The organism is Methylophaga sp. OBS4, assembly GCF_026319305.1.
In the GTDB taxonomy this organism is placed as follows: domain Bacteria; phylum Pseudomonadota; class Gammaproteobacteria; order Nitrosococcales; family Methylophagaceae; genus Methylophaga.
In genome coordinates this window covers 1-57207 of record NZ_JAPDMV010000015.1, presented here as the reverse complement: position 1 = coordinate 57207, position 57207 = coordinate 1, and the positions used below count along the sequence as shown (strand labels likewise).

61 protein-coding genes (1 of these 61 only partly in view) are annotated in these 57207 nt (G+C 49.2%); 37 read left to right on the top strand and 24 right to left on the bottom strand.

The genetic code is table 11. The features are described 5' to 3' along the window. The 4 genes in view from OMP95_RS06405 to OMP95_RS06390 are tightly spaced (at most 44 nt apart) and all read right to left on the bottom strand, a layout consistent with a single transcriptional unit that may run on beyond the window. Positions 1-928, bottom strand: the 5' portion of a protein-coding gene (locus OMP95_RS06405) for a DUF4340 domain-containing protein (protein WP_266327124.1). Its footprint begins 200 nt before the window's first position; only the first 928 of its 1128 coding nucleotides appear in the window; the start codon lies at positions 926-928; the stop codon falls past the left edge of the window. A gap of 44 nt (positions 929-972) precedes the next feature. Further along, positions 973-2886 carry a GldG family protein gene (locus OMP95_RS06400; RefSeq protein ID WP_266327122.1) on the bottom strand — a complete coding sequence of 638 codons (1914 nt, stop codon included), beginning with the start codon at positions 2884-2886 and terminating at the stop codon, positions 973-975. A gap of 15 nt (positions 2887-2901) precedes the next feature. Beyond that, complete coding sequence (locus tag OMP95_RS06395; RefSeq protein WP_266327120.1) at positions 2902-3642, bottom strand: ABC transporter permease subunit; 741 nt, start codon at positions 3640-3642, stop codon at positions 2902-2904. Beyond that, on the bottom strand, positions 3642-4592 hold the full coding sequence (locus OMP95_RS06390; RefSeq protein ID WP_266327118.1) for an ABC transporter ATP-binding protein: 951 nt from the start codon (positions 4590-4592) through the stop codon (positions 3642-3644). The genes OMP95_RS06395 and OMP95_RS06390 overlap by 1 nt, the downstream gene beginning before the upstream one ends. Before the next feature lie 167 nt (positions 4593-4759). Between OMP95_RS06390 and OMP95_RS06385 the strand changes: the two genes are divergently transcribed. Continuing rightward, positions 4760-5821 (top strand): DUF2333 family protein, encoded by a 1062-nt coding sequence (locus OMP95_RS06385; protein WP_266327116.1) that lies wholly within the window; start codon positions 4760-4762, stop codon positions 5819-5821. Between the two features lie 166 nt (positions 5822-5987). After that, a complete protein-coding gene (locus tag OMP95_RS06380) occupies positions 5988-6392 on the top strand; it encodes a c-type cytochrome (RefSeq protein WP_266327114.1) in 405 nt (134 codons plus the stop codon). A gap of 39 nt (positions 6393-6431) precedes the next feature. On the opposite strand, the gene OMP95_RS06375 is transcribed toward OMP95_RS06380, so the two are convergent. Together OMP95_RS06375 and OMP95_RS06370 are read right to left on the bottom strand one after the other, a co-directional pair. Continuing rightward, positions 6432-7241 carry a substrate-binding domain-containing protein gene (locus tag OMP95_RS06375; RefSeq protein ID WP_266327112.1) on the bottom strand — a complete coding sequence of 270 codons (810 nt, stop codon included), beginning with the start codon at positions 7239-7241 and terminating at the stop codon, positions 6432-6434. A gap of 68 nt (positions 7242-7309) precedes the next feature. Further along, complete coding sequence (locus tag OMP95_RS06370) at positions 7310-8659, bottom strand: OprO/OprP family phosphate-selective porin (protein ID WP_266327110.1); 1350 nt, start codon at positions 8657-8659, stop codon at positions 7310-7312. 127 nt (positions 8660-8786) lie between these two features. Here OMP95_RS06370 and OMP95_RS06365 point away from each other — a divergent pair, with 127 nt between their 5' ends. Further along, complete coding sequence (locus OMP95_RS06365) at positions 8787-9857, top strand: substrate-binding domain-containing protein (protein ID WP_266327108.1); 1071 nt, start codon at positions 8787-8789, stop codon at positions 9855-9857. On the opposite strand, the gene moaC is transcribed toward OMP95_RS06365, so the two are convergent. Next, complete coding sequence (gene moaC, locus OMP95_RS06360) at positions 9854-10330, bottom strand: cyclic pyranopterin monophosphate synthase MoaC (protein WP_266327106.1); 477 nt, start codon at positions 10328-10330, stop codon at positions 9854-9856. The genes OMP95_RS06365 and moaC overlap by 4 nt on opposite strands. Positions 10331-10376: 46 nt before the next feature. Here moaC and moaD point away from each other — a divergent pair, with 46 nt between their 5' ends. Genes moaD through OMP95_RS06345 form a run of 3 tightly spaced genes read left to right on the top strand, consistent with a single transcriptional unit; the run spans position 10377 to position 11447 of the window. Further along, complete coding sequence (moaD, locus tag OMP95_RS06355; protein ID WP_266327104.1) at positions 10377-10604, top strand: molybdopterin converting factor subunit 1; 228 nt, start codon at positions 10377-10379, stop codon at positions 10602-10604. 1 nt (position 10605) lies between these two features. Beyond that, a complete protein-coding gene (locus tag OMP95_RS06350; protein WP_266327102.1) occupies positions 10606-11061 on the top strand; it encodes a molybdenum cofactor biosynthesis protein MoaE in 456 nt (151 codons plus the stop codon). Then, entirely contained in the window at positions 11058-11447 is a 390-nt protein-coding gene (locus OMP95_RS06345; protein ID WP_266327100.1) for an MAPEG family protein, read from the top strand. The genes OMP95_RS06350 and OMP95_RS06345 overlap by 4 nt, the downstream gene beginning before the upstream one ends. Positions 11448-11473: 26 nt before the next feature. On the opposite strand, the gene OMP95_RS06340 is transcribed toward OMP95_RS06345, so the two are convergent. The 3 genes from OMP95_RS06340 to ubiD all read right to left on the bottom strand — a co-directional run bounded on the left by OMP95_RS06340 (position 11474) and on the right by ubiD (position 14732). Next, entirely contained in the window at positions 11474-12457 is a 984-nt protein-coding gene (locus OMP95_RS06340; protein WP_266327098.1) for a zinc metalloprotease HtpX, read from the bottom strand. A 170-nt stretch (positions 12458-12627) separates the two neighbouring features. Next, positions 12628-13209, bottom strand: a complete 582-nt coding sequence (locus OMP95_RS06335) for a MarC family protein (protein WP_266327096.1) — start codon at positions 13207-13209, stop codon at positions 12628-12630. Between the two features lie 56 nt (positions 13210-13265). Further along, positions 13266-14732, bottom strand: a complete 1467-nt coding sequence (gene ubiD, locus OMP95_RS06330; protein ID WP_266327094.1) for a 4-hydroxy-3-polyprenylbenzoate decarboxylase — start codon at positions 14730-14732, stop codon at positions 13266-13268. A gap of 453 nt (positions 14733-15185) precedes the next feature. Between ubiD and OMP95_RS06325 the strand changes: the two genes are divergently transcribed. From OMP95_RS06325 to OMP95_RS06315, 3 genes are all read left to right on the top strand, one after another. Beyond that, on the top strand, positions 15186-15485 hold the full coding sequence (locus OMP95_RS06325) for a hypothetical protein (protein WP_266327092.1): 300 nt from the start codon (positions 15186-15188) through the stop codon (positions 15483-15485). A gap of 86 nt (positions 15486-15571) precedes the next feature. Continuing rightward, positions 15572-16054, top strand: coding sequence for a C40 family peptidase (locus tag OMP95_RS06320; protein WP_266327090.1), 483 nt, complete (start codon positions 15572-15574; stop codon positions 16052-16054). A gap of 126 nt (positions 16055-16180) precedes the next feature. After that, entirely contained in the window at positions 16181-16447 is a 267-nt protein-coding gene (locus tag OMP95_RS06315) for a DksA/TraR family C4-type zinc finger protein (protein ID WP_266327089.1), read from the top strand. A 59-nt stretch (positions 16448-16506) separates the two neighbouring features. Here OMP95_RS06315 and prlC read toward each other — a convergent pair whose 3' ends face one another. Continuing rightward, positions 16507-18546 carry an oligopeptidase A gene (prlC, locus tag OMP95_RS06310; protein WP_266327088.1) on the bottom strand — a complete coding sequence of 680 codons (2040 nt, stop codon included), beginning with the start codon at positions 18544-18546 and terminating at the stop codon, positions 16507-16509. 142 nt (positions 18547-18688) lie between these two features. Here prlC and OMP95_RS06305 point away from each other — a divergent pair, with 142 nt between their 5' ends. The 10 genes from OMP95_RS06305 (at position 18689) to OMP95_RS06260 (ending at position 28913) form a co-directional block, all read left to right on the top strand. Further along, positions 18689-19483: a UDP-2,3-diacylglucosamine diphosphatase gene (locus OMP95_RS06305; protein WP_266327087.1), complete on the top strand. Its 795-nt coding sequence runs from the start codon at positions 18689-18691 to the stop codon at positions 19481-19483. Beyond that, positions 19483-20535: a glycosyltransferase family 4 protein gene (locus tag OMP95_RS06300; protein WP_266327086.1), complete on the top strand. Its 1053-nt coding sequence runs from the start codon at positions 19483-19485 to the stop codon at positions 20533-20535. The genes OMP95_RS06305 and OMP95_RS06300 overlap by 1 nt, the downstream gene beginning before the upstream one ends. Before the next feature lie 215 nt (positions 20536-20750). Continuing rightward, the gene (locus OMP95_RS06295) at positions 20751-21476 is read left to right on the top strand and encodes a VacJ family lipoprotein (RefSeq protein ID WP_266327085.1); all 726 of its coding nucleotides are present in this window, start codon (positions 20751-20753) and stop codon (positions 21474-21476) included. A gap of 88 nt (positions 21477-21564) precedes the next feature. Next, positions 21565-22551: a calcium/sodium antiporter gene (locus OMP95_RS06290; protein ID WP_266327084.1), complete on the top strand. Its 987-nt coding sequence runs from the start codon at positions 21565-21567 to the stop codon at positions 22549-22551. Then, a complete protein-coding gene (locus OMP95_RS06285) occupies positions 22551-23528 on the top strand; it encodes a KpsF/GutQ family sugar-phosphate isomerase (protein WP_266327082.1) in 978 nt (325 codons plus the stop codon). The genes OMP95_RS06290 and OMP95_RS06285 overlap by 1 nt, the downstream gene beginning before the upstream one ends. A 16-nt stretch (positions 23529-23544) precedes the next feature. Further along, positions 23545-24078: a 3-deoxy-manno-octulosonate-8-phosphatase KdsC gene (gene kdsC, locus OMP95_RS06280; protein WP_266327144.1), complete on the top strand. Its 534-nt coding sequence runs from the start codon at positions 23545-23547 to the stop codon at positions 24076-24078. Continuing rightward, positions 24062-24631 (top strand): LPS export ABC transporter periplasmic protein LptC, encoded by a 570-nt coding sequence (gene lptC / locus OMP95_RS06275; protein WP_266327080.1) that lies wholly within the window; start codon positions 24062-24064, stop codon positions 24629-24631. The genes kdsC and lptC overlap by 17 nt, the downstream gene beginning before the upstream one ends. After that, positions 24615-25421 carry a lipopolysaccharide transport periplasmic protein LptA gene (gene lptA, locus OMP95_RS06270; RefSeq protein ID WP_266327078.1) on the top strand — a complete coding sequence of 269 codons (807 nt, stop codon included), beginning with the start codon at positions 24615-24617 and terminating at the stop codon, positions 25419-25421. The genes lptC and lptA overlap by 17 nt, the downstream gene beginning before the upstream one ends. A 17-nt stretch (positions 25422-25438) precedes the next feature. Continuing rightward, on the top strand, positions 25439-26164 hold the full coding sequence (lptB, locus tag OMP95_RS06265; protein WP_266327076.1) for an LPS export ABC transporter ATP-binding protein: 726 nt from the start codon (positions 25439-25441) through the stop codon (positions 26162-26164). Between the two features lie 61 nt (positions 26165-26225). Continuing rightward, positions 26226-28913: an ABC transporter substrate-binding protein gene (locus tag OMP95_RS06260; protein ID WP_266327074.1), complete on the top strand. Its 2688-nt coding sequence runs from the start codon at positions 26226-26228 to the stop codon at positions 28911-28913. A 9-nt stretch (positions 28914-28922) separates the two neighbouring features. On the opposite strand, the gene OMP95_RS06255 is transcribed toward OMP95_RS06260, so the two are convergent. After that, positions 28923-29759, bottom strand: a complete 837-nt coding sequence (locus OMP95_RS06255; RefSeq protein WP_266327073.1) for a peptidoglycan DD-metalloendopeptidase family protein — start codon at positions 29757-29759, stop codon at positions 28923-28925. Beyond that, complete coding sequence (gene xseA / locus OMP95_RS06250; RefSeq protein ID WP_266327071.1) at positions 29743-31251, bottom strand: exodeoxyribonuclease VII large subunit; 1509 nt, start codon at positions 31249-31251, stop codon at positions 29743-29745. Before xseA ends, OMP95_RS06255 begins: the two co-directional genes overlap by 17 nt. 221 nt (positions 31252-31472) lie before the next feature. On the opposite strand from xseA, the gene guaB reads away from it, so the two are divergent. The 15 genes from guaB to OMP95_RS06175 all read left to right on the top strand — a co-directional run bounded on the left by guaB (position 31473) and on the right by OMP95_RS06175 (position 44029). Then, positions 31473-32936 carry an IMP dehydrogenase gene (gene guaB / locus OMP95_RS06245; RefSeq protein ID WP_266327069.1) on the top strand — a complete coding sequence of 488 codons (1464 nt, stop codon included), beginning with the start codon at positions 31473-31475 and terminating at the stop codon, positions 32934-32936. A gap of 66 nt (positions 32937-33002) precedes the next feature. Continuing rightward, on the top strand, positions 33003-34580 hold the full coding sequence (gene guaA / locus OMP95_RS06240; protein WP_266327067.1) for a glutamine-hydrolyzing GMP synthase: 1578 nt from the start codon (positions 33003-33005) through the stop codon (positions 34578-34580). Further along, the gene (locus tag OMP95_RS06235; protein ID WP_266327065.1) at positions 34571-34846 is read left to right on the top strand and encodes an acylphosphatase; all 276 of its coding nucleotides are present in this window, start codon (positions 34571-34573) and stop codon (positions 34844-34846) included. The genes guaA and OMP95_RS06235 overlap by 10 nt, the downstream gene beginning before the upstream one ends. Positions 34847-35324: 478 nt before the next feature. After that, positions 35325-35756, top strand: coding sequence for a DUF6524 family protein (locus tag OMP95_RS06230; protein ID WP_266327063.1), 432 nt, complete (start codon positions 35325-35327; stop codon positions 35754-35756). A gap of 43 nt (positions 35757-35799) precedes the next feature. Continuing rightward, on the top strand, positions 35800-36198 hold the full coding sequence (locus OMP95_RS06225) for a DoxX family protein (RefSeq protein WP_266327061.1): 399 nt from the start codon (positions 35800-35802) through the stop codon (positions 36196-36198). 150 nt (positions 36199-36348) lie between these two features. After that, positions 36349-37092 (top strand): hypothetical protein, encoded by a 744-nt coding sequence (locus OMP95_RS06220; protein WP_266327059.1) that lies wholly within the window; start codon positions 36349-36351, stop codon positions 37090-37092. A gap of 112 nt (positions 37093-37204) precedes the next feature. Beyond that, entirely contained in the window at positions 37205-38977 is a 1773-nt protein-coding gene (locus tag OMP95_RS06215; protein ID WP_266327057.1) for an SLC13 family permease, read from the top strand. Positions 38978-39152: 175 nt separating this feature from the next. Continuing rightward, complete coding sequence (locus tag OMP95_RS06210) at positions 39153-39770, top strand: class I SAM-dependent methyltransferase (RefSeq protein ID WP_266327055.1); 618 nt, start codon at positions 39153-39155, stop codon at positions 39768-39770. 129 nt (positions 39771-39899) lie between these two features. After that, entirely contained in the window at positions 39900-40241 is a 342-nt protein-coding gene (locus tag OMP95_RS06205; protein WP_266327053.1) for a 5-carboxymethyl-2-hydroxymuconate Delta-isomerase, read from the top strand. A gap of 230 nt (positions 40242-40471) precedes the next feature. Beyond that, the gene (locus OMP95_RS06200) at positions 40472-40969 is read left to right on the top strand and encodes a GNAT family N-acetyltransferase (RefSeq protein WP_266327051.1); all 498 of its coding nucleotides are present in this window, start codon (positions 40472-40474) and stop codon (positions 40967-40969) included. Between the two features lie 218 nt (positions 40970-41187). Further along, the gene (locus tag OMP95_RS06195) at positions 41188-41454 is read left to right on the top strand and encodes a hypothetical protein (RefSeq protein WP_266327049.1); all 267 of its coding nucleotides are present in this window, start codon (positions 41188-41190) and stop codon (positions 41452-41454) included. Between the two features lie 103 nt (positions 41455-41557). Next, the gene (locus OMP95_RS06190; RefSeq protein WP_266327047.1) at positions 41558-41929 is read left to right on the top strand and encodes an STAS/SEC14 domain-containing protein; all 372 of its coding nucleotides are present in this window, start codon (positions 41558-41560) and stop codon (positions 41927-41929) included. 147 nt (positions 41930-42076) lie between these two features. After that, the gene (locus tag OMP95_RS06185; RefSeq protein ID WP_266327045.1) at positions 42077-42661 is read left to right on the top strand and encodes a beta-class carbonic anhydrase; all 585 of its coding nucleotides are present in this window, start codon (positions 42077-42079) and stop codon (positions 42659-42661) included. Between the two features lie 51 nt (positions 42662-42712). Then, positions 42713-42928, top strand: a complete 216-nt coding sequence (locus OMP95_RS06180; protein ID WP_416234633.1) for a phosphate-starvation-inducible PsiE family protein — start codon at positions 42713-42715, stop codon at positions 42926-42928. 201 nt (positions 42929-43129) lie between these two features. Continuing rightward, positions 43130-44029 (top strand): SdiA-regulated domain-containing protein, encoded by a 900-nt coding sequence (locus OMP95_RS06175; protein WP_266327043.1) that lies wholly within the window; start codon positions 43130-43132, stop codon positions 44027-44029. A gap of 55 nt (positions 44030-44084) precedes the next feature. On the opposite strand, the gene gnd is transcribed toward OMP95_RS06175, so the two are convergent. The 11 genes from gnd to OMP95_RS06120 all read right to left on the bottom strand — a co-directional run bounded on the left by gnd (position 44085) and on the right by OMP95_RS06120 (position 55129). Further along, positions 44085-45554, bottom strand: coding sequence for a decarboxylating NADP(+)-dependent phosphogluconate dehydrogenase (gene gnd, locus OMP95_RS06170; RefSeq protein ID WP_266327041.1), 1470 nt, complete (start codon positions 45552-45554; stop codon positions 44085-44087). A 2-nt stretch (positions 45555-45556) separates the two neighbouring features. Next, positions 45557-46513, bottom strand: a complete 957-nt coding sequence (locus tag OMP95_RS06165) for a hypothetical protein (protein WP_266327039.1) — start codon at positions 46511-46513, stop codon at positions 45557-45559. A 43-nt stretch (positions 46514-46556) separates the two neighbouring features. Continuing rightward, positions 46557-47276, bottom strand: coding sequence for a PepSY-associated TM helix domain-containing protein (locus tag OMP95_RS06160; protein WP_266327037.1), 720 nt, complete (start codon positions 47274-47276; stop codon positions 46557-46559). A 3-nt stretch (positions 47277-47279) separates the two neighbouring features. Beyond that, on the bottom strand, positions 47280-47816 hold the full coding sequence (locus OMP95_RS06155; protein WP_266327035.1) for an FMN-binding protein: 537 nt from the start codon (positions 47814-47816) through the stop codon (positions 47280-47282). A gap of 27 nt (positions 47817-47843) precedes the next feature. Further along, positions 47844-49103 carry a porin gene (locus OMP95_RS06150; RefSeq protein ID WP_266327034.1) on the bottom strand — a complete coding sequence of 420 codons (1260 nt, stop codon included), beginning with the start codon at positions 49101-49103 and terminating at the stop codon, positions 47844-47846. A 123-nt stretch (positions 49104-49226) separates the two neighbouring features. After that, on the bottom strand, positions 49227-49445 hold the full coding sequence (locus OMP95_RS06145) for a hypothetical protein (RefSeq protein WP_266327033.1): 219 nt from the start codon (positions 49443-49445) through the stop codon (positions 49227-49229). Between the two features lie 9 nt (positions 49446-49454). Continuing rightward, the gene (locus OMP95_RS06140; RefSeq protein ID WP_266327031.1) at positions 49455-49748 is read right to left on the bottom strand and encodes a hypothetical protein; all 294 of its coding nucleotides are present in this window, start codon (positions 49746-49748) and stop codon (positions 49455-49457) included. Further along, entirely contained in the window at positions 49745-49933 is a 189-nt protein-coding gene (locus OMP95_RS06135; protein WP_266327029.1) for a hypothetical protein, read from the bottom strand. The genes OMP95_RS06140 and OMP95_RS06135 overlap by 4 nt, the downstream gene beginning before the upstream one ends. Positions 49934-50114: 181 nt before the next feature. Continuing rightward, on the bottom strand, positions 50115-50630 hold the full coding sequence (locus tag OMP95_RS06130; RefSeq protein WP_266327027.1) for a Slp family lipoprotein: 516 nt from the start codon (positions 50628-50630) through the stop codon (positions 50115-50117). A gap of 227 nt (positions 50631-50857) precedes the next feature. After that, complete coding sequence (ylqF, locus tag OMP95_RS06125) at positions 50858-51781, bottom strand: ribosome biogenesis GTPase YlqF (protein WP_266327025.1); 924 nt, start codon at positions 51779-51781, stop codon at positions 50858-50860. A 180-nt stretch (positions 51782-51961) separates the two neighbouring features. Continuing rightward, positions 51962-55129, bottom strand: a complete 3168-nt coding sequence (locus OMP95_RS06120) for an HD domain-containing phosphohydrolase (protein ID WP_266327023.1) — start codon at positions 55127-55129, stop codon at positions 51962-51964. A 430-nt stretch (positions 55130-55559) separates the two neighbouring features. Between OMP95_RS06120 and yeiP the strand changes: the two genes are divergently transcribed. Genes yeiP through OMP95_RS06105 form a run of 3 tightly spaced genes read left to right on the top strand, consistent with a single transcriptional unit; the run spans position 55560 to position 57144 of the window. Beyond that, positions 55560-56126, top strand: a complete 567-nt coding sequence (gene yeiP / locus OMP95_RS06115) for an elongation factor P-like protein YeiP (RefSeq protein ID WP_266327021.1) — start codon at positions 55560-55562, stop codon at positions 56124-56126. Between the two features lie 11 nt (positions 56127-56137). Beyond that, entirely contained in the window at positions 56138-56524 is a 387-nt protein-coding gene (locus tag OMP95_RS06110; RefSeq protein ID WP_266327019.1) for a YbaN family protein, read from the top strand. Next, a complete protein-coding gene (locus tag OMP95_RS06105; protein WP_266327017.1) occupies positions 56521-57144 on the top strand; it encodes a nitroreductase in 624 nt (207 codons plus the stop codon). Before OMP95_RS06110 ends, OMP95_RS06105 begins: the two co-directional genes overlap by 4 nt. Positions 57145-57207: the final 63 nt, after the last annotated feature.

The following is a 57207-nucleotide window of genomic DNA, read 5'->3' as shown; positions in this document are numbered from 1 at the left end:
TGTCTTCTGGTGCTTGTTTGACCGCTGAGGCATCATATTCTGCAGAGAAAGTCGCATAATAGAAACCGTCGTTGAATGAAGTTTCAGCCGTCACCACCAAGCCGTCAAAAGTAAAGAATCTGGCCGTCACCACTTCAGCGTCACCACGGGAGAATTCAGCTACCGGTTGGACCTCCTCCATGCGTAATTGATGTAAAGCACCGGCGATGTCATAACCAAGCTGCTCGTATTTGAATACCGTTCTATCACGGCTTTCCGGTGTACCAAATTTGTCTTTCTCACCCAAATTAACCAGCACCGCCTTGTCGCCAGCAGGCTGAATAATTTCTACCCGGGCAATGCGTTCGCGTGCCAGGTTGATGACTTCCCCCTGAATCCAGTTGAGCATCACCGGGCTGATTTGCAAATAGCCTTCTGCCAGCCAGGCACGCTCTTCTCCTGTGCGTCGTACGTAAAATTGTTTGGGGCCGGTCAGAGAAGTCACTTCACGCTGATTACCCACAATCAGTCCAGCCACCTCTTCATTGTCATCCAGCAAGGTCACTTGCAGTGATTCACCACCCGGCACTTCCGGTTCGGCTCCTTCAACTCCCAGCACAACATGCTCATCAGGATTAGCGGTTTTACGTTCCAGGATTTTCGCTTCTGACATATCAATCAGCATGCGTTTGACGTCATCAAAGTTAGCCGGGTAATTGTAGTATTCGCGAATAAACCAGTCTTCACCTTCACGGTATAACGTGAATTCATCTTCACTGCTGTTGAACTTGATATTATCTACCTGGCTCAGTTGTTCATATAAATCCGGGAACAACAGGGTAAAGTCATCTGTACTGTCTTCAGCACGGTAGATACTTACCAGTGCCAGCAGTACCATCACCACCGTGATAATGAACAAAATAGTCAGACTGTTTAGTTTTTTTGTCATCTTTTACAACCTTAATTGTCGGGTCACGCGGTTCGTATTTCCGTTTACTGCTGTGAGCGTGCCTTGTTACGCTTACGGATCCGCATCCAGCCGGTGAACACGGCCAGCATCGCAACCAGAATCGGCACCAGACCAATATTGAAGAATTTCAGCCGGGTATCAAGCTGATCAATATCCTTACGAAGATTGGACTGAACCTCGCGCAGTTGCTGCTCGGTTTTGTTAGCCGTCAACCGGAACTGCGCAATTTCTTTTTGCTGTTCGGCTGTCAGGATCTGTTCACCGCTGCCGCTGCGCTCTACTTGCATGCGCGCAATGCGCTGCTGGGTTTCTTTCAGTTTTTTCTGCAATTCACGTTCTTTGGTGCGATAGCGTTTTTCCGCTTCACGTTGCAATGCAATCACCCGATGGAACGGTCTGGAGAAGCCGGCACGGGAACGAACACTGATCAGACCTTCACTGCCTGTCATGTCCTCTACCGAATTGATCAGAAAATCAATATTATTCGATGTGCTGAATGCCAGCTGTTGACCATAAAAATCCTGAGTCTGAACCCAAAAACGATCATCCAGCATATCGACATCGGCAACCGCAATCACATCGATCGGCTGTTTTGCAGTATCGATATGGCCCGGCATTTTCACCTGCTCGCCGCTTTGGTTTTTAGCACCGTCAGGGAAAGCCGTTGTGACCTCACCCTCAACACGAACTGCCATCGGATAACTGATCGTACCGGCTGCATATTTGGTCAGCAGGGCCACTGGATCATTACGGAATTGCACAACCCGTTTGTCCACCAGCATCGATTCATTGCTGGATGACAATAACGGTGTGACGGTAGTTGTGGCATTATCCAGCGTAATAAAACGCCCGGGTGTCGCCAGATTGATTTTGCGCAGAGCAGCGGTAATACGCTGTTCACGGTTGAGATTATCCTCATCCAGCCCCTGCCACAAAACATAATCGATAGGCTGATGATTGGTGCGGGCACCAAAGTCGACTTTAGTCGCCGTTTTGCGATCAGCCACTACGTCAGCACCGGCACGCTCAATACCCCAGGCCGTAAACAATTTATCCATATTGGAGCTGCGTGATGCCATCATCGCCGCCATCGGATTATCCGGATCTTTTTCCGGAATATCCGCTTCAGCATAGGGATCAACAAAAGTCACCAGCTTGCCACCATTGAGCACGTACTGATCGATGGCATACATCGCCATGTCAGTAAATTCTTTCGGATGCACCACGATCAGCACATCGATGCTGGAGGGAATACGGCGAACATCTTTTGGCAATACAGTGACATCAAACATCTGGCGCAACTCGGCCATCATCGCCCAGGGTTTGGCGCCATCGGGGGAGGCCACTTCACCTTTGAGCGGATCGTATTGCTCACCGTCAATCGGCAAAGCACTCATCACGGCCACTGTTTTCCGGTCACGGTTAGACAGCTTGTAAATCAGCTTGGTCAGATCATATTCCAGCGTATCTTCCTTTTCCGGTTGGAAAAACGGAATGGTTTCCACCCCATCCAGCAGGTTGGTACCTGCCAGACCGAAAAACATCGGATCCGCTTCGCCCTCAATAGGTACTGATTGCAAACCATATTGTTTGGCACGTTGTTCGTTATCGGAAAACGGTTGCGGATTCATCACAAACAGACGAATCATGCCGTTGGAAGCACGCTGGTATTCCTGCAACAATTCCTGAACCCGTTGTGCATAGGCCTTCAGACTCGGTAAAGCCTGCGCTACCTGATCCGAATAGTAAAAACGTAAGGTCACGGGATCCTGCATCGACTCCAATACATTGATAGAGCCGTCAGACAGGGTATAAAGCGAATCTTCGGTTAAATCCACCCGGGCAGATTTAAGATTGCCATTGACCACAATATTAAAAGCAACAAACAGAATCACTGCCAGAATCAGACCTGCTGTCGATAGTAGTTGTTTATTCATCGTCGCCATTTTCTCCTAGTCGGCCTTGCGGGCATTGACGATCAGCGCATTGGCAAACAGCCAGATGGCGATCAGTGAGATGAAATACATCATGTCACGCAAATCAATGACCCCTTTGGTAATCGCATCAAAATGTGTCAGGAAGCTGAACGAACTGACCGTTTCAACCAGTGTTTGCGGTGCCCAGCCACTGAAAAAGTCGATAACGATGCCATAACCGCTAAGGACAAATACCAGACTGATAATCAGACTTAAGACAAAGGCGATCACCTGATTTTTGGTAATGGCAGAGATGCATGAGCCAATCGCCAGAAAGCCACCGGCCATCAGCAGACTACCGAGGAAACTGGTTATGATCACACCGTTATCAGGATTGCCCAGATAATTCACCGTGATCCATAGCGGGAAGTTGAGCATTAAAGCCAGGCCGGTAAAAGCCCAGGCTGCGAGAAACTTGCCCAGCACCGCTTCAAATACCGACACCGGCAAGGTCATCAGCAACTCAATCGAGCCGCTTTTACGCTCCTCAGCCCACAGCCGCATCGAAATGGCCGGTATCAGCAAGATATACAGCCACGGGTGCAGAGAAAAGAAAGGATACAAATCGGCTTCGCCACGCTCGAAAAAGTGGCCCACATAAAACGTGGAAAAGCCGGTCAACAACAAAAAAATGATGATAAATACGTAAGCCACCGGCGTCACAAAATAGCCACTGAACTCACGTCTCATAATGAACCAGATATTTTGCATATTCATCAGTTGCTTGTACCTGTAGTTGGCGTTGTGATGGTGCGGAAGACTTCATCCAGACGACCGCTCTCAGCATGCAGGGCATCAATATCCCAACCGTTTGCACGAATTTTTTCCGATAATTCAGCCGTGATCTGACGGCCGTTTTGCGGATAAACCCGGAAGCCGGCATTACCGTTGAGTTGTTCAACTTCTGCAACAAACTCCAGCGAAATGAGGAAACTCTGGAAAGCCTGCTGTTCGATATTGGCAACGTTGACGCAGACCGCATTGTAATAACGTGATTTCGACTCCAGCTCCTGCGGCGTGCCATCGAAACGGATTTTGCCGTTGGCAATCACCACATTGCGGTTACACAGGGCATGCACTTCTTCAAGAATATGGGTGGAGATAATAATGGCCTTGTCTTCTGCCATTTCGTTGATCAGGGTGCGGACTTCATGTTTCTGGTTCGGATCCAGGCCATCGGTAGGCTCATCCAGAATCAACACCGGCGGATTATGCAAAATCGCCTGCGCCAGACCTACCCGGCGTTTGTAGCCTTTAGATAAGGTTTCAATAGGCTGAAACATCACATTAAGAATACGGGCTCTTTCCGCAGCCGATTCCACCGCCCGTTTTTTATCGGCCCCGCTCAAGCCGCGGATATCCGCGATAAATTTAAGAAAACTGTCCGGGGTCATATCCGCATAAGCCGGCGCCCCTTCAGGCAGATAACCCAGATGCGCTTTCACCGCTATCGGATCCCGCAGCACATCATAGCCACATACCCGCACCGTGCCTCTGGTTGGTGTTAAAAACCCGGTAATCATTTTCATAGTGGTCGATTTGCCGGCACCGTTCGGGCCCAGAAAACCCAGCACTTCGCCTTTAGCCACTGAAAATGACACGCCGTCAACGGCTTTTATCGCGCCAAAATGTTTGGCCAGATCATCGATCTCGATTCTTAATGTCATACCTAAAGCGTCCCCCGCTTCTAAAACATTTTTGCAAACGCGTCATTCTCCTTAGATAGGCAAGCTTAAGTCAAGTTTGAATTCCGACCGCATGACGTGTCCCCATTGTTGTTTTAACTGTGCTTAGCGCATAAGCTGTTCTCCATTCCCTCATTTATGAGATTGATATGGCCTTAAAACCTTTTTTCCAAAAAATTCGCAACCTCGGCTGGGCGGTCAGTGACGATATGGCAGACACCGCGACCCGCAGCCGCATTATCAAAATCCTCAGCGTCGGTGCCGGGGTTGTTGTGGTGTTAATGGTTCTGCTGATGCTGTGGTGGAACGTAACCCCGGCCCGGTTTGATCCGGTGGTTAATGCCCAGGACATGGCCGCTGATCATCAACAGCAAACCGTGACGGGGTACACCTCAACCGCCGCCCTGATAACACTCGCACAAACGCTGCTTGATAAATCCGGCGGTTACCTCAGCAATGATGTGATGCCGCCGTCCGTGTGGATGGACAATATTCCTAACTGGGAGTTCGGCGTTTTGGTGCAGATTCGGGACTTCTCCCGGGCATTGCGCAACGATATCAGCCGTTCGCAATCGCAGTCTCGGGAAGATCCTGATCTGGCCATTGCCGAACCCCAATTCAATTTCAATTCAGAGTCCTGGTTATTCCCTCCCTCTGAACGCGAATACCGCAAGGGAATAAAAGCCTTGCAGTCTTATCTCAACCGTCTCAGCCTTCAGGGCGATGAAGCCCAGTTTTATGCCCGCGCCGATAACCTGGCTGACTGGCTGGCTATTGTCGAAAAACGGCTGGGCAGCCTGTCACAGCGGTTAAGCGCCAGTGTCGGTCAGATTCGCATTAATACTGATCTCGCAGGCGATCCTGATGCACATCAATCGACCCCGACAGCTTCTGAAGTCATTACTCAAACGCCATGGAATGAAATAGATGATGTGTTTTTTGAAGCCCGCGGTACAACCTGGGCTTTGATTCATTTACTCAAAGCCGCAGAACATGATTTTGAAGATATTCTTAAGAAGAAAAATGCTTTAATCAGTCTGCGCCAGATTATTCGCGAACTGGAGGCGACGCAGAAAACCGTCTGGAGCCCGGTGATCCTTAATGGCAGCGGTTTTGGTTTGTTTGCTAATCACTCGCTGGTGATGGGCTCCTATATTTCCCGGGCTCATGCTGCCACCATTGATTTACGCACTCTGCTCAGCCAGGGTTAGTGGCATCTGCCAGTCAGGCTATGGCATATCCCATATGGCTGACAGCAAATCACATATTTATGCAATGGTTATTTTGATTACACTTTATGCTAACCGGACAAGGTTAGCTGCCGGTATCAAACTGATAACCATGACAACATAAATAGAATGATGGAGGAACAAGCAGATGTCACCATTTAAAACGCTTAATTTAAGCATTTTAATCCTTACAACAATGCTGGCCGCCCCGTTGACAATGCAGGCAGCAGAGAGCTATCAAGTCAGCAACGGCAATGAACTGGATGCTGAAACCTATCAGGGTTTCAAACTATATAGAAACTGGTGTGCCCGCTGTCACGGCACTTACGGCCAGGGTATGGTCGGACCTAACCTGGCTGAAAGCCTGACTATCATCAGCAAAGATGAATTTTTTACGACTGTGGCTGACGGCAAAACCGGCACCATAGGCAGCATGCCGGCCTGGTCATCTAATCCGCAGGTTATGAACGGTGGTCGTGAACAGCTTTACCGCTATCTTAAAGCCCGTTCCGATGGTGCCATCGGTGAAGTCAAACCGAAAAAAGCCAAATAAAAACAAGGCGGGTTGCGTTATGGCAACCCGCTTATTCAATTATTCGGCTATTAAGGCATCAGGATAAAACAATTGTTGTCCGCCTTTCTGGAAGCCTTTGATAATCGCTTGCCCCTCTTCACCTGTGACAAATTCAATATATTTTTTTGCCAGATCATATTTGATATGGCCGTGTTTTTCAGGGTTCACCGCCATCACATGATAAGGATTGAACAAGGCCTCATCACCTTCGAAAATGACTTTCAAGCTCATCTTGTCTGCATAGGCAATCTGGGTGCCACGATCAGTCAATGCATAGGCCTGTTTTTCATCGGCAATTTTCAATACTGCGCCCATGCCCTGACCCGCTGCGATATACCATTTCCCTTCAGGGCTGATCGCTGCCGCCTGCCACAACGCTTTTTCCTTCTTATGGGTACCGGAATCATCGCCGCGTGAGACAAAGCTAGCCTCGGCCTTGGCAATACGCTGCAATGCTTCCACCGCACTATTTGCTTCAGCAATAACAGCTGGATCCGATTCAGGCCCCACGATCACAAAGTCATTATGCATCACAGCTTTGCGATCGATAAAATCGCCTGACTCGACATACTTAAGTTCAGCGGCCGGTGCATGGACAAACACTACATCGACATCGCCATTGCTGCCAATCTTCAACGCCTTGCCGGTCCCCACCGCGATCACATCAACCTTGGCATCATATTTTTTTTCAAATACCGGGTGTAATACCGCCAGCAGTCCTGAATTATCAGTACTGGTTGTTGTAGAAAGCTTCAGATGCTCCACGGCAAAGGCCGTGGAATTGAGCATAATAAATAAGAAAAACGCCAATATTCTATTTAGTCTCATTACTTTATTCCTTTTGGAAATAATTTAGCGAAATACTCTGGAATTTGATTACCTTGGGAATTTGATAATTAGAAAGCCCATTGGCTACGCAGCTGAAATACTGTCGGTTCTTCGTTATCATGCGTGCCGCCATCAACTTCCAGCACATCGACGTAGTTAGCCGAGAAGCGCAAAGTCGGGGTCGGATACCAGTTCACCCCCAAGGTGACCGCATCGGCTTCACCGCCATCAATATCAGCATCGGTCAAGTCCAGCGTGCTGTATCGCAAAGCCAGCTCCCATGCACCGATACCACCTTCACCGGCATTAGCTTTTGGTGTAATGCCGCCAAAGGCGCCGTTTTTATAGTTGCGTGACTCACCAGTCAGGAAATAACCGGTTTGTACATACCAGCCGTCAAAATCCAGATCAGAGCCACTGTTACGGTTAACCGAGGTGGTGATATATTCCGCCTGCGCTGAGAAAGGCCCTTGCACAGTCGCTATTTCGGCGCCGACTTTGTAAAAATCTTTCACCGCGTCGATAGTGCCGGTATCAACAATATTGATTCCACCGATATGCGTTTCCGGCTGTTGGCGGAACGATGTGGTACCCGCACCGCCGGTATCGCGATAATTCAAACCCAGGCCGACGTGCAGCACGCTGTTTTTTTCATTAACAGGCGCCCAGGTAGCACGGGTACCGGCACCCCAGCCTTCATCCTCATCATGACTACTGCCATTGGTAGCGGTTAATGAATCACCAAATAGGCCAGCCGCCAGCGACCAGTGTTGCTGTTTGGTTGACGCCATCACGCCAATATGACGACCTGCCGCAAAGGCTGAGGGAAGCGCACGCTCATTAAAGGATACAAACTTGGAACTGGTCTGCTCCTGCAGGCTGAACGGATCCTTGAAGTTACCGGCCTTGATTTGCAGATTGTCAAAACCATTGTAGGCCACATAGGCATCAGCAATGCCCTTGCCATTGGCTCCGGTGCTGGCAAAATCATATTGCAGTTTAAAACCCCAGTCCCGATACATGGTGCCTTCAACATAGAGTCTGGCGCGGCGGATTTCAGTACCGTCACCGATGTCAGGATCGCCGCCATAAGTCGCCGCATCAGCCTGCAGCCGGCCACCGATTTTGGTGGAGAAATTACCGTCGCGCGTTTTAACAGTAACCCCACCTTTCACCGCCACTTCGACATCGGAAGGTTTGGTCGCTTCGGCCAGTTTCTTGTCGACCTCAGCTTTTTCCTCGGCAGCCTGACTTTGATTCTGTTCAAGCTCTGCCTTCAAACGCCCATATTGCTCATCGCTGACCATACCGTTTTCGTGGAGCATATTGATCAAAGTTTCTATTTCGGAACCGGCATAAACCGGTGTACTTAAAGCAGCCGCCACACTAGCGGCCAATAACGTTGTTTTTATTTTCATAGGTCATTCCTTGAAAGGGTTAAAATCGTTAATTTGAGATATATGTTATTACTTACATATATTTCAAATAACATGTACAGTTTAATAGGGATTAGATTACTAAAAAATATGTACATTGATTCATATTATGGATATTAAAATAAAATTCCACTGGCAACTTAACCAGGACGGCGAAACTCACAACATCGACACGGTGTTATTTCAAATGCTGGAAGCCGTGCAAACGGAAGGCTCATTAAAAAAAGCCACGGACCGGGTTCGTGTCTCCTATCGGTTTGCCTGGGGACTGCTGGGTAAATGGGAATCCATACTTGGGCAACCACTGGTGATTCTGGAGCGTGGGCGAGGCGCCAGGCTGTCAGCCGCAGGTGAAAAATTGATGCATGCCCACCGTCATCTGTCCGCTTCGTTTTCACCCGAGCTGGACAATTTTGCCACCCAGTTCAAACGCGAGTTCGAAACCGTGTTGGAACATAGTGACGGCGATAGATTTAATATTTTTGCCAGCCATGGTCTTGCTGTCGGCGCGCTAAGGGATCTGATCAATCAACAATCCGGTTTCAAACTCGATCTGCATTTTCATGGCAGTCTGGAAAGCCTGCGTGCTTTACGAAACGGTGAATGTCATATTGCCGGTTTTCATATCCCGGTCGGTGATTTGGGTCATCAGCTATCACCCAACTATCTCAAAATCCTCAGTCCCGACAGCCACCAGCTTATTTACGTAGTCAAACGTAATCAGGGGCTGATGGTGGCTAAAGATAATCCGAAACAAATTGACGAGCTCCATGCTCTGACTCGCGATGATGTGACGTTTATCAACCGGCAAGCTGACTCGGGTACGCGCCTGCTGCTTGATCAATTGCTGGATAAAAATCAGATCGCGGTCAACCGGATCAAAGGCTATTCACACGAAGAGTTTACTCATATGGCCGTTGCGGCTATGGTGGCCAGTGGCGCCGCTGATGCCGGATTTGGTATCGCACCGATAGCGGACAAGTTCAACCTGGAGTTTATTCCGTTGGTTTGGGAGCACTACTGCCTTGCGCTACCACGCGATCTGGCAGAGGATGAACGCGTTGCCGAGATTATATCTTTACTGCAAAGTGACGCATTCCAACAGAAGCTGGCCTGTTTGTCAGGTTATGACTTTTCCCGCTCCGGCGAACTGGTCAGCTTCAAGGAAATATTCGCTTAAGAACGCTGCCAGTGACCGGATTTACCACCGGCTTTTTCCAGCAGTTGAATATCGGTCATCACCATGCCGCGATCAACTGCCTTGCACATATCGTAAATCGTTAATAAGGCTACCTGCACCGCAGTCAAGGCTTCCATTTCCACACCGGTCTGGCCGCTGGTACCGACCTCGGTACGGCAATGCACCGCTGCAGTTGCTTTATCAAGCTCAAATTCGACAGACACTTTGGTCAAAGCCAGCGGATGACAAAGAGGAATCAAATCAGCAGTCCGTTTTGCCGCCATAATACCGGCAATCCGGGCAATGCCGAGTACATCACCTTTTTTGTGTCCGCCCTGTTCGATTAAGGCAAAGGTTTCCGGCAACATCTTAATCGTCCCGGCCGCCACTGCGACCCTGTCGGTCACCGCTTTAGTACCGACATCGACCATATGTGCTTCACCCGCTTGATTAAAATGAGTCAATTCAGACATCGTAAATGTTATCCTTTAATTTTTAATTGCTAAAACGATCAACCAGATGAGTATTCAAGTCAAATTTTTTGCCAGCCTGCGCGAGAAAATCGGTAAGGAACATGTGGCGGTGGCGCAGGCAGCCAATGCTGCCGAAGCATGGGAACTGGCAACCAATAACGCACCCAAACCGGATAATGTGCTGGTTGCCATTAATCTGGAATATGCCCATTTCGACACGCCGGTCCATGATGGTGATGAAGTCGCTTTTTTCCCGCCGGTAACCGGAGGTTGACATGAGCAGTTGGGTGTCGGAGCAACCGTTTGATCCTTGGCAAACCATTAGCCAGCAACAGTCTGCAAACGAACTGTCGGGGCAGTTTGGTGCTATCGCCAGCTTTATCGGCACCATGCGCGATTTCAGCACCCGCCAGGATCTGAGCAAAATGAAGCTGGAGCATTATCCGCAAATGACGGCACGTTACCTGGACAAGCTGGAGCAGCAGGCCAGAGCGCAATGGCCGTTGCTGGATTGCCTGATCGTACACCGGGTCGGTGATATTTATCCCGGCGATCCTATTGTGCTTATTAGCTGCTGGTCGGCTCACCGCCGTGCCGCCCTGGATGCCTGTAACTGGCTGATAGAAGAACTTAAATATCATGCTCCGTTCTGGAAGCAGGAATTCGGTCCGGATGGTGCCCGCTGGGTGGAGGAAAACACCGACGGGCACAGTAAAGAAACATCATCATGATCACTGCCTTGTATACCAGCCTCTGTGCATTGCTTATCGTCAAACTGTCTTCGAATGTCATTACCCTGCGCAGACAATTGCATGTAGGGCTCGGCGATGGCGGTCAGCCAGCATTACAGGCCGCTATCCGTAGTCAGGGCAATGCCACCGAATATATCCCGATCAGTTTGATTCTGATGATCTTGCTGGAATGGGCCGGCGGTCCCTGGTGGCTGATTCATCTTGCCGGCATCACCTTAATCAGCAGCCGTCTGCTCCATGCTTCAGCACTTAAAAACAGTAATGTCAGACGCCGCGTGCTGGGTATGAGAATCACTTTTTACCTGATCATCGCTTTGGCCGCTTTGAATATCTTCTATCTGATAATCGGCTATTTCTCCGGCTGAGCAAAAGCCTGGCTGGTTCAGTTATGCTAGTGCCACGAGCCATTGCTGTGCCAGCGGGGATGGCGGCGCACGGCCGGCTTATCAAACAACGGCGTCGTATTCAGCGGCAGTTCTTCCAGCAAGGAGCGGTCAAAATCCGCCAGATGCGGTTTGAGTGCCATCAGGCGGGCAATGCGCTCGTCGTTCTCCGGATGCGTACGCAGCAGTGAAGGGTCGGGTATGCGCCGTCCCGGCATAAAAATACGTTCCAGCCAGCCGCCCTGAATTTGTTCGATCTTGGCCAGTGCAGAGGCCAGACCATCGGGGTCTCCTGTCAGGCGAACGGCATTCAAGTCAGCATCAAATTCACGGGTGCGTGATAAAGCCAGCTGCGCCATAGCACTAATCGTCGGCGCGAAAATAAGCAATGCAATGGCAAACCAATTTATGGTTTGTTCGGCAAATACAATAAGGGGCAGATTCAGTAACAACAGGGCTTGCCCTACCAGAGACAATAAACGGGTAGTCCGGCTGAACAAATCCGCCAGCCCCATGACCTGCAGATCGTTGTTCCGAATATGGCTGAGTTCGTGTGCAAGTACACCGGCCACTTCTCGCAAGGTCAATTGTCTTAACAGGCCGTCAGTGACCGCAATCACCGACTCCCTGGGAGAACCGACAGCGAAGGCATTGAGCATGCGGCTCGGCACATAGTAAAGATCCGGCCGTTGCGGCAGTTCTGCACGCTCGGCAAGTTGCGACACCACCTCGTCGAGCATCGGTGCCTGATGCGGCCTAATTGGTATGGCATCATACATCCGTATCACCATCCAGGGTGAGATGGACTGATTGAACAAAGTGCCCATAATACCGACCATCAACAGAATCAGGATGCCGGGCGGCCCCCACAGCAGCCAGCCCAATAAGGCAAGAAACCCTTCCATCACCGCCAGCAACATCAACGACTGTACACGATTACGCCAGGCATGCTGCAGCCAGACATTTGAATCGATATTCTGTTTTATCGCCATGCTAGACCACCCTCTGTCAACGCCACTGCATAGACCGCTGCGCCGGGTTTTCATTATTGTTTTTTGCTCAAGACCAGACAGCCTTTCATACATTTTTGAAATATTTTGTACTACTTCGTTCCTTCACCTCATGGACATATTTCTGGCTTTTGACATCATCAGTGAACGAATCAAAACGCCATAAAATCTTTGACCCCCACCAGCATCATATTGACCGCCACCAGATTGAGCAGCAGCCCCATCAGTTTTTCCACAGCTCGAATACCTCGTACCCCCAGCCAGCCACTTATCCGCCGTCCCAGCAGTAAAACGATGCACGTTGCCAGAATGACCAGAAACAAGGCGGCCAGCAACTGCTCAACGCTGGTTTGTTGCTGTGAACGCAGGATCATCACTGCGGTAATGGCCGACGGTCCCGCCAGCGAAGGCACAGCAATAGGAAACAGAAAAGGATCATCCCGATAATCACTATCGAAGATTTCCTTCGCAGAGTGAAAGATCATTTTCAAGGAGATCAAAAAAAGGATAACACCGCCGGCGACCATTAAGGAGGCCTGTTCGATACTCAGATAGCCCAGAACCTGATCGCCTGCCAGCGTAAATACCGTCAGCACGACAAATGCCAGTAGCGTTTCACGCACGATGGTGCGCCGGTAGCGCGCTGGCGGCGAATCGCCAATCACCGCCAGCACAAAAGGCAGATTACCGAATGGATCGATAACCAGAAACAGCAATAGAGCGCTTTCGATCATGCTGCTCTCCCTGATTCACAGACTCATAAACATCAGTCTGCGCTTGTCAGCCTGACTCAGTCCAGCCCCAGCGACTCCCAGATTGTGTCAACTCTTGCTACCACATCCGGATCACGTTCAATCGGTCGACCCCATTCACGATCGGTTTCACCGGGCAGTTTATTAGTCGCATCCATACCCATTTTGGAACCCAGCCCCGACACCGGTGAGGCAAAATCCAGATAATCAATTGGCGTATTTTCCACCAGCGTGGTATCACGAATGGGATCCATACGCGTCGTAATAGCCCAAATCACATCCTGCCAATCACGCACGTTCACATCATCATCGACGACGATCACGAATTTTGTATACATAAACTGCCGTAAAAACGACCACACTCCCATCATCACCCGTTTGGCATGACCGGGATATTGTTTCTTCATGCTCACCACTGCCATGCGATAGGAACAGCCTTCCGGCGGCAGATAGAAATCGACAATTTCCGGAAACTGCTTTTGCAGGATCGGCACAAACACTTCGTTTAACGCCACCCCGAGAATCGCCGGTTCATCAGGCGGACGGCCGGTATAAGTACTGTGATAAATCGGATTTTTACGCTGGGTGATACGTTCAATGGTAAACACCGGAAAGCTATCGACTTCGTTGTAATAACCGGTGTGATCGCCATACGGCCCTTCCGGTGCCATATCATCAGGATAGATAAAACCTTCCAAGATAATCTCGGCATTGGCCGGTACCTGCAAATCATTGCCTATACATTTGACCAACTCGGTCTTACTGCCACGCAACAAACCGGCAAAGGCATATTCAGACAAGCTATCCGGCACAGGTGTAACCGCCCCCAGAATAGTCGCCGGATCGCAGCCCAACACCACACTGACCGGAAACGGCTCGCCCGGATGTTCCTGCTGCCACTCCTTAAAATCCAGCGCCCCGCCACGATGCGATAACCAACGCATAATCACCCGGTTCTTGCCAATCACCTGCTGCCGGTAAATACCCAGATTCTGACGTTCCTTATGCGGTCCTTTGGTGACCACTAAACCCCAGGTAATCAGCGGTGCCGCATCTTCCGGCCAGCATAACTGAATCGGGTAGTTGCCCAAATCAATCTCATCACCTTCCAACACTTCTTGCTGGCAGGCAGCAAATTTCACCACCTTGGGCCCCATATTCAAAACTTGTTTGAACACCGGCAACTTATCCCAGGCATCTTTCATGCCCTTGGGTGGTTCGGGTTCTTTCAAAAAGGCCAGCAATTTACCCACTTCACGCAGGGCATCAACACTCTCTTCGCCCATGCCCATCGCCACCCGTTTGGGTGTACCGAACAGGTTCACCAATACCGGTATTTCACTGCCTTTCGGATTTTCAAATAACAATGCAGGACCACCAGCACGTAACACACGGTCAGCAATTTCGGTCATTTCCAGAGCCGGATCGACTTCGGTCGTTATGCGTTTTAATTCGCCCTGTTTTTCGAGTCCGTCGATAAAGTCACGTAAATCAGTGTATTTCATTAATCTGCTTTGTTCTTATTGGGTGGAGGTAGCTTATCAGTTTCACAGCCAGTTTGAGAAAGTGAAGTCGTCTGAAAGCATCAGGCTCAACCGATCGCTCGTTGCCAGTCGATATAAAAATATGAAATAGTTAGACTCCTTAGGATGAAACCAATCAAGCTTGGTTCCATGATTTACTCAATCTTTATCGTATTTAAATCAGGGAACAGAATGATCGAGAAGGTTATCTGGAAATCATCCGTACAATTCGTCCTAAAATAGCAGATAAAATATAATGCGCGGGTTGGGTTGAGGCACAAAACCCAACATTTTCATTACCCTAGATACGAGCATTCCTCAATTACGCATTGGATGAAACAGGAATGCTTCAGCACCTAATCTTGCAATGAAATTCCTCACAAAAATATATTTAAAGCCTTGAAGGTTCCCAAAAAGTGAACGATGGTGATTGTTATGAGCCAATTAAGCGCAGCCCTTTTTACAGAAACCCAGCAACGGGTGCTGAGCTTGTTATATGGGCAACCTCAGAAAAGTTTTTATACCAAGGAAATATTGCGTTTGACGGGTATGGGTGTAGGTACCATCAAACGTGAGCTGGATCGCATGCATAAAGCGGGCATTTTGACTTTGCAAAAGGTGGGAAATCAACATCACTATCAAGCCAATCCACAGTGCCCGATTTATCACGAGTTGATTGGTATCGTTAAAAAGACGATTGGCTTGGTTCGATTAAATGGAACACTTCCCTTTTAGCCCAACAAGACTAATACCTACTTCACACAAACAAGACGTAGTCAACGATAGGATATAAATCAGTTTTGGGAGGTATCATCACATCTATGTCTTGTTCTAAGCTTTTTTGGTTATTCTGCTTGTGTGCTTTAACGGCATGCAGCACTACGCCTACACAACCAATAAAAACGGCAGCACGCACTGATTCCGTTACCAGCCAAGTATTGGATAACGCTTATTCATGGTTAGGCACACCGTACCAATATGGCGGCACAACTAAAGCGGGAATAGACTGTTCAGGTCTGGTCCATGAGGTGTATTCGCAAGTGAAAATTGCACTGCCTCGCACGGCGCAGCAACAATCCAGATTAGGCAATACGATAACCAAAAATAAAGCCATGTCAGGAGATTTAATCTTTTTCCGAACCTCTGACCGTAAGATTTATCACGTTGGCATTATCAACAAAGTTCAAGGTAATAAACTTAGCTTCATCCACTCATCAGAATCTAAAGGCGTCATTATCAGCTCTTCAGACAACGTTTATTGGAAGCCGCGCATCGTGAAAGTGGTAAGGGTAATTAATCAATAATAAAACGTAGTTGGATTGAGACAAAAACAACGAGGTTTAATTCAGTTAGTTTGTGTTTATTAGGATTCCCTCAAACTTCTCACTATGAGAGAATAAAACTATAAATACAGTCAGTTGGAGGTTGTTATGGCTGGAGGTTGGTCCCGTGATGGAGCCGTTCAAGATCAGATTGATGCCAGTGTTGAAGATGCTGTTAAACACGCTCGTGATAGCTTACCGAAAGGTGAAAGCTTAACCCATTGTGAAGAGTGTGACGCTGAAATCCCACTAAGACGACGAGAGGTCGTTCCCGGCGTTCGTCTGTGCGTGAAATGTCAGGAAATCATCGATAAGGAAAACAAGGCAGCCGGTCTATTCAACCGGCGTGGCAGTAAAGATAGTCAGTTACGCTAAATTTAGCTTTATCTAAAACGAGAAAAGGGGCAGTTGCCCCTTTTCTTATTTTCACCATATCAGGCCGCGATGCCTGAATGCCTCAGCAAGGCATCAATTTCAGGTTCACGCCCCCGGAACTCGATAAACAGTTCCATTGGTTCCCGCGAACCACCCTGCTCCAGGATCGAACTCAAGAATTCCAACCCGGTCTGGCGATCGAAGATGCCTTTTTCCTCAAACTTGGAGAAGGCATCGGCTGATAACACTTCCGCCCATTTATAGCTGTAGTAACCCGCTGCATAACCACCGGCAAAGATATGGGCAAAGCTATGGGCAAAACGGTTGAATTTAGGCGGTTTCACCACAGTAACCTTATCGCGGACTTCGGCCAGGATCTTGTCAACCTGGTGCGCTTCGTCAGGGTTAAACTCCAGGTGCAAGCGGAAGTCGAACAATGAAAACTCCAGTTGTCTCAACATCATCATCGCCGACTGGAAGTTACGCGCCGCGATCATCTTCTGATACAGATCGTCAGGCAGTTTGTCACCGGTTTGATAGTGACCGGAAATCAAGTCCAGCGCTTCACGTTCCCAGCACCAGTTTTCCATAAACTGGCTGGGCAGTTCGACCGCATCCCAGGCCACACCGTTAATGCCAGACACCCCGGCATAATCAATCTTGGTCAGCATATGGTGCAGGCCATGACCGAACTCGTGGAACAAAGTCGTGACTTCATCATGGGTAAACAAAGCCGGTTTATCGCCGACCGGTTCCGAGAAGTTACAGGTCAGAAAAGCGACCGGTGTCTGAATACCATCAGCCGTTTTTCGGCGCACCAGACATTCATCCATCCAGGCACCGCCGCGTTTGTGCTGGCGTGCATACAGATCCAAATAGAACTGACCGCGCAGTTCGCTCTCGGCATCACGAATTTCAAAAAAGCGTACGTCTTTATGCCAGGTATCGACATCTGTACGCTCAGTGATTTCAAGTCCGTACAATTTGTTAACTACCGCAAACAGGCCGGAGACCACTTTGTCTTCCGGGAAATACGGTTTTAATTCTTCCTGCGAAATCGCGTAGCGTTGCTGACGCAGTTTTTCGGCAAAATAGGTCACATCCCAGGCTTCCAGATCCTCCATGCCGGCAGTTTCCTTGGCAAAGGCTTTGAGTTCGGCAAATTCCTTTTCCGCAATCGGCTTGGAGCGGGCGGCCAGATCATTCAAAAATTCCAGCACCTGTTCAGGTGTCTTGGCCATTTTAGTGGCCAGCGAACGCTCGGCATGATTGGCAAAGCCAAGTAATTGCGCCAGCTCATGACGTAATTTGAGGATTTCGGCCATCACTTCAGTGTTGTCCCATTTACCGGCATTAGGCCCTTGGTCAGAGGCTTTGGTGGCAAATGCGGTATACATTTCCTCACGCAGTTCGCGATTGTCGGCATAAGACATCACCGGCATATAGGATGGAAAATCCAGAGTGAACAACCAACCATCGAGGCCGTCCCGTTTGGCAAACTGCTCCGCCATCGCAACCGTCGACTCCGGCAGGCCGGACAGCATCGCTTCATCGGCAATATGTTTTTTCCAGGCATGCGTCGCATCGAGCAGATTTTCCTCGAACTTGGCGCTGAGTTCGGTCAATTTCTGGGTGATTTTTTTATACTGCTCGCGTTGCTCCTGTGCCAATTCAACACCGGACAAACGGAAATCTCTGAGCGCATTATCGATGACTTTTTTCTGCGCCGTATCCAGTTGCTGATACACCGGGCTGTCAGCCAGCGTTTTATACGCTTTATATAAAGCCTCGTTCTGGCCCAGCTCGGTGCCGAACTCGCTGAGTTTGGGCAGGCAGGCATTGTAGGCGCCCCGCAAGGCTTCCGAATTCACCACCGAATTCATATGACTTACCGGTGACCAGACATGATCGATACTGGCTTCAATCTCTTCCATCGGCTCGACCAGGTTTTCCCATGTGGGGTGCTCCAGCTGCGTGAGCAGTTGGTCAACGGCCTCACGGGCTTTATTAATGGCCTGGATCACAGCCGGTTCTACATGCTCCGGTTTAATGCGGGAGAACGGCGGTAAGGTATAAGTTTCAAGTAATGGATTAGTCATATCGGTCCCGGTTAGTCGTGCTGAATTAATTATACGACAGTGTATTCAAAGACTTATCGTCATCATTTTGCAATAAAAAATTAATATTGCTGCAATATTAATCAGATAGTGTGCGCTCAAGATACTAAGCGAAGAGCGCAATATGCAAACACAAGTAAGTCACAAAGAGAAGATAAAAGTTCGCAGTGTCTGGATTTCAGACATTCATCTCGGCTTTCGTGGTTGCAGTGCCGACTTTCTGCTCGATTTCCTGCACAAAGTCGAATGTGATTATTTGTATCTGGTCGGCGACATCATTGATATCTGGGAAATGAAAAAACGCATGTTTTGGCCCCAGGCCCATAATAACGTCATCCGAACCATTCTGGGTAAAGCCAAACATAATACCAAAGTCATCTACGTGCCCGGCAACCATGATGAAGTATTACGCGACTTCGACGGCGCGGTGTTTGGTAATGTCGAAATTCAAAATGAAGTCATTCATACCACGGCCGATAACAAAAAGTTGCTTATCCTGCATGGCGATCAATTTGACAGCGTGGTGAAGTGCTCGCCGTTGCTGGCCAAAATCGGTGGCCGCCTCTACGAACATTTGCTCAGGGTTAATCGCTGGGTCAATTATATACGCCGTAAACTCGGTTTCTCTTACTGGTCTCTGGCCGCTTTTCTCAAGCACAAAGTGAAAAACGCCGTGCAATATATCAGTAACTTTGAAGAAGCCGTAGCCCATGAAGCTGCCCGTCAGGGGGTCGATGGAGTGGTCTGCGGCCATATCCACCGGGCCGAAATTGCCCGTCATCACGATATCGATTATTTCAACTGCGGGGACTGGGTGGAAAGTTGTACCGCGCTGGTCGAACATCCTAATGGTGCAATGGAAATCATCAACTGGACTGAACAAGTGGAACAACCCCAGCAGACGGTTCAGGCAGCCTGATGAAAATCGTTATCGCAACCGATGCCTGGGAGCCTCAGGTTAACGGGGTGGTACGTACCTTAAAACAAACACATGACCACCTTATTTTACTTGGGCATGAAGTCACACTGATCACCCCCGAACTGTTTCGTACCATCCCCTGTCCCAGCTACCCCAGCATCCCGCTGGCCTTATTTCCCGGCCGCAAAGTTGGCAAAATTCTTGATGATCTGGATGCTAACGCCATTCATATCGCCACCGAAGGGCCGATAGGCATGGCCGCTCGCAGTTGGTGTCTGCGAAACGGCATCAAATTCACAACGTCTTATCACACACAGTTTCCGGAATACCTCCGGCTCAGAGCCCCGATTCCACTCAGCTGGAGTTATGCCTGGCTCAGACGCTTTCATGGCAAAGCAGAGCGCACCTTAGTGCCGACCCGTTCGCAACAGGAGCGCCTGTATCAACACGGCTTCGAACAGGTAGCAGTCTGGGGCCGTGGCGTCGATACTCATATTTTTTCACCGGAAAAACCACAAAATCTGAATTTGCCCGGCCCGATCCTGCTCAATATGGGACGGGTCGCGGTGGAAAAAAATATTGAGGCCTTCCTCGATATCAATGTGCCCGGCAGCAAAGTGGTGGTGGGTGATGGTCCCGATCTGACACAGTTACAGCAACGTTATCCCGATGTATTGTTTACCGGTGCCAAATTCGGCAAGGAACTGGCCTCTTATGTAGCCGCGGCCGATGTGTTTGTGTTTCCCAGCAAAACCGACACTTTTGGTCTTGTGCTGCTGGAAGCTTTGGCCTGTGGTGTACCTGTTGCAGCTTATCCGGTCACAGGTCCCGCTGATATTATCGAAAATGGTGTGACAGGCTTCCTGGATGAAGACCTGAATAAAGCAGTACTGGCAGCACAATCACTGGATAAAAACCAGTGTATCGCGTTTGCAAAAAACAATAGCTGGTTAACCTGCACCGAGGTATTTGCCGGGCTTATGCACGATAATCACCCCCAAACAGATAAAGATGATCCCGCTATTACCAACCAGGCCTTCTGGTGTCTGTGATCTATACCTAAAACTGCAACTGCACGATATCCGCGAGAGAAGAAACTGCCTGATATCTGCATTTCCAGGTTGTTTCGGTATAAACACTACTTGTTGTTTTTTTACAACCTTCTCAATTCTGCGTGGTGATAGTTACAACAGATAACTTGATCGACATCGGTCAGCGTGAGATTATTCCCAAGTCAAATATAAGAATAAACAGGGACCTTCATTCGATGCCTAGTTACCACTCTTTTTTTAGAATCGGTCTGGTTTCGGCCATTCTGCTAATGACCGGCTGTGCCGCCACCAATCAATCAGCCGACGTTAACGATCCATTGGAACGATATAACCGTGCCATGTTCAAGTTTAACGATACCGTCGATGCCGCCATCATTAAACCCGTCGCCAAAGGGTATGACACAGTCATGCCGGATCCTTTCAGTCATGGCATCAGCAACTTCTTCAGCAATCTGAATGATATTACGATTATTATCAATGATCTGCTTCAGTTCAAATTTGAGCAGGCTTTCCAAGATACCGGCCGTTTTGTATTGAACAGTACGGTAGGGGTTGCCGGTATTTTTGATGTGGCCAGCCTGTCCGGTTACACCAAAAACAATGAAGACTTCGGTCAAACTCTCGGCGTCTGGGGTGCCGAACCCGGCGCTTATGTCGTGTTGCCTTTCTTTGGTCCGCGTACCGTGCGTGATTCTTTCGGCCTGGTTGGTGACTACTTCTCTGATCCGATTACTTATATTGAAGGCCCGGGCGCGCGTAATGCCTTTCTGGCTACCCGCATCGTCGACACACGTGCCAACCTGCTGAAAGCAGAAAAAGTTCTGGATGAAGCAGCCATTGATGAATACAGCTACGTGCGTGATGCCTACCTGCAGCGTCGTCAACATCTGATTTATGATGGCAATCCTCCTGAGGAAGATTTCGACGTTTTCTCGGATTAGCGACAATTATCTCCTAAGCACCTATAATAAACAGCCGGGTTTTGACCCGGCTTTTTTGTATTTTACAGCCCGCTTTTAACGGACATTCATGACTACTATTTTATTTATTCTCGCCATTGTCGCTGGATTCGCTGTTTTGATATGGGGAGCTGATCGCTTTATTGATGGCGCTGCCAATATTGCAACCAATTTTGGGGTATCACCGTTGATAGTAGGCCTGACCATTGTCGGTTTCGGTACCTCGGCGCCGGAAATGATGGTTTCGGCATTAGCCGCATTTGATGACGCTCCCGCATTAGGTATTGGTAATGCCATCGGCTCTAATATCACCAACGTCGGCTTGGTGCTTGGTATCACCACCCTGATTACACCGCTGGTGGTTCATTCCGACACGTTGCGTCGCGAATTCCCGGTGCTGGCTTTTATCATGCTGTTGTCGTTACTGTTGGTGGTGGATGGCAACCTGGGTTTGCTGGATGGCAGTATTCTGTTTGCCGGTTTCATCTTGACGTTATGTGGCATGGCATGGCTGGCTTTACGCGGCAGCGGCCATGACGATCCGCTGGAAACTGAATTCGCGCAGGAATACGCCAGCCCGAAAATGAGTGCGGGCCGGGCCGGCTGGTTTTTTATCAGTGGACTGGTTGCCTTGCTGATTGGCTCCAAATCGCTGGTGTGGGGAGCAACCGGTGTTGCCCACCTGCTCGGTGTCAGCGATCTGGTTATCGGCCTGACCATCGTCGCCATTGGTACCAGTCTGCCGGAACTTGCCGCTTCTGTGATCTCAGCATTGAAAAACGAACATGATATTGCCGTTGGTAATATCCTGGGTTCCAATATTTTTAATTTACTCGCGGTACTGGCGATGCCGGCCCTAATTGCCCCCTCAAATATTGACCCCATGCTGCTTTATCGTGACTTCCCGTTCATGATCGTGTTAGCTGCAGGCCTGTACCTGTTCGCCCGCTTTTGCTCCCAAGGGCGCATCGGCAGAAGTGCCGGCATGTTGATGCTGATGATTTATATCGGTTATAACAGCCTACTGGCATATCAAAATACTACGGGCCTGAGCTGATGACGATAGAGCATGACAAGCTGAAAAAGCTTGCTTTAGCGGTTATTGATACCGAGCTGGAGGCTGTTTCAATCCTGCGTGAGCGTATCAACGATGATTTTCTCAAGGCCTGCGAGTTCATGCTTCACTGCCAGGGCCGCATTGTTGTTATCGGTATGGGTAAATCAGGCCATATCGGCGGCAAAATAGCAGCTACTCTAGCCAGTACCGGCACGCCTGCTTTTTTTGTACATCCCGGTGAAGCCAGCCACGGCGATTTAGGCATGATTACTGATAAGGATGTGGTACTGGCTTTATCCAACTCGGGTGAAACCAGTGAAGTTCTGACTATCCTGCCCTTAATAAAACGTCTGGGCGTCCCGTTAATCGCGATGACCGGCAAACCCGACTCTACCGTGGCTAAATATGCCAGCGCCCTTCTTAACGTCTCCGTTGCCCGGGAAGCCTGCCCACTGGGCCTGGCGCCGACCTCCAGCACCACCGCGGCATTGGTGATGGGGGACGCACTGGCTGTCGCCTTGCTTGAAGCCAGGGGATTCACGGCAAATGACTTTGCCATGTCTCATCCCGGCGGCTTATTGGGACGCCGATTGTTGCTGCATGTCAGCGATATCATGCACACCGGCGATGCGGTTCCACAGATCCACAAATCAGCACTGATCAGCGAAGCATTAATCGAAATGTCCGCCAAGGGCCTGGGTATGACCGCGATTACTGATGACAATAACGAAATCGCCGGCATCTTCACCGACGGTGACTTGCGGCGGGTGCTGGCACAGGAAATCAATATTCATACGCAAACCCTGTCGGCATTTATGACAAAAGATTGCAAAACCGGCCGCCCTGACATGCTGGCCGCGGAAGCATTGGAACTGATGCAGCGTTATAAGATTAATGCTTTGCTGATTCTGAACGATAAACGCCAACTGACCGGTGCCATCAATATGCACGATCTGTTGCGCGCAGGCGTGGTTTAACAACAATCAACAGACCCTGGGAACACATATGCAAGATATTCTGGAAAAGGCTGAAAAAATTAAACTGGTGGTATTTGATGTTGACGGTGTACTCACTGATGGCAGCATTATCATCGGTGATGATGGTCAGGAATACAAAGCGTTCAATTCCCGTGACGGCCATGGCATGAAACTGCTGCAATACACCGGTGTCGAAATTGCCATTATTACCGGCCGCACATCAAAAACCGTTGAACACCGTATGCAAGGGCTGGGGATCAATCATGTCTACCAGGGCCAGCGCATCAAATTACCGGTATTTGAAAAACTGGTTAAAGAATTAGGCCTGTCTCCTGAACAGTGTGCTTATGTGGGTGATGACTGGGTCGACCTGGCCATCCTGAGCAGGGTCGGCCTCGCTGTTGCGGTACAGGATGCCGATCCGGTAGTTAAAAAACATGCGCACTGGATAACGCCCTCGGCAGGCGGTAGAGGCGCAGCACGTGAAGTATGCGAATTGATTATGGAAGCCCAGGGAAACCTGCAGGATCAAATTGAACGCCATTTTTAATATTCCTTTTTATGCCAAGCTGGCCCTGTTCGCTGTGGCCTTGCTCAGCCTCTGGCTGATCATTGACGATTCTGATCCATCCGGCAAAACACTGCGTGAAATCCATCGCACCAGCGATTACGCAATGACAGATTTCACCATGACCGTGATGGACGCAAACGGTGTACCTTCCCGTATTATTCAGGGTGAAGAAATTGCACATTTCCCCCACGATGATTCCACTGAAATCATCCAGCCTATTGCTGAATTTATGCAACCTGGCAACGACACCTGGATTATTCAATCGGAACATGGTCACACACAGGGAAAAGGTGAGAATATCCTGCTGACAGGAAATGTTATTATCACCAACAAAGACAATCCTGAATTTAAACTGTTGACCGAAAAACTAACGCTGGATACCGTTTATAACACCGCCTACACGGATGAGGCTGTTACGATTCATTCACCTCATGGTGATACCCATTCCGTCGGGCTGCATGCGGCACTGGAAGATGAAACAATAAACCTGCATTCCAAGGTGAGAGGACAATACGATGCACCTGCAAACTAAATTGATGGCTTTATTGATCTTGACTGTGCCGGTGCTGAGTTGGGCGTTGCCCAGTGATCGCGAGCAGCCGATCAATATTGAAGCCGATCATGCCCAGTTGGATGACAAAGAAGGCATCACCCAATATAAAGGTGATGCCATCCTGACTCAGGGTACGTTGAAAATAACAGGCGATATCATCACCTTCTTTTATGACGAAAACAAACAACTCACCAAAGCCGTAGCGCAGGGCAAACTGGCAACCTACGAGCAAGTTCAGAAACCAGGCGAAGCACCGGTCCGTGCCCGTGCTTTGCAAATGGAATACTATGCTGACCGCCAAAAGATCTATTTGCTGGGCGAGGGACATGTCTGGCAGGCAGGCGATGAGTTTACCGGCAACAGAATTGAATACGATATCAACAACAATGTGGTCACCGCTAATTCCGCCCCTATTACCGTCGGAGGCGAAACACAGAAAAAAGGGCGTGTACACATTATCATTCAACCGCCGGGCACCCAGAAAAAGACCACACCGGTTAAGCCCGGTTCGGAAAAAACTACCCAGCCCAAAGCTCCGTCACAAACACCCCCTACTGGCGACAGTAGCGATAAATCCTATCCTACCGCGATCACCACCACACGCCTGAATGTACGTACCGGTCCGGGCACACATTACAACAAAATAGGCACCTATGATCAGGGGCTGGAAGTGATTGTATTGACCCGCCAGCAATCATGGGCCCAGGTACGCGGCATGATTGACGGAGACGTCGTTATCGGTTGGGTTAACCAACGCTATCTTCAATAAGCTTATTCAAAGGCAGTATGAGTATTTTATCCGCGCAACAATTAGCGAAACGTTTTGGCGACCGTCAGGTTGTCAAAGATATCTCTCTGGATGTCAAAAGTGGTGAAATTGTCGGTCTGCTGGGGCCTAACGGTGCAGGCAAAACCACGAGTTTTTATATGATTGTCGGACTGATTCCGGTTGATCATGGCAACATCCACCTTGACCAGCAAGAACTCACCGATTACCCGATTCATGAGCGTGCCCGTCTGGGCATCGGTTACCTGCCACAGGAAGCATCGGTATTTCGCAAACTCAGCGTGGAAGACAATCTGTTTGCGATTATCGAAACCCGTAAAGATCTGGATGATGGTGCCAAATATGATCTGCTCGAACGCCTACTGCAAGATTTCCATATCGATCACATCCGTCAATCAAAAGGTATGGCGTTATCCGGCGGTGAGCGGCGCCGGGTTGAGATCGCCCGCGCTTTGGCAATGGATCCGCAATTTATTCTGCTGGATGAACCTTTTGCCGGCGTCGATCCGATTTCGGTGCTGGATATTCAGGGCATTATCAAAGAATTGTCCGAACGTGGTATCGGCATCCTTATTACCGATCACAATGTGCGGGAAACCCTCAAAGTTTGCCAGCGCGCCTATATCTTCAACGAAGGCGAAGTCATTGCCCGCGGTACACCGGATGAAATTCTCCGCGATAAACGGGTACTGAGTGTCTATCTGGGCCGTGATTTCAGAATGTAATGGCTAGGGCCTGTTTGATTTGTCCCGTTACTATGATGCGATGAACTCAACCCAATCCCTTATGAAACTAATCACCTACTTCACTGCTGCGCTTTTATGGTTCTGCTTTACAGTTGAGGCCAGCGAGCATGACACCGCTGAACTGCAACCTGTGTCCATCAAGCTGCAATGGCAGCACCAGTTTCAGTTTGCCGGTATCTATGCAGCTCAAGAAAAAGGTTTTTATCGGGATGCCGGTTTTGATGTCAGCATCCTCACCGGCCGCACGCACCCTTACGATGAGGTAGAAAACGGCGAAGTGGAATTCGGTATTTCCGGAACCAGTATTATCGTTGAGTATCTCAAGGGCAGACCGCTGGTCGCGCTCGGCGCCACGTTTCAGAATAGCCCTTATGTCTGGCTGGTCACTGCCGATTCAGGCATTTACTCTGCTGCTGACTTTGTTGGCAAAACCCTGACCAGACAGTCCTATGCCGATGATCTGGCGGCCATCTTTCTCAAACAAGATATTAATACGGACTTGATTAATTTTATCGAACCCTCTGCCACTGATATTGATAATCTGATTGCTGGCCGTGTCGATGGCCTGACTGCTTATGTGTCCAATGAACCCTTCATCATGGTGCAACACCAGGTACCCTACCGCACCATTGCTCCCAAGGACTATGGCATCAATTTCTACAGTGACATCCTGTTTACCTCCAGGCAGTTTCTGGAAAAAAACCCTGAAACAGTAAAAGCATTCCGTGAGGCCACATACAAAGGCTGGCGTTACGCAGTTGAGCACCGCAATGAAATCATTGACCTGATTCTGAACAAATACAATGTACAGAATAAATCACGCACACATTTGCAGTTTGAAGCCGATCAACTGATCAGGCTCAGTCTCTACCCGACTGTTGATTTTGGTCATATGACGCAGGATCGCTGGCAACAGATTGCTGATATTTATCAAGAGCTGGGCCTGTACGATTCCTCCCATGGGCTGGAAGGTTTCTTTTACCAGGACCCCATGAAGGACTCCAATTTGTTCCAGTGGCTGGCCGGCATTCTGGCATTCATCAGCATCTTCACGCTGATTTGTTATCTATTAAAAAAACATCATAATAAAATACTGACTGAACAAATCCGCCAGCAAACGGCGTCACTTCAAGACGAACTCAGGAAAAGAGAAGCACTTGAAGTTGCCGCCCATCATGAAAGCCTGCGTCTGCAAACCCTGCTCGACAATACGATTGACAGTGTCATTACCATCAACGCGTCCGGCCTCATCGAAAATTACAACAAAGCTTCGATCGCCTTGTTTGGTTATCAGCCTGAGGAAGTGCTGGGCCAGAACATCACCATGTTGATGCCTGCCGGTTATCGTGATCTGCACAAACTGGGCATGGCACGTTTTATGTCCACCGAAACAAGTCGAATCCTGGGTAAACCCATTGAAGTCGAAGCCCGGCACAAAAATGGCAGCAGTTTTCCAGTTGAACTCACCATCAGTGACTTCCAATGGGAAGGACAATATATGTTTACCGGTATCGCCCGCGATATTTCCCAACAAAAGACCGAACAACAAGCGTTGCTGGAGGCAAAACTGGAAGCCGAACGGGCCAACAATGCCAAATCAGAATTCCTGTCGGCAATGAGTCACGAATTACGTACACCGCTCAACGGCATTCTGGGTTTCTCGCAACTATTATTGAGTGATAGTCAAACGCCCCTCAGCACACAGCAACTGTCCAATGTAAAACAAATTATGCATAACGGTGAACACCTGCTGACATTGATTAACGATGTGTTGGAACTGTCCAAAATCGAGGCAGGCAATATTACAACCGCCCATGAACCTGTAGCTGTTGCCAATGTGATAGAACAATGCCTGCCCATGCTGCAAACACTGGCCGACAACCATGATGTACATATTAAGGTACTGGACACCACCGATGCTATCGTGATGGCAGACTTTACCAAACTGAAACAAGTCTTTATCAACCTGGTCACTAATGCCATCAAATACAACAAATCCGGTGGTAAGGTTCTGATCAATGCCAGTGTGCAAACACATAACAACACATTCAAATTAACCGTAACGGATAGCGGCCAGGGTATTGCCGCAGATAAACAGGCTCAGGTCTTTACCGCATTTGAACGGCTGGGTCAGGAACATGCCGATATTGAAGGTAGCGGAGTCGGCCTCAGCATCAGTAAACGGCTGATCGATGCCATGGGCGGCCAAATAAACTTTACCAGCACCGAGGGGCGCGGCAGCAGTTTCTGGATCGAATTGCCGCTGTCCGCCCAACAGGCCGATACCACCAATCAGTTCGAAAAACTGACAGCACAATTCGACAAGACATTAACGTCGCGGCGTACTGATAGTGAACGTCCGCTACATCTCAAACATGTACTTTACATCGAAGATAACCCGGCTAATATTCGCCTTATAGAAGTATTTTTCTCACGTATCAAACAGGTCTGTCTGCATACCTGCGAAAGTGCGGAAACCGGACTGGAACTGCTCAAAACCATGCGGCCGGATGTAATTTTGATGGATATCAATTTGCCGGGCATGTCAGGTATTGACGCCATGCGTACGCTAAAGGAAACACCAGAATATGCTGATATTGCCGTCATTGCTTTGAGCGCCGCGGCAATGAAAGAAAATATCGATGCTGCTGATGATTTGTTCAAAGCCTATATCACCAAACCGGTTGACTTCAACCTGCTGACACGGGCTTTGCAGCCTTACCTATAAGTCTAAGTACTAGCGCTCACGACGAGGCGGAAAAAATAATCTCGGCTCCACCCGCTCATCGTTAAGACTGACGCCCAAATGCAGGTGCGGCCCGGTTACCCGCCCGGTCGCCCCGACCGTACCAATCACTTCACCCTGCTTGACGCTCTGGCCGGTTTTCACATCAATACGGTCCATATGACAGAACATGGTTACCAGCCCCTGTCCATGGTCGATAAACACCGTATTGCCGTTAAAGAAATAATCACCGGTATCACGCACCACACCTTCAGCAGGGGCATGAATTGCGGTTCCTGTCGGCGCAGCGATATCCATGCCGCTATGCGGCTTGCGCGGCTCGCCGTTAAATACCCGTCGACGACCGAACAGACCACTGATCTCGCCTTCTATCGGCCAGATAAAGTTGAAAGGAATAACGTCTTTCTCCGTCCAGTGCTTGAGTGCCTTGTTGATTTTGGCCGTTTCGCGGTTAATACGCTCCATATCCAGTTTGGTCGGGTTAACCTTGCGTTTGTCTGTGATGGTGATGTGCTGAGTGGGGTAAGCCTTATCAGCAATATCAAAGATGGCTGTGCTTTGCTCACTGCCACGTGTCACCTGAATTTTATGGCTGCCCGCTTTGGCTGTTAACGGTACGCCGAGCACCGCCTGCCACTGACCGTCTGCCGCCACCACCATCACCGGTTTGTTTTGGAAACTGACGGCAGGTTTCTTTTCCGTGTCCAGACTCAGCGGAATATTCACCACTCCGCCCGGCACGGCCGACTGTTGCGGCAGGCTGGCCGCCCATACATTAGAAATCAGCAATAAACTTAATATTGCCACCAGCCTACTTATCAGAGACATTTTTTACCTCACAATCCAATCTGCCTTGATGCAACCGTACCCGGACCGATTGTCCGACTTCAATATCAGTGGCGCGGGTAATCACTTCATCCGACTCCGCCACAGTGGTGATACTGTATCCGCGCTCCAGCGTATTAAGCGGGCTTACCGCTGCCAGGGTTCTGACTTGCTGGGCCAGCATTTGTCTGGCGGCATCCAATTGCTGCTGCATCAGACGATGCAGTTGTTTTTGCACACTCGCCACATGCTGTTGTTGCCCGGCAATTCGGCTAGCGGGAAGCTGCCTGTTTAAACGCTGGCGCAGAGAAGAAAACAAGCTCAGCGCTTGTTGCTGCTGATTCTTGAATGCCTGTTCCAGCCTGCGTTGCAGCGTATTCAAGTTCACTTTCTGGTTATCGATTTGTGCCTGCGGATGTTTCAGTCTGGCCGCCAGATAATCCAATTGCTGCTGCCGGTTAAGCCAGGCTCTTTGCCAGGCAGCATCCAGCATTTTTTTGTTTCGTGTCAGCAACTGGGTTTGCTGTGCCAGTTGCCAGTCCGGACGTGGCAGCCTTCTTTGCAGATGTTGTAAATGACGTTGTTCGCCCGCCAGAAATTGACGTGTCATCGAAGTCAGTCGTTGTGTCAGCCCCTGCATTCTTGCCAGCAACTGCCTGGCATCCGGCACCGCTATCTCGGCAGCGGCTGACGGTGTCGGCGCTCTGACATCAGCGACAAAATCAGTGATAGTGAAGTCTATTTCATGGCCGACAGCCGATATAATGGGCAGTTCGCAGGCAAAGAGAGTGCGCGCCAGCTGTTCATCGTTGAAACTCCACAAATCTTCCAGTGATCCGCCGCCCCGTCCGACAATCAGCACATCACATTCTTTGCGTTCATCGGCCAGACGAATGGCTTGTGCAATCTGCCTTGCGGCTGACTCACCCTGTACCGCCACCGGATACAAAATAACGTCGACGGCAGGAAAACGTCTTTTCAGCACACTGAGAATATCGTGTACCGCCGCGCCGTCAGGTGATGAGACTATGCCTATGGTCTGCGGCAACTCGGGGATCGGTTTTTTGTATTTTTCATCAAACAGGCCTTCCTGCCCGAGACGTTGTTTCAGCGCTTCATAAGCACGTTGCAAGGCGCCGCTACCGGCCTCTTCCATGTGCTCAACCACCAGCTGAAATTCACCGCGGCCTTCGTAAAGCGTGACACGCACCCGCAACAAGACCTGCATGCCGTTTTCAGGGGTAAAGCGCAGTTGCTGGTTACGATTGCGAAACATTGCGCAACGTACCTGTGCGGCTTCATCTTTCAAGGTGAAATAGATATGGCCTGAGGCAGGCATCGCAAGATTGGAGATCTCGCCTTCAACCCACAACAGGGGAAACGAGCCTTCCAGCAACACACGCGCTTCACGCACCAGTCTAGACACGGCATACACATCCTTGACGGCGCGATTTGCCAGCGCGGGCCGGTTATCAGATGTATTAAGTGATGCCATAAACCCTTAGTGCTCCTTCAATGTGATATTTTCGGTTTCAGCGTCCCTGTGGTGTCCTGCTGCAGTGTTACGGTGCCTGACAAGGGAGTGGACATTCACTGCGAGCTGCGCCTTGACCTGAACACTGACAGACCAACTGAACTCCAAAATATCACATTGAAGGAGCACTTTCCTGATATAATTACGCGATCATATTACAGGTAATTTCAGGAACGTGCCCAATGAGAATTGCTCAAGAAGCCCTGACGTTTGATGATGTACTGCTACTGCCTGCGTACTCAAACGTTCTCCCTCGCGATGTCAGTCTGACCACCAAATTGACACGTAATATCACTATCAACATCCCTCTGCTGTCAGCGGCAATGGATACGGTCACCGAGAGTCGTCTGGCCATTGCGATGGCGCAAGAAGGCGGGTTGGGTATTCTGCACAAAAACATGACCATTGAGCAACAGGCCGATGAAGTCCGTAAGGTCAAAAAATTCGAAAGCGGCGTGGTACGTGACCCGATTACGGTCAGCCCTAACACCACTATCGGTGAAGTTGTCGAGCTGACCCGTTCCCACAATATTTCCGGTGTCCCGGTTGTCGATGGTGACGATCTGGTCGGCATTGTCACCAGCCGTGACCTGCGTTTCGAAACCCACTTCGAAAACCCGGTTTCAGCAATTATGACCAAGAAAGACAAACTGGTCACGGTCAAAGAAGACGCATCACGCGATGAAGTGCTCGGCCTGTTGCACACTAACCGTATCGAGAAAGTGCTGGTTGTCGATGATAGCTTCCACCTGACAGGCATGATCACAGTCAAAGATATTCAAAAACAAACGGACAATCCACGTGCATCAAAAGATGCGCAGGAACGTTTGCGTGTTGGTGCCGCGGTCGGTATCGGCACAGAAAGTCAGGTGCGGGTCGAGGCATTGGCGCAAGCTGGCGTTGATGTGATTGTGGTTGATACCGCCCACGGCCACTCACAAGGCGTTCTGGATCAGGTTCGCTGGGTAAAACAAAACTTCCCTGAAGTGCAGGTTATCGGCGGCAATATCGCCACAGGCGCAGCGGCATTGGCGCTGGTCGAAGCCGGTGCAGATGCAGTTAAAGTAGGCATCGGTCCCGGTTCCATCTGTACTACCCGTATCGTTGCCGGTGTCGGCGTCCCGCAAATCAGTGCCATCAGCAATGTGGCCGAGGCTTTGGAAGGCACGGGTGTACCGCTGATTGCCGATGGCGGTATCCGCTACTCGGGTGATATTGCCAAAGCACTGGTCGCCGGTGCTCACACCATCATGATCGGCGGCATGTTTGCCGGTACGGAAGAAGCGCCGGGTGAAGTCGAGCTTTACCAGGGCCGTGCTTACAAATCCTACCGTGGCATGGGTTCTCTGGGTGCGATGCAGCAAAAACAAGGCTCCAGCGACCGCTACTTCCAGGAATCCAGCGAAGCCGACAAACTGGTACCGGAAGGCATCGAAGGCCGAGTACCGTTCAAAGGCAGTCTGGGCGCAGTGGTTCACCAACTGCTAGGCGGTATTCGTGCCAGCATGGGTTATACCGGTTCAGCCACGATTGATGAAATGCGTACCAAACCGCAATTCGTTAAAGTCACATCTGCCGGTATGAGTGAAAGCCACGTCCATGACGTTACCATTATCAAAGAAGCGCCGAACTACCGCGTTAATTAATGGCCTGCCTGATATCGCTGCCCCGCTTCGGGGCAGCTTTGCTTTAACTGTATTAAAGAGACCTCAATGACCAGCAATATTCACGATCATCGTATTCTTATCCTTGATTTCGGCTCCCAATACACGCAGCTCATTGCGCGCCGTATTCGTGAAGCCGGAGTCTACTGCGAACTGCGCAACCCGGATATCAGCGAAGCCGAGATCCGTGAATTCAATCCCAAAGGCATTATTCTATCCGGCGGTCCCGATTCCACTATCGGTGAAGAAGCGCCCAGCGCACCCCATGTAGTATTTGAACTGGGTCTGCCGATATTAGGCATTTGCTACGGCATGCAAACCATGGCATCACAGCTGGGTGGCCTGGTTGAATCCTTCGAACACCGCGAATTCGGTTACGCCCAGATTCGTGCCCGTGGCCATTCGCTATTGCTCAAAGATATCGAAGATCACACTACCGAAGAAGGCTGGGGCATGCTCGACGTGTGGATGAGCCACGGTGACCGTGTTGCCCGTATGCCGGAAGGTTTCAAAGTCATAGCCAGCACCGACAGCGCGCCGATTGCCGGTATGGCTGATGAAGAACGTAAATTCTACGGCCTGCAGTTCCACCCTGAAGTGACTCACACGACGCAGGGACAGCGCATGATCGAACGCTTCCTGATTGAAATCTGCGGCTGTGACACCTTGTGGACTTCGGCCAATATCATTGAAGACCATATCAACGCCGTTCGCGAACAAGTCGGCGACGATGAAGTGCTGCTGGGTTTGTCCGGTGGGGTTGACTCATCCGTGGTGGCCGCCCTGTTGCACAAAGCTATCGGTGACCAACTGACCTGCGTGTTTGTTGATAACGGCCTGCTGCGCCACCATGAAGGTGATCAGGTGATGGCGATGTTCGCCAAACATATGGGCATCAAAGTCATCCGTGTTGATGCCGAAGATCGTTTCCTGGGTGAACTTGCCGGTGTCAACGATCCGGAACAAAAGCGCCGTATTATCGGTCGGGTATTTGTAGAAGTATTCGATGAAGAAGCCAGCAAACTATCCAATGTTAAATGGCTGGCTCAAGGCACCATCTATCCGGATGTGATCGAATCGGCCGCGGCTAAAACCGGTAAGGCCCATGTGATTAAAACCCACCATAACGTCGGTGGCCTGCCGGAAGAAATGAAACTGGATCTGCTCGAGCCGCTGCGTGAACTGTTTAAAGACGAAGTGCGTAAACTCGGTGTTGAGCTGGGCCTGCCTTTCGATATGGTTTATCGACACCCGTTCCCGGGGCCGGGTCTGGGGGTACGCATTCTGGGTGAAGTGAAAAAAGAATATGCCGATCTGCTGCGTAAAGCGGATCATATTTTTATCGAAGAATTGCGAAAACATGATTTATACGACAAAACCAGCCAGGCGTTTACTGTATTTTTACCGGTAAAATCAGTCGGCGTGATGGGCGACGGTCGGCGTTATGACTATGTTGTCGCGCTGCGCGCGGTCGAAACTATCGACTTTATGACCGCACGCTGGGCACATCTGCCATACGACTTCCTGGATCTCGTTTCGCGTCGTATCATTAACGAAACCACAGGTATTTCACGGGTGACGTACGATATCTCCGGCAAGCCACCCGCTACGATTGAATGGGAATAAAAAGATATCATTTATTAGTTAACGGCCGCGTACAAGGCGTCAGTTACCGCATGGCTGCCTGGGAACAGGCACAACGCCTTGACGTCACCGGCTGGGTCAGAAACCGGGCCGACGGCCGCGTAGAAATGCTCATCGAAGGCGAGACCGCCAGCCTCAACGCGCTGATCGCCTGGGCCAAACAGGGCCCGCGCTTTGCCAATGTTGCCAAAGTTGATATCACCGAAAAACCCGCCACCGGTGAATTCACCGATTTCGAGATTCACTAAGCTCGCCTCTGTTCAGCAGGTTCCCGCCCAAAATTTATTTTCCGTCATTCCTGTCGTGGAAATTTTTTATAAATCCGCAGATTTCGCCGATTCTCACAGATTAAAACAGTCTTTGTATGTTGCAGACTCCCGACACCAAAGTTGAGTAGCAGGGCTTTTGCCAACCCCGATACTTTGAGATAGTTATCTGAGTCTCCTCTGAACCAGACGAAATCAACCTAGAAAGCCTTGAGTTGCTTACTCCGATAGAGGACTGGAAATGAACCGGCATTGCCGTACTGATATAGGCATAGGTCTACCCATCTCATGGAATAATCCGCGTTCATCGGCGTAATCTGCGGATAAAGATTTACTTTGATAAACGGCGTCTCAACGCCCTTGCGACGAACAGTGGTGAGAAATCCGGGTTAAAGGTTTGCGATTTCCCCCTAGCAAGCTATCCTTAGCTGAATTCAGCGTGATAGGAAAAGGACTCAATATGGCGGCACATCGCTTTACCTGGCAAAGCTTCTTTATTCGTTTGGCATTCGCCCTGGTGCTGGTTTACGCGACCTACAACCCCAGCGGCCTCAGCTACTATCACTGGGCCAAAGACGCTTTTTTCGGTGAAGCGACTTTCCTTTCCCCGCCTTTTGCCTTGGTCACCATTGTGCTGCTGATCGGCTGGACCATTTACCTGCGCGCCACCTTCCGCTCGTTGGGCGGTTTCGGATTGGCACTCGCCCTCGCCTTTTTCGCCATTATTATCTGGTGGCTGGTCGATATCGGCCTGATCGGTATCGGCAGCTTCTCGGTACTCAGCTATATCATTCTGTTCCTGCTCTCGGCTGTGTTGGCTGTCGGTATGTCCTGGTCACATATCCGCCGCCGCATGTCCGGTCAGGCCGATATGGATGATGTGGACGAATAATCAGGCAACACAAATTCATCAAAACCAATAAGGAGAAGAGAAAATGGAAAATTTCCTGGCATCATGGCAACCGCGTGTTTTGAGTATTGTCCGTATTATTTCCGCGTTCCTGTTTATGCAGCACGGTGGAATGAAAATTTTCGGCTTCCCGGCTGAACCACATCAACCATTTGAGCTGTTTTCACTAATTGGTGCCGCTGGTGTACTGGAACTGGTCGGCGGCTTTTTACTATTAATTGGCCTGTTTACCCGTCCGGTTGCATTCATCCTGTCGGGCCAGATGGCCTTTGCCTACTTTATTGCCCATGCGCCCAAAGCGTTCTGGCCGCTGAATAACGGTGGTGAACTAGCCATCATGTTCTGCTTTGTGTTTCTGTATTTTGTGTTTGCAGGTGGCGGCAGTTGGAGTGTGGATTGTCTCTGTAAATGCAAACGTAAATAAGCAGACTACTAATCCGACTAAAGGAAAAGAACATGTTAAAAACCGCCACCGTTGATGGTATAGCTTAGCTTAAAAAGGGGACGCTACCCTTTAATTCCCGGCCGGTGTTGGCGGCGTTAGAAGCCACAGAGAGAATGGAGTAATCATCAAGTGCCGATATTTGATATTTCAGGGGATAAGCTTTCTGCCGTAGAGCAGAAGAATTTCGATCTGGAAAAGGACTTGCAGTCCCTGATTGAGAAAAATCTAGAAACCGTTTTCAATTGCCGATCCGTTGCCAGTGAATTCTCGACTGGCGCTCAACACGCTGGTCGAATTGATAGCCTTGCGCTATCAGAAGAAGATAATCCGGTCATCATAGAATACAAAAAAGTCGAATCATCAGAGCTGATTAACCAAAGTCTTTTCTATTTGCACTGGATTCAAGATCATAAAGGTGATTTTGAGATTGCAGTGCAAAAGCGGCTAGGAAATGGCGTTAAAGTGGATTGGTCTGACGTCAGAGTTATTTGCATTGCACCAAACTATAAAAAATATGATTTACATGCTGTGCAAGTTATGGGTGCAAATATTGAACTTTGGAAATACCGTTTGTTTTCCAATAACTCGCTTTATCTTGAAGAGGTTTTCCATACTTCAAAATCAACAGCGGCATCGACCTCTGCTGTTTCCACTGAAATTGGATATAAAAATCCAGTTATGGTCGAGGCTGGTAAGAAAGCTGCGCTAACCCGTGCCACGGCTACCTATACTTTCGATGAAAGACTTGAAGGGAAGAGTGGAGAAATCCGGGAGTTAACAGCAACTATTCGAGAGTTCATCCTTGGTTTGCAAATTCAACAAATTCAAGGGGCCAGATCACTTGAAACTCAAGTCAAAGGACCAGCTCAGTAGATTGGATTGAAGAATAAAACCCAACAAATAAACCCTGATGTCGAAATTAATAGGGAAGCTACCCTTTGATCCCCTTTAATTAGCAATCAGAATATAAGGGGCGCCCCTGATCATGACAGTGGAAATGTTATTCACCATGGCTGTTGTTGTCGGTGTGCTGGTGGCTTTGGCCAGCAGAGTACCCGCGGAAATCACCATGATGGCGGCGATGGTGGCGGTACTCGTTGGTGGCGTTATTACCACTGAGCAAGCTCTGGCGGGATTCTCCAACGCAGGCATGATGACGGTGGCGGTGTTGTATGTGGTTGCGGCGGCACTCAGGGATACCGGGGCCATCTATTGGGTTGCTCACAAGTTGTTGGGCCACCCCAATACGGTACTGGCCAGTCAGGCGCGCTTGATTCTGCCGACCTCTTTTTTAAGTGCCTTTCTCAACAATACCACTGTGGTAGCCATCATGATCCCGGCGGTACAGGAGTGGGCACAGCGCCTGAACATATCACCGTCGAAGTTGCTGCTTCCTCTCAGTTACGCAGCCATTCTAGGGGGTACCTGTACTCTGATAGGTACCAGCACCAACCTTGTTGTCGATGGCCTGATGCAGAGCCGGGGCATGGCGGGGCTTCACATATTCGATTTGGTCTGGGTAGGTGTCCCTCTGCTGCTGGCAGGCTCAGTGTTTTTAATCCTGTTTAGTCGCAGGTTGTTACCGCAACGCGAAGAGCTGGTAGAACAATTGAAGCATGCCCGTGAGTACTATGTCGAGATGGCAATCCCCAAAGGCAGTCCTTTGCACAGTAAATCCATTCGCGATGCAGGTTTGCGTAATTTGCAGCATGGTTACCTCACTGATATCAAGCGCGGCGAAAAGCTTTATACAGCAGTCGGCCCTGACATGCAGCTTCAAGAAGGCGATCAGCTCGCCTTCATTGGCGCCCCCGCCTGTGCGCGGGAGCTTCAGCGGATCAACGGGCTGATTCCCGCCCATGGCGGCGCCCATAAGCTACAACTCAATCATCATCAACGTTGTTTGGTCGAGGTGGTTTTGGGATCGGAATTTCCCGGATTAAACAAGACCGTAAAGGAAACGGAGTTTCGATCCCTATACCACGCGGCGATATTGAGTGTCAGCCGTGGTGGCAGGCGCATGACCGGCAAAGTGGGTGATATGACGCTGCGGGTCGGTGATACGTTGCTATTGGAAACCAGTGAGGCCTTTGTGGAGCAATACCAGTATCGCAGGGACTTTATGCTGGTCAGCCCCTTGCGGGATTCCACGCCTCCCAATTTTTCCAAGGCGCCGCTTGCCACGGGCATTCTATTTGTCATGGTAGCGGTCAATGTCGTGGGGCTCATGTCCGTTCTGGAGGCCGCACTGTTAGCCGCTGGTTTATTGTTGGTGACAGGCTGTGTGACGGTCAATCGTGCTCGAATGAATGTGAGCGTTAATTTGCCCGTATTGGTGGTTATTGGCGCTGCTTTTGCTCTGGGATCGGCGTTGGAGGAAAGTGGAGCCGCTGCCTGGATAGTAGACATTCTTCTAAGTGGTGGCATTGAAAATCCATGGCTGGCCCTGTTGCTGGTTTATATCGTAACCAGTTTTTTTACCGAGCTTATCACCAACAATGCGGCAGCGGTTTTACTGTTTCCGATAGCTACGGGTGTCGCCGGGCAGCTTGGCGTCAGCCCCATGCCTTTTATCATAGCTGTCATGTTTGGAGCCAGTGCCAGCTTTTTAACGCCTTTGGGATATCAGACAAACCTGATGGTGATGGGGCCGGGTGGATACCAATTTACGGATTATTTGAGAATTGGTGCGCCGATGGCAATTTTGTCCGCCCTGGTTACGACTGCGCTGATACCCCTGGTTTGGCCGTTCCATTGATATGTTCATGGGATCAGTCAACTTGATTTGTGATAACGTTTACTTGTGCATAACAAATATAAGTAAACACTCGCAATAAGGATCAACCAGCTTGCATATCGTCTGAAGGGGGGATACGGCATGCCGTATAACTCACTGTTAGACACCACAAAATAAAAATTAGTGGGTGGCAAACATGAAACCAGGCAATTCCCGGCTAAATGGACGATTCGCTTTCTTTCAGGAATTTCTGAAACATCCCCTTCAGATTGGTTCGATCATTCCCAGCTCTCATTTCCTTGAACAGCGCATTCAGGAGGCCGCAGCCATCGGTTCGGCTAAATTTGTGGTGGAGTTGGGCGCCGGTATAGGAAATACAACTCGAGCGATACTGCGTATGATGCCGCAAGACGCTAAGCTCCTAAGCATAGAAATTAATCCGCGATTCCATGCCTTTGTTAGCGGCATTGAGGATGATCGTCTCATTGCACACCTGGGCAGCGCATGTGAACTGAATGAAATCATTTCAATGTATGGACTAGGCGCGCCTGAGGCAGTTATTTCTGGTATTCCATTTTCAACTATGCTGCATCGTGAAGGCTCTCAAGTTATTGAGGCGATTTCGTCTCTGCTCGCACCAAACGGTCGTTTCGTGGCCTACCAGGTGAGCAAGCGAATCGTATCCCTGTGCCGGCCCTATCTAGGCTCAGAGCAAATTAGGATAGAGCTTCTGAATATACCGCCAATGCGTATTTACAAGTGGGAGAAGAACGGTATCTTACAACCAAATCAAACAGATATTATGTGGGGGTGAAACTGGAAACTACGCTCCGTAAGGTGAGGGAAGGCCTGCTTTCCACGGAGTCCCTTAAGGGGGCAAATTTATTTCTAACGTTGATTTCAAACCTAAGACCCGCTTAACCGAATTTTTAAGGACATAACCTTGCCACATTGCATTATCGAATTTTCAAAAGATCTGGAATCTCAGCTGACACCACCGGCATTGGTCAATGCCGTGCATCAAGGTGCTTTAGCTTCTGAGTTGTTTGAAGCCTCGCATATCAAGACGCGTGCGGTTGCTTACGATTATTTTCAGGTAGGCGCAGAACAATCAAACTTTATCCATGTCACAGTTCGCCTGCACCAAGGCAGAACTGTCGCCCAGAAAAAAATGCTGTCTTCGACAATCATCGAGCGCTTGGCTGATACAGGTTTATCCGCCGTTGTTATCACTGTAGAAGCTGTAGATATCGAGACGGAGAGTTATACGAAGCGAATAGTGTAAATAGCGCGATGAGTGCCCTTGACTCGCATTTATGCGAAAGTAAATCTCTGGATTCCCGCGGCTGCGCCTGGCAATGACAATTTCCAATCGAATACCAAAGATTAATGTCTATGAAACCCGGTTTAAAGTGGCCGGAACACTTAAAACGAAAAACTACCCGCTGATATGGCTGGCGTCACCACTGACTACGTCAATGTACTAATCTGCTGTCTGAACAGATGCTTTATTCCTTGAAACAAAATGACGATGATCTTCCGGCCATTGTCGCACTGATTAATGAGGCTTATCGGGGAACAGGTGGTGACCATCGCTGGACAACGGAAGCCCATTTGGTAGCGGGTGATCGTATCTCCGTTGAGGCTCTCACAGACCTGATTAATGATAGTCAATGTGATTTTATTGTCTGCCATGAGCAGGATAAATTGATTGGCTGCATCTCTATTTGTTATAGGAACACAATCGCTGAATTCGGCACTTTTGCTATTAAGCAGGAAAAGCATGGAATGGGCATCGGTAAGCAGTTATTAGCTTATGCAGAAAATCATGCGAAAAACTGCTGCCAGCGATTTCAGGTGTCCGTAGTCACGCCCAATCAAACCCTGATCGATTTTTATATCAAACGCGGCTATCAACCGATAGGTCATAAAAAGCTTTATCCCGTCGATAATAATGCCGGCAAGCTTAAAGCCAAAGATATTGACTTAACCGTGTTACAAAAAAAGGCTTAGGAATCAAATGTTACGACCTGAGGGATACCCACGAATTTCGGAACATTTCCAGATGCCTCCGCGGAGCCTTGCCCTGAGCGTAGCCGAAGGGGTCGGCATGACCGTTCTCGATTCACGGCAAGGCCCTTTGATTTCTTTTTAGTATTGCCGATAATCACACAGACAAGCGTGATTTCTTTGCTGTAGCATACCAACACAGTTTATTCACGGAGCCAAACATGCCACTTATTCACATCAAAAAATCAGTTCGCCTGTTATGGCTGTTGTTGTTACCCCTGACGTTGACGGGTTGTGCTTCACACGCATTATTTAGCGCCGACAGATACGGTTATTCACATTCCATTCCTGAAGGACACCGGCCGCCTCCCGGCGAGTGCCGTATCTGGTATCCGGACCGACCGGCAGGTCAGCAACCACCGCCAGGTGATTGCCATCAACTCAGGCATCATGTGCCGCCCGATGCCGTGCTGATTTATGGAGATTAGCCCTGGCCCGGCTCCCGGCAAATTAACCTGAAAATCAGGTATTATTAACGGTATCTCCTTCCATTTCCCATCTCAAAACCAATGTTTAGGGGGAGGGATATCTATGCTCCACTACACTCTGAATCAAAACACGGCTATCGTGTATATTTACCCCAAAGGACCGTTAAGCAAAGCGGACTTTGAACAGTTAACCGCCGAGGTTGATCCGTATATCGAACAATCAGGCGGCCTGGCGGGATTGATTATTGAGACTGAGAAGTTTCCCGGCTGGGAAGACCTGAATGCAGCGATTCAGCATTTTCGTTTTGTTCGTGATCATCACCGTAAAATCAAAAAAGTCGCTATTGTTACTGATTCTCTGGCCGGTGAGTTTGCTGAAAATATCGCGTCTCATTTTGTGGCTGCCAAAATCCAGCACTTTAATGCCAATCAACTGGCGTTAGCCGAAGACTGGGTGAACCAGAAAGACCATTAACCTTATTTCCGTGTCATAACATTCTTGCCGTTTTTGTTGTCTATACTCCATGTCACTGACAACTGAGAAATCCTGTTAGCTCTCTGTCACCGCAACGGTGATTCTTTTTCAGTTCACAATGCGGTGAGCGAGAAAAGGAGCATAGCCATGAGTGATATTATTAATGAAGTAATGGCTGCCAACGGCCATTACGCGGCTGATTTTGGTGATAAAGCGCGGTTGCCAATGCCTCCCGGCAGACAATTTTCCATTCTCACCTGTATGGATGCGCGGCTTGATCCTGCCAAGTTCGCAGGGTTCGCAGAAGGCGATGCCCATGTGATCCGCAATGCCGGTGGCCGGGCCAGTGATGATGCAATCCGTTCGCTGGTGATTTCCTACAAACTGCTCGGTACCCGCGAATGGTTTGTGATCCATCATACCGATTGTGGTATGGAAACCTTCACCGATGACATCATGCGTAAGTTGCTTGCCAGCAGTTTGAAAACAGCCACAGTGGATGCCACCGGCTGGCATGACTCAGGCAAAGGCGCAGGTTCGACCGAAGCTAATTATATTGACTGGCTCACCATCGCGGATGACAGAAAAAGTGTCATCGAGGATGTGGCAAGAATCCGCCATCACCCGCTGGTGCCGGATGATATTCCTATCTACGGGTTTATCTACGATGTTAATACCGGCAGGTTGAGCGAGATTCACGAAGCCAGTGAGAAAGGCAAGGCACGACCATAAAATCCACCCAACACTATATAGGAACTGTTTATCTATCTGGAAGTGCTGACCATGGTGGCGGTGTATTACGAGTCGGGCGAACTGCCGATCAAGATACCGCTTTATATCGCTATTGTGGCGCTGGCACGTTATCTGATTCTGGATATGAAGAATATCGCCTGGCGCATTCTGGGTATTACCGCCGCCATTTTGCTGCTTGGTGCCTCGATTATCGTGATTCACTACTGCAAAACCGTGTTGCAGGAAAAGGGCAAAAGCGCTTCTTAACCAAGGTGCTGCAGGATTTATTCATGGGGTGCTCCTAGAGGCTGATCATATCGCGATGAACCTTTTTTCCTGTCGGTTGTGAACCAGGGCACTTTTTACCGTTTTTTATCACAGACCTGTCATCACCTTGTCATGCTTTTTTGTCTAAATAAGCCCAAAACATACTTCATTTCATATTCTCTCTAACAAGCGGGAGATCCCATGTTTAGAAAAGCTTCGTATGGCCCGACACACCGGCTGGCTCTATTCATCATGTTGCTGACAATACCTGTCTTGCTGTTGAAGTTAACGCTGACTCAGGCAGCGGCAACGCAACAGGCACCGCTGTGGGATCTCGAATACCACTATGAGGTAGGTACGCCGATCACGATAGAAAGCATCGATGATAATTTATCGGGACTTGCCTATCACCCTGAATCTGATCATTTATATGCTGTATTGAACAACCCGGAAAAAATCATCGAAATGACCAAACAGGGTAAAGTGGTTCGCACCATCGACTTACAGGGATTTGTCGATACCGAAAGTATCGATTATCTTGGCAACAACCTGTTTGTGGTGTCGGAGGAAAGAAGACGGCGGCTGGTGTTTTTTTATCTGAACGCTGATATCAGCGTGGTGCATTACCAAAATGCTCAAGTTCTGCCCCTGGACCGGGCCAGTAATGAGAATACCGGCTTCGAAGGTGTAGCGTGGTCACCGGCCTATGGTTTTTTTGTATTACAGGAATACCCGCCAAGGCTGATACATCATATGATGCATGATGCCGAACCTGCCAAGGATTTGCAGCCCCTGGTTCGTTCAAAGTCTCTTGATGTCTCTGACTATGCCGGTATCAGTATGCTGCATGGCGATCAGGACATGCTGCTGGTCTTGAGCGAAGCATCCCACAGCCTGCATGCCTTGGATCTAAACGGTAACCCCTTGTCACGCCTATCACTGCGTACCGGTTTATTGAAGCTGTGGCCGCTGATGGAACAACCCGAAGGCGTGACCGTCGATAAAGACGGCAATATCTTTATTGTTGGCGAACCCAACCAATTGGTCATGTTAAGCCGCAAAACCCGGCTGGCCCAGTCAGCGGCAACCCCTCAGTCCTGATACGATAAGGGCGGCCATTGACCGCCTTTCTCGTTACAAAACCAAAACTGTGCTTTTAGACATCATAAGTCGATGCGGCCACATCACCGCCGCGGCCAGTCCAATTGGTGTGAAAAAACTCGCCACGCGGCTTGTCGGTGCGTTCATAGGTATGCGCCCCGAAGTAATCCCGCTGTGCCTGCAACAGGTTGGCAGGCAGACGCTCGCTACGGTAGCCATCATAAAATGACAAGGCACTGCTGAAAGTCGGTACCGGCACACCGAGCGCTACTGCCGTACCTACGGCTTTGCGCCAGCCTGGCAAGGCTTTTGTAATCGCTTCGATAAAGAAATCATCAAGCAGCAGATTTTCCAGCTCAGGATTCAGATCAAAGGCATCACGGATCTTGCTGAGAAACTGACTGCGGATAATACAGCCACCGCGCCACATCAGCGCGATACCGCCGTAATTCAGCTCCCAGCCATAGGTTTCGGCTGCTTCCCGCATCAGCATATAACCCTGCGCATAGGAAATAATCTTGGACGCATACAAAGCATCACGGATGGCGTTGACCATCTCGGTTTTGTCGCCTTCAAACGTGGCAGCCAGTTGCGGCAGTACTTTTGATGCCCGCACCCGTTCGTCTTTACGTGCCGACAAACAACGTGCAAACACTGCTTCTCCAATCAAGGTCAGCGGAATGCCCAGATCCAGAGCATTCATGCCGGTCCATTTACCGGTGCCTTTCTGCCCTGCAGTATCCAGAATATGGTCAATCAGCAGTTCGCCGTCTTCTTCATCACGCACGGCAAGAATGTCACGCGTGATTTCGATAAGGTAGGAGTCCAGCACGCCTTCATTCCACTCGGCAAAGACTTTCTGGATTTCATCACCACGCATACCCAGTCCTTCACGCATCATCTGGTAGGCTTCGCAGATAAGCTGCATATCACCATATTCAATGCCGTTATGCACCATTTTCACATAATGGCCGGCGCCGTCATTGCCCACCCAGTCACAGCAGGGTTCATGATCAACATGGGCGGCAATCGACTGGAAAATGGGTTTAACTGAATGCCAGGCGGCATGATTACCGCCAGGCATTAACGAAGGGCCGTGGCGGGCTCCCTCCTCGCCACCGGAGACGCCACTGCCAATAAACAAAATGCCTTGTTGGTGCAGTTCATAAGTACGGCGGTCACTATCATTGAACAGCGAGTTACCGCCATCAATGATGATATCGCCTTTATCCAGATAAGGAACCAGTTGCTCGATAAGGGCGTCCACCACCGGACCGGCTTTGACCATTAACATCACACGGCGAGGCACCTTCAGGCTGTCCATAAATGTCTGCAGATCATGACATCCAATGATGTTGGTACCTTTGGCGGGGCCAGTCATAAACTCATCGATTTTACTGGTAGTACGGTTGAATACCGCGACAGTAAAGCCTTTGTCATTCATGTTTAACACCAGGTTCTGGCCCATAACTGCCAGACCAATCAGGCCGATATCCGCCTTGGCGGGTTTTTCCATTTCACTCATAATTATCTACACACCTTTATGTATTCACCAATTGCTTCTCGCGTTGATCCCACAACCAATCTGCGTTGACCGGATGCAGAATCGCACTCGACGGCACCGGATACTTCTATCATTTCTCCTGTCTGCGCCTGCCCGACGTAAGTATGTGTAAACGACACCACTTCGGGTGTCATTTCGTTGTCAATCAGATAACGGGCAGGAAAATCAAAAGCGCGATGATCATCCAGAACCATGGCTTTGACAGTGGCGATTCCCTGCTTAATATAGTGGTGGTGATCGTGATCCAGCTCGGTAGGCAGACAGACCATGCCAATATCAAACTTGGTGCCATCAATTGCTGCTTTGTTGAATTTGCGAGATTCGTGCCAGGCAAATTCCTCAAAATTCAGCTCACCGCCACGACGATGGAAATTGTCCCGCATCAATGCAATATCTAACTCATCAATCAGGCCAGAAACTACGGCCTGCCTCACCACATCGCGGATTTGATGAAAAGCTTTACGACCATACACCACCAAATCAATATCCGAACCTGCCTTTTGCTGACCGATGAGCATGGAGCCCGTTAGCCCCAAAAAGTTACAATCTACGCCAGACTGCACCAAAATAGTAATAAGTTTGTGCAATTTTTGTTCAATTTCATCTTTTGGCTGCGCAGCCAACAAGGCTTTGAGGCGGTCTTCCGGCCGGTAGTGACGGACAATATCGCGCACATTGACGGCATGAAATTCCGCGTCGAACTGCTTGGACTTGAAAAGGTATTGGGGATAATGGCGAGCAAGCAGGCGGTTGGCCTGGGCCGTATCGACTTTCTGCCAGTTGTCACCGCCAGCGGCGGCATAACGAAGAAAACAACCGACTTTTTGTTGATGGGGATGATAACTGACTACAGCAAAAATGAGACCGTCCTCTGTCTGGATGAAATCCTTCGGCAAATAAGGAAAATCTGCCTGTCTCATTGTCAGTCTCCACTCCTCGTTCAATGCATCATGACACAAATCATCATTTGAGTCGCCTGCCCCACATCCACAAACCAGTAAACGCTAACACCACCAGCAGAATGCCCAGAATATCTACCAGCCAAACACCGATATTGCCCAAAATACGGCCGTTGTGAATATCGATCAGTACTTGCTCAACAGACACACCCTGACCGTAGAAATATTGCTGCAAATCAGCTGCCACAGACTCCGGCATAGGATGGCTTACACTCCATGTGACGCCCAGCAATGAAATCGGTTCCCAGACATCCAGCATAAAGTTGCTGCGCCACATGCCATTGTGCGTCTGAATGACCGGCTCACCATGATGCATGCCGATATTCTGGATACTACCCGGTATGCCGGCTTCACCGCCCATTCGTTCAACAAAGTCACCTTCCCGGGTGAGCAGAATAAGCTCATCATCGGTCGCCAGCACAATCAAGTCTTCGAGGGTAATACCGCCCAGAAGCGGACGATGAATATGGGTGACCGGCCTGGCGTCAACAAATAGCTGGGTATCGAACTGGGAAATGATCTTGTTATCCAGCAGGTAGGCGGCATCAGGTTCGACGTCTCCGATACCGTAATGCGCCATAAGCCAGTTCCAGTTAAGGTAACGCTGGTCAAGTTTGAATTGATTGGAGTGATTGAGGATCACGCCAGTTACGGCAAACAACAGCAGAAAAATAGCGACCACTACTCCCATACTGCGGTGCAGACTTTGCATTCTGCGGTTCATTTTTTAACTCTGATTGCTGATAAATTCATCCAGATATAATGCCAGTGTCACGACGGCAGTCATAGCCCTGACAGATAAAGTTGCACCGGTAATACCATCAATATTCCGATCCAGCCCGTTATTTTCCAGTTTGGCATCGCTGAATTGCCGGGTAAATGCGGGATGGCGAACTTCCCAACCGCGACTTTCACGATAAGCCAGCACCTTAACCTGCTCGACTTTATTTTGATGTATTACTATGCCGAAGGTGATCGGCTCTTCTTTACCGATCTCTTCCAGAATCCAGGCGCTGCGATCATTATTATGCCAGTAACGGATCCGTAAACCGGCATAGCTGTGACCCAAAATTTCGGTCACACGCTCACGCACTTCCCCTTTTAACCAGACCACATCGCTTTGAGGGACTTGCTGGTTAAAAACCTCGTTGAGAAATTCATCCGTAGTCTGGTAGATACCGCGAGCTTGTGCAGGAATAGTAACGATGAACAACAAAAAAGCGATCAGGCCAAAGCTGACTGTCCAATGCTTGATGTTATTCACCGTTACGTCCCCCCATATCAACTCAAATCAGAACTGATAGCCAAGACCGACGTTGAAGCCATCAAATTCTTTGTCTTTGTTATCAGCATCCATGTCCTGATAGTCGACTTTAACGACAACTTGCGGATCAATCCACCAGTTCAAACCGATATCCCACTGGTTGAATTCGGTATCAGTAGAGTTCCCCGCCTGGTTATCCCACATGCTGTATCGGGTAAAGATACCAATGCTGTCGGTCAACTTGTAAGACGGTTCGATATACCAACCAGTTTGTTCATCAGCACCGACAGATTCCGGTCCGTCGCCGTCCAGATCCCAGGTTGCGTACAAGGCGCGCAGGCCAAAGTTACCTTTTTGAATAGCTGCATGCGCTTCCCACAAGGTGGCGCTACCGGCATCAGGGTCATTGCTTTGCGTGATATCTTCCTGATATTGCAGAGAAGTGCTCAGTTCTACCCCCGGCATACCGGTCCATTTCAGACGGGCAGTATAAGCAAAATCTTCCGCTTCAGCATTGGAAACTTTCTGGCGGCCGTTGCGAACCGCATACTTTTTACCGCTATTGGTGTTCAGGCCGGAGGTTGCTGCCACATCATAAGAGAAACCTTGCGCAATCTCGCCGCTCAGCATTGCACCACCTTCCCACCAGGTGGTCGGAATAATGTTTTTCTCGACATTATTACGTTCCACACCGTAAAACGTGGGGGGTTCATGCGTTTCGTTAAGCAGACCGACCGGCATCAGGAAGAGACCCGCATTAACGCGGTGACGGTCGTTCAGATCATATTGAATAAAGGCTTGTTCGATCTCAACTTCGCCGTTTTTGCCTTCACCGGCCAGAGAGTGTTCCAGTTCCAGCTCCGAGAAGAAACGCAGGCGGTCATTGAACTCATGATTAAAGAACAAGACAAAACGATGGAAATCGATTTCATCTTTGTCATCTGCATCGCCCTGGTTTTCCAGGTTGTTGTAATGCAGTTCACCATAACCACCGATTGAGGTTTTGGAGTCTTTACTTGCTACGGCTTTCACCGCTTCCTCAGTTGCGACTGCCATAGCTTCCGCCGCTTCACTGGCTTCGCGTGCCGTCACTTCAGTTTCTTCAACCTTTTGCTTCAAGTTCTGGTTTTCAGCTTTCAGTTCCTGGTTTTGCTCTTTAACTTCATTCAGTTGCTGCTTCATTTCCTGCAGCATTTGCCAGATTTCTTCGTTGCTGGGACTTGCTGCCTGAGCTGCCGCCATGGCAGTCATCAACGTGGTCGCCAGCAGAGTACGTTTAAATTTCACTATTTACTCCCCCATCTTTAGATTACAAAATTACAAGCATTATGGATTATATATAGATTACGAATCATTATCATTAAGCTTCGTCACTTTTATAACAAAATTATTTGTTTTGTTGTTTTTTTGCTACATCATCATGCGTAGGCTCGGCTGTGACGCCCTGCTGGCACTGAACTCAAACAAACCTTTACTGATGTCCTGTGCAAATTGTGTAAAGTGATGTTCTGTCATACGAATCGTAATAGACCCCATAGTCAGATGAATCATTTGACAGTCAGGACAGTGTTGTATATCTACAGAAGCTGATTCATAAACCGTTTGCGGACGGCAGGCAGTTGATGTCATTTCTAATCCTTAATTTACGAGTTTAAATAATTCATTTACGGGTTTAAATAATTCCCAACCCAAGCGATCGGCTTGGTTGAGATCACGCTCATCACAATAAAGTTGCCACCACATTTGGGATAAAGACCGCCAATATTGTTTGATTTGCGGCTGTTCCTGATGGGTCAGTAATAAGCGGTAGTTGCGGCTGATCTGCAGTGCCAGACAACCAGACGGATGCTGGCGATATTGGAATTCCAGTTGCCTGTTGGCAGCCAGAAGCAACTCCAGCTGCCAGTTGTCTTGCTTCAATGGTGCGTTCATGAGCGAATGGTTCTGGCTGCTGCAGACAGCAGCAAGCCCCATACGGTTTTCTTGGAGGTTTTATCCAGGCAATTAAAATCGGCAGCATGCAGCTTGCCTTCCCGGATGAGCATTTCCAGCTTGTCCTGCTCAAAAGCCAGATGAATACTATGGTGTCCTTGTAAATTTAGCTGTGCTGTTTTCATATCTCACCTCACTTTCCAAAGTGTGGGAATGAGTATAAACACAACTTAATCTAAATGCAAATCATTATCGTTTAGAAATAGATGACCGATAAATACGTGTTCCTCCTTGAGCACAGACAAAATACCGAAACAACCTGAAACTGCGCGTATCAGGTTGTTTCGGTACATTTTTCAATAAAAATCAGGGAGAATAATAACCGGTTCCGTAGTAACCATAACCGACAAATGGCGCATCATGTTTGGGGTTGTATTCCCTATTAGTGCCTGAATATTTATCAATCCAGAGGTGACTGTCGATGATATCAATTACGGGCAGAGTCAATGTTTTCTGATCCACTTTGATGGTCTCTTCAGCACTGACCGTACCGACAAACGTCACCATCGTCCCTTCCTGATAAATTTCCGGATCGAGGAAATTTTTGCTCTGACTGATAAAACGCCCCTGACTGTGTCTGTCAGCTATAGGCCGTCCATACCGGTTCAACGGAAACTGAACAATTTGCAAACTTGAATACGTTTCATAGTTGCTGATGCTGATGATCTTGCCGCCCCAGCGCACCGTTGTTCCCATATAGGTTTCAACACCGGTCACCACCTGTTTAAGCTGGATATCTCCGGCAGGTGCGGACTGAATGTTAGATGAAACACCGCTGCAAGCGGTCAACAACGCGATAGCTGCATAGATAAAAATTTTCACTTTTGTCCTCCTGACCAGGCAATCATGCCAAGTGTATATGAATTAGCAAATAGCCTAATTTGATTGACTCACAGCAAAGCAAGATGTTTCATAATCTGGGCAGAAATGGTCTCAAAAGCAGTGAACGCGGGACCGGCAGTGGTGCAGGGATGTACAGTTTACAGAAGAAGGTGGTTTGAGATGGCTTTAGACCATTACCGTCTCAAATCAGTAGATTCAGTTCTGAATTACTGCTGCTGATTTTGCTTTTTCTGTTTGCGTGCCGCCTTTTTGGCTGCTTTTTCTTCACGGGCGATCAATACCTCGGCCCATTCCTTTTCAACCGTCTCCGGGGTTTCCAAAGTGATACGCCCCAGCGTCCCTGATCTGATTTCGGTCAGTAATATTTTGGCAGCACGATCCAGATCCACTCGCCCGCCCGAACGCAGACAGCCGCGCTTGCTGCCAATGGCTTCCAGCGCTTCCAGCCCCGAAGCAGGCAGTGTCTTGAAATCATATCGCTGCGTTAACAAGGCAGGATAGGCTTGAAGCAGATATTCCACGGCATACAGCGCAATATCATCATTATCGATGGCGGTTTCCTTGATGGCACCGGTTACCGCCAGCCGATAACCGCTGTGCGGATTTTCCAGGTTCGGCCACAACACACCCGGTGTGTCATGTAAAACAATGCCTTTGTCCAGTTTGATACGTTGCTGCATTTTGGTAATCGCCGGTTCATTACCGGTTTTGGCAATCATGCGCCCCGCCAGACTGTTGATCAGCGTCGATTTGCCTACATTGGGGATCCCCATAATCATGGTCTGAATATTTTTAACACTCTGCGCTTTGTGCGGCACCATCTTTAAACACAGTTCCAGCAGATCACTGACACGATCAGTTTGCTGCGCGTTCATCGTGATGGTTTTAACGCCTTTTTGCTGCTCCAGATAAATCTGCCATTTTTCGGTCAGTTCCGGATCGGCCAGATCAAACTTGTTAAGTACCTTGATGCAGGGTTTATCACCGCGCAATTCAGCAAGCATCGGGTTTTCACTGCTGAACGGAATGCGAGCATCCAGTACCTCGATGATCAGATCCACCTGGGGCAGAATCTTTTTCATCTCCTTGCTGGCTTTATGCATATGGCCCGGATACCACTGGATAGCCATCTATTTCACCTGCTCACTAATCTGCGATCTGCTGGACCTATTCGGGTAAATCATCATGCGCTCTATATTGTGGTGTCGTTACTGATGACATTTTAGCTGATTTACCAGGCTTATTCGCCGTTAGAGACATATCCCCGAAATACGCGCCTTTCCAAGTATCACGGGTATAAACAAACAGCCTTAACCGGCTTTGCGCAAATACCGACTGATATCGATCTCGTCAATCTGGGTGTCGGGCAGGAAACGTCTGGCGTAATCCAGATATACCCCCGAAGTCAGGAACAGCTCAAACACCTCAACATCGATATGGTCGTTCTGCACCATGCTGTAGAGAATATCCAGTGCCACGCTGACCGGTTTGGCTTTTTTATAGGGACGGTCGGCAGCTGTCAATGCTTCATAGATGTCCGCCAGCACCATGATACGTTCGGGAATCGACAGTTGATCGCCGGTCAGCTTACGCGGGTAGCCGGTTCCTTTCATAGTTTCATGATGAGTAGAGGCATAGCGCGGAACACGTTGCAGCTCTTCAGGAAAGGGCAGACTTTCCAGCATTTTAATGGTGCTGATAATGTGTTCATTGATTTTGAAACGGTCTTCGGCGCTGAGTGTACCGCGGGAAATAGCCAGATTATGCAATTCACCCAGGTTGTATAGGTATTCCGGCACTTCCATCTTGATACCAAACTTGGGATCAAAGTCTGTACCGTGCATGCGTTCAATAAGATGCTCCGGCCGATCGGCCAGCAAATGCTCGGTTGCCGGTAATGGCGCGGAGGCTTCCTGCAAACGCGAGATTTCACCGGATGACAGGCCCAGTTGATCATCAAAATGACGTTGCCAGGTAATTTTTGCCAACTCATGCAAACGGGCCACATCATCTTCGCTGATAAATTCGCCGCCGACATTGGCATTGGCAATAAAGGCAAAGTCTTCCCGCAGTTGCTGTTGTTTTTCTCCTTTTTGCCTGCTCAGCGCGGCATCATTGGCACCCGGTTCCGCTTTTTGCAACAGATAGTCAATTTCAGCATCCCGCCACAGGACTTCAAAGCGCATACGTACTTCATGAATACGGTTGTATATCGTTTCAAGCTTGGTGCCTTTATCAATGATATGTTCAGGCGTGGTGATCTTGCCGCAGTCATGCAACCAGGCAGCAACCTGGAACTCGCGCCATTCTTCTGCTGATTTGAAAGCAAAATCCCTGAACGGGCCATCGGTTGTTTTTTCTGCTTCCTTGACCAGCATAAAGGCCAGCTCCGGCACCCTTTCACAGTGACCTGCCGTATGCGGAGACTTATCATCGATCGCCTGAGCAATGACTTTGATAAAGGCGTCTAACAGTTCTTCCTGGGCCTTTTCGTGACTTTGTATCGCTTGTGACATATTGCTCATCGAATCAGCCAGATCCCCGACCTCAACGATATTGGTTTCAACCTCTTCGACCTCTTGGTAAAGCCGCCGGGTAATTTTTTCGCTGTCCACGGCCAGTTTGCGGATAGGATTTACTATCGGTGTGGCCAGCAACCAGGACAACGGGAACAACAATAATAATGCGGCGACGGTCAACCAGATCGACGTCTTGACTTTTTCCAGTCCGGGCGCCAGTACCGTATCAACCGGCGTGACAATGGCAAAGAAATCCTTCTTGCCATTGCCATTATGTTCACCAAAAGGTGTGGCAAATACAAAGTGATCACGCCCTTTAATCTCAATAATTTCCAGCCCTTCAGGTGTCTGCTGCTGGGCCATTTTCATCAATTCGGCATAAGGTACAGCCCCCAGCTGCCGCACCATGCGACTGTTGCTGTTTAACCACTTAGCTGCCAACGCTTGTTTATGTTCCGGACCGAGATTTTCCAGCGCCAGATTAAACAGTTCGGTCAGCCCCGGCCGCGATCTGTTGAGCATAAAATGCAACTGCGTCGGCATCTTGGTATCACCGAAGTTCAGAGGCTGGCTGATAACCACATCATCAATAAAGAACTGCTGTGCGGTGTAATTCAGAATAGGCCCTGTATCAATGGCGGCATCCGCTTCACCATTACGGACAGCATCGAACATCGCTCTGACATTATTGACGCGAACGATATTGATTTCCGGGAAACTGTCCTGAAGATGATTAGCCAGCGACCACCCCTTGGGAATAGCCACGGTTTTCCCCGCCAGTTGTTCGATATGAGTGATCGTATCTTTACCTTTTGCGGTCACCACACCGTAAGGCACTTGCAGAAACGGTTGGCTTAACTCCCCCAGCACCTGCTTGCTCTCATCAAAAAATACCGGCTGCAGTACATCTAGTTCATTACTGACAAACATCTCTGCCAGTTCATTCCAGCTCAAGCCGTTGATATAACGTATGTCGAGCCCGGTCATTTCAGAAATGTAATTTAATACATCAACCGCATAACCAAATGGCTGACCTGAGGCAGCAAAGTTAATGGGGGGCCAGTCTATTTCATTAGAGATGGTTAAGAACTCAATATCATCCACCAGCTTTTGCTGCTCAGCAGTCAAGGTCAATGGCGGTGACGCTGGTAACGTCATCTGCCTTTTGGCTCTTTGATTGGAGGCAATGATTTCGCCGGTATCCTGATAAAGATAAACCTCACTGTCCTCGCTCAAATCCTGAGCACGCAGAAATTCAGACAAAGATGACAGAGTAATATCGACGCCGAGTACCGCTTTATTGGCAGGGACCACCGTCGAATATGTCTCACCGGGCTCCTGCAGGTGCTGGAACAAATAAGGTGCTGTTTTGTTGACTTCTCCCAGCTGGGCATCGATAAACCAGGGGCGTTTGCGCGGATCATAGTCAGTGGCATGATGGCGGCTGGTGCGCAACTGAAAATTTTCGTCATAAAACTCAAAACGACGCAGGCGCTTGTCACCTTCATCTTTAACGGAGATCGCAACCCAGCGATCCTCAGCTTTGGCACGCAACTGTCTGCGGATATTCTTATCTGCATCCAGATTCACCAGCTCATAAAAATCACCATTGGCGAACCCAATATAAATGGCATAAAAAAGCGTATTATTCTGCATTGCTTCGGCAAAGAGTTGGCGTGAATCTTCAGATATTCCACTGGTGCCGACAAAACGGGTGAACTGAGACAGGATTTTGGCTGCGGCGGCAGCACGACTATCGACCACAGACAGATAATCACGGGTGCTTGCAGCTGTTTTTTGATACACCGCCAATGTCGATTCCGTCGCCATAGTGGTGCTGAAGAAATATTGCAGACTGATAGCCACCGAAGCGGTAATGATAGTGGCCGTCAGAAAAAACGCAATGACTGTCGCGCGAATAGAAATGCGAAAACGTTTTCCGCACATATATGGCAGCATGAGCAGGTCCTCATTGAATTGCCAAGTCCCACTCATCCATGGCAAGTCACCTTAAGAACTTGACCCAGCTAAAAATTTAAGTTGCCTTTATAACATCGTACGCACAGATACACCACCTCATACCCGTGATACCTGGAAATGCACGATACAGCGCGGCAAGAAGCTGCTCTATTTGCGGCAAAACATCACCGGAATAGTGATTTTCTTGCAAAATGTTATAAAAAAAGAGGGTAACTTATTGTCTAACCTTGCATAAATGCCTATAAACAGCCGGTGTCGCGTTACAGCCAGACTTTGCCAAGAAAGTACCATCCGCTGCAGGCTTGCACCTGGTTCTGACTGTTTACATCGGTTCTGATACGCGCATTTCCAGGTATCACGGGTATCTGCTTCGGTATAATGTCCTTTTTTCATCTGCAGAGAACAAAAAATGCCGAAAGCGAGTGAGTTAAAACGCGGGATGGTAGTTGAACTGGCCAATGAACCCTATGTGGTCAAAGACATCGAAATCCGTAACCCTTCCTCTCGTGGTGCCGCGACACTTTATAAGGTGCGATTTAATCATCTAAAAAATAAACAAAAACGTGATGAATCGCTCAAAGGCGAAGATTTTCTGAAAGGCATCGACTGCGAACGCAAGCTGGTGCAGTACTCCTATCAGGATGGTAACAGTTATGTGTTTATGGATAACGACTCTTTCGAGCAATATGCTATTGACGCCGAGGCCATCGAAAATGAACTGGATTATATCAGTGAGGGACTAAACAGTATTGTTGCCGTATTACTGGAGCAGCAACTGGTTGCGATAGAATTGCCGGCGGCCGTCAGCCTGGAAATTGTCGAGACGACACCGGGTATCAAAGGTGCCACCGCTGCAGCCAGAACCAAACCTGCCACGCTCTCCACTGGGCTGGAAGTGCAGGTACCGGAATATATAGAAAATGGGGAAATCATCAGAATCAACACGGCGACGGGCAAGTTCATGTCACGTGCCTGACCACCAGAACAATGCGCACTAAAATAAAGCATTACCTGTTAATTTGCCTGGGCTGGCTGTTTGTGCTGACAGGTGCGGTAGGTGCTGTTTTGCCGTTATTGCCGACCACGCCTTTTCTGATCCTGGCACTGGCCTGTTTTGCTGAAAGCTCCCCCCGGTTTCATCGCATGCTGTTGCACCATAAATGGTTTGGACCGCCGCTGGCACAGTGGGAGAAAACGCACACTATTCGCCGCGCGGTGAAAAAAAAAGTGATACTGCTTATCACCCTGACCTTTGGACTATCCATTGCGGTGTTGTGGGGACGACCTGGTCTGCAGCTCATGCTGGTCGGCCTCTGCCTGATTTTGTTATGGTTTGTGTCTCGCCTTAAAGAGTCGGAGCAGCTGCCCAGATGAATATCAGCGAAGCGATCAAACAGCGCCATTCGGTGCGCGCTTTTCTGGATAAACCCGTCAGTCCTCAGCAGATCATTCACATTCTTGATATTGCCCGCCAAGCCCCTTCCGGTGCCAATACTCAGCCCTGGCAGGTAGCAGTATTAACCGGTGCCAGTAAAGACAACGTGTCGGCAACAATCATCGATGCATTTGAAAATGGCGAGCAGCAGCAACCCGATTACAACTATTACCCGACCACATGGCAGTCGCCCTATCTGGATCGGCGGCAGGCCTGTGGTTTTCAGCTTTATCAGAGCCTGAATATCGGACGTCAGGATAAAGCACGCCGGCAAGCCCAATGGGCCGCTAATTACCAGGCATTTGATGCGCCGGTTATGCTGCTGTTTTTTATGGATGGCATTATGCAGACCGGCTCTTTTATGGATTTTGGCATGTTTCTACAGTCCATCATGCTGACCGCAATAGACCATGGCTTAGCGACCTGCCCCCAGGCAGCTTTGGCCGAATATCCGCATCTGGTCAAACCCTTACTGGGTTACCCGGATGACAGCATTCTGATTTGCGGCATGGCGCATGGTGACGCCGGACTCTACCTGGATGGAAGTCGAGCGTCTTAACCATAATATGGGCAAAATCCATGATATCGAGATTGCCGAGTTCAAAATCACCCGCTTCAAGGC

Bases quoted from the DNA above. Each gene is read 5' to 3' on its own strand.
- OMP95_RS06135 (WP_266327029.1), bottom strand. From the start codon at position 49,933: ATGAAAACAGCACAGCTAAATTTACAAGGACACCATAGTATTCATCTG.
- OMP95_RS06335 (WP_266327096.1), bottom strand. From the start codon at position 13,209: ATGATCGAAAGCGCTCTATTGCTGTTTCTGGTTATCGATCCATTCGGT.
- OMP95_RS06165 (WP_266327039.1), bottom strand. From the start codon at position 46,513: ATGAGACAGGCAGATTTTCCTTATTTGCCGAAGGATTTCATCCAGACA.
- OMP95_RS06145 (WP_266327033.1), bottom strand. From the start codon at position 49,445: ATGACATCAACTGCCTGCCGTCCGCAAACGGTTTATGAATCAGCTTCT.
- OMP95_RS06400 (WP_266327122.1), bottom strand. From the start codon at position 2,886: ATGAATAAACAACTACTATCGACAGCAGGTCTGATTCTGGCAGTGATT.
- xseA (WP_266327071.1), bottom strand. From the start codon at position 31,251: ATGGCATCACTTAATACATCTGATAACCGGCCCGCGCTGGCAAATCGC.
- OMP95_RS06285 (WP_266327082.1), top strand. From the start codon at position 22,551: ATGACGATAGAGCATGACAAGCTGAAAAAGCTTGCTTTAGCGGTTATT.
- OMP95_RS06370 (WP_266327110.1), bottom strand. From the start codon at position 8,659: ATGAAAATAAAAACAACGTTATTGGCCGCTAGTGTGGCGGCTGCTTTA.
- OMP95_RS06315 (WP_266327089.1), top strand. From the start codon at position 16,181: ATGGCTGGAGGTTGGTCCCGTGATGGAGCCGTTCAAGATCAGATTGAT.
- OMP95_RS06340 (WP_266327098.1), bottom strand. From the start codon at position 12,457: ATGGCGATAAAACAGAATATCGATTCAAATGTCTGGCTGCAGCATGCC.
- OMP95_RS06375 (WP_266327112.1), bottom strand. From the start codon at position 7,241: ATGAGACTAAATAGAATATTGGCGTTTTTCTTATTTATTATGCTCAAT.
- OMP95_RS06325 (WP_266327092.1), top strand. From the start codon at position 15,186: ATGAGCCAATTAAGCGCAGCCCTTTTTACAGAAACCCAGCAACGGGTG.
- lptB (WP_266327076.1), top strand. From the start codon at position 25,439: ATGAGTATTTTATCCGCGCAACAATTAGCGAAACGTTTTGGCGACCGT.
- OMP95_RS06305 (WP_266327087.1), top strand. From the start codon at position 18,689: ATGCAAACACAAGTAAGTCACAAAGAGAAGATAAAAGTTCGCAGTGTC.
- OMP95_RS06255 (WP_266327073.1), bottom strand. From the start codon at position 29,759: ATGTCTCTGATAAGTAGGCTGGTGGCAATATTAAGTTTATTGCTGATT.
- OMP95_RS06260 (WP_266327074.1), top strand. From the start codon at position 26,226: ATGAAACTAATCACCTACTTCACTGCTGCGCTTTTATGGTTCTGCTTT.
- OMP95_RS06385 (WP_266327116.1), top strand. From the start codon at position 4,760: ATGGCCTTAAAACCTTTTTTCCAAAAAATTCGCAACCTCGGCTGGGCG.
- OMP95_RS06185 (WP_266327045.1), top strand. From the start codon at position 42,077: ATGAGTGATATTATTAATGAAGTAATGGCTGCCAACGGCCATTACGCG.
- OMP95_RS06295 (WP_266327085.1), top strand. From the start codon at position 20,751: ATGCCTAGTTACCACTCTTTTTTTAGAATCGGTCTGGTTTCGGCCATT.
- OMP95_RS06195 (WP_266327049.1), top strand. From the start codon at position 41,188: ATGCCACTTATTCACATCAAAAAATCAGTTCGCCTGTTATGGCTGTTG.
- OMP95_RS06350 (WP_266327102.1), top strand. From the start codon at position 10,606: ATGAGCAGTTGGGTGTCGGAGCAACCGTTTGATCCTTGGCAAACCATT.
- OMP95_RS06110 (WP_266327019.1), top strand. From the start codon at position 56,138: ATGCGCACTAAAATAAAGCATTACCTGTTAATTTGCCTGGGCTGGCTG.
- ubiD (WP_266327094.1), bottom strand. From the start codon at position 14,732: ATGAAATACACTGATTTACGTGACTTTATCGACGGACTCGAAAAACAG.
- OMP95_RS06390 (WP_266327118.1), bottom strand. From the start codon at position 4,592: ATGACATTAAGAATCGAGATCGATGATCTGGCCAAACATTTTGGCGCG.
- prlC (WP_266327088.1), bottom strand. From the start codon at position 18,546: ATGACTAATCCATTACTTGAAACTTATACCTTACCGCCGTTCTCCCGC.
- OMP95_RS06160 (WP_266327037.1), bottom strand. From the start codon at position 47,276: ATGAACCGCAGAATGCAAAGTCTGCACCGCAGTATGGGAGTAGTGGTC.
- OMP95_RS06300 (WP_266327086.1), top strand. From the start codon at position 19,483: ATGAAAATCGTTATCGCAACCGATGCCTGGGAGCCTCAGGTTAACGGG.
- OMP95_RS06180 (WP_416234633.1), top strand. From the start codon at position 42,713: ATGGTGGCGGTGTATTACGAGTCGGGCGAACTGCCGATCAAGATACCG.
- OMP95_RS06290 (WP_266327084.1), top strand. From the start codon at position 21,565: ATGACTACTATTTTATTTATTCTCGCCATTGTCGCTGGATTCGCTGTT.
- OMP95_RS06175 (WP_266327043.1), top strand. From the start codon at position 43,130: ATGTTTAGAAAAGCTTCGTATGGCCCGACACACCGGCTGGCTCTATTC.
- guaB (WP_266327069.1), top strand. From the start codon at position 31,473: ATGAGAATTGCTCAAGAAGCCCTGACGTTTGATGATGTACTGCTACTG.
- moaD (WP_266327104.1), top strand. From the start codon at position 10,377: ATGAGTATTCAAGTCAAATTTTTTGCCAGCCTGCGCGAGAAAATCGGT.
- OMP95_RS06225 (WP_266327061.1), top strand. From the start codon at position 35,800: ATGGAAAATTTCCTGGCATCATGGCAACCGCGTGTTTTGAGTATTGTC.
- OMP95_RS06215 (WP_266327057.1), top strand. From the start codon at position 37,205: ATGACAGTGGAAATGTTATTCACCATGGCTGTTGTTGTCGGTGTGCTG.
- OMP95_RS06380 (WP_266327114.1), top strand. From the start codon at position 5,988: ATGTCACCATTTAAAACGCTTAATTTAAGCATTTTAATCCTTACAACA.
- OMP95_RS06210 (WP_266327055.1), top strand. From the start codon at position 39,153: ATGAAACCAGGCAATTCCCGGCTAAATGGACGATTCGCTTTCTTTCAG.
- OMP95_RS06395 (WP_266327120.1), bottom strand. From the start codon at position 3,642: ATGAATATGCAAAATATCTGGTTCATTATGAGACGTGAGTTCAGTGGC.
- OMP95_RS06320 (WP_266327090.1), top strand. From the start codon at position 15,572: ATGTCTTGTTCTAAGCTTTTTTGGTTATTCTGCTTGTGTGCTTTAACG.
- OMP95_RS06140 (WP_266327031.1), bottom strand. From the start codon at position 49,748: ATGAACGCACCATTGAAGCAAGACAACTGGCAGCTGGAGTTGCTTCTG.
- OMP95_RS06120 (WP_266327023.1), bottom strand. From the start codon at position 55,129: ATGCTGCCATATATGTGCGGAAAACGTTTTCGCATTTCTATTCGCGCG.
- yeiP (WP_266327021.1), top strand. From the start codon at position 55,560: ATGCCGAAAGCGAGTGAGTTAAAACGCGGGATGGTAGTTGAACTGGCC.
- ylqF (WP_266327025.1), bottom strand. From the start codon at position 51,781: ATGGCTATCCAGTGGTATCCGGGCCATATGCATAAAGCCAGCAAGGAG.
- OMP95_RS06105 (WP_266327017.1), top strand. From the start codon at position 56,521: ATGAATATCAGCGAAGCGATCAAACAGCGCCATTCGGTGCGCGCTTTT.
- OMP95_RS06190 (WP_266327047.1), top strand. From the start codon at position 41,558: ATGCTCCACTACACTCTGAATCAAAACACGGCTATCGTGTATATTTAC.
- OMP95_RS06235 (WP_266327065.1), top strand. From the start codon at position 34,571: ATGGGAATAAAAAGATATCATTTATTAGTTAACGGCCGCGTACAAGGC.
- lptA (WP_266327078.1), top strand. From the start codon at position 24,615: ATGCACCTGCAAACTAAATTGATGGCTTTATTGATCTTGACTGTGCCG.
- OMP95_RS06345 (WP_266327100.1), top strand. From the start codon at position 11,058: ATGATCACTGCCTTGTATACCAGCCTCTGTGCATTGCTTATCGTCAAA.
- moaC (WP_266327106.1), bottom strand. From the start codon at position 10,330: ATGTCTGAATTGACTCATTTTAATCAAGCGGGTGAAGCACATATGGTC.
- gnd (WP_266327041.1), bottom strand. From the start codon at position 45,554: ATGAGTGAAATGGAAAAACCCGCCAAGGCGGATATCGGCCTGATTGGT.
- OMP95_RS06365 (WP_266327108.1), top strand. From the start codon at position 8,787: ATGGATATTAAAATAAAATTCCACTGGCAACTTAACCAGGACGGCGAA.
- guaA (WP_266327067.1), top strand. From the start codon at position 33,003: ATGACCAGCAATATTCACGATCATCGTATTCTTATCCTTGATTTCGGC.
- OMP95_RS06230 (WP_266327063.1), top strand. From the start codon at position 35,325: ATGGCGGCACATCGCTTTACCTGGCAAAGCTTCTTTATTCGTTTGGCA.